A 49333-nucleotide genomic window follows, 5' to 3' on the forward strand; every position below is an offset into this window, starting at 1 on the left:
TTAGCAATCAGAAACAAATTCTGACTAATTTTTTTAAAGAAAAACAGGGTTCTGTTTCTCTTGACATACTGGTTGTTTTGTTCAGTTTTCAAAGAGCAAATATTCCGTCGCTTCAATTTGGCGACTTTATTAATATAACACGCTACAGAACATTCGTCAATATCTTTTTTTTAAATATTTTACTGAACTGTGCGGCCATCATAACTCAGTTGCTATCTGCAAAAGCAACGATATTTAATTTACCATGATTAGCAGCTTAAATCAAGCAAAATATGCAAGAAATAATTGGGATTTCTTTGGTTGTGCTGCAAATACCCTCTTTTTCGCTATTGATTTCTGCCGATTTCCCTACAAACGAGCCAATGATTGATGAAAAAATAAAGACAAGCTTTCCCTTTCATCAGCATTCTATCGATATCATTCCCTATTCTCAAATAAAAAAACACTTCAAACTAACGCTTCAGCTTGAAGTGCTTTTTCTTCCATTCTAGCGGTTCCGCATTTGCGGGAATAATAATACATCACGGATGGATGGAGAATTGGTTAACAACATAACCAAACGATCAATCCCAATTCCTAATCCCCCGGTTGGTGGCATACCGTACTCCAATGCTTCCAAAAAGTCTTCATCCATTAAATGCGCTTCATCATTACCTTGTGCACGTTCTGCAACCTGTGCTTCAAAGCGCTGGCGCTGATCAATTGGGTCATTTAATTCTGTAAATGCATTGGCGTGCTCACGACCCACAATAAATAATTCAAAACGATCGGTAAAACGCTCATCTTCTTTATTCTTCTTCGCTAATGGTGAAATTTCAACTGGATGTCCATAAATGAAAGTTGGTTGGGTTAGCTTTTCTTCCACAACTTGCTCAAAGAATTCATTGACAATATGTCCATATGTCATCGATTCTGTTATTTGAATTTGATGCTCCTTCGCCAACTGGCGCGCATCCTCATCACTCATTTTTTGCCAAAAGTCTACCCCGGTATATTCTTTCACCGCATCGACCATATGCAGTCTAGTCCACTTAGGCTCCAAATTAATTTCTTGATCCCCATAAGCAATGGTCGTCGTGCCAAGCACTTTTTTCGCAATATGAGCAACCATATTTTCAGTCAATGCCATGATATCTTCATAATCAGCATATGCTTCATATAACTCTATCATCGTGAATTCTGGATTATGTCTGGTGGATACACCCTCATTTCGGAAAACACGACCGATTTCATATACTTTTTCCATTCCGCCGACAATTAATCGTTTTAAATGAAGTTCAATTGCAATTCTCATATATAACGGAATATCCAATGCATTGTGATGGGTTTCAAACGGGCGTGCTGCAGCACCACCTGGAATTCCGTGCAACATTGGAGTTTCCACTTCTAAAAATCCTTGTTCATTTAAATAACTACGCATCTCTTGAATGATGCGACTGCGTAAAATAAATGTTTCTTTACTCTCCACATTCGTTATTAAATCTAAATAACGCTGACGATAGCGCTGTTCAATATCCTGTAAGCCATGATACTTTTCAGGTAATGGACGCAAGGATTTCGATAACAATTCGAATGAGGTAGCTTTTACCGAAAGCTCACCAACATTTGTTTTAAACATCGTACCAGTAACACCAACAATATCTCCAAGGTCGATTGTTTTAAAGATATCATAAGCTTCCTCGCCAATTTCATCTTTGCGAACATAAAGCTGGATTTGACCACTCGCATCCTGCACATGTGCAAACCCGGCTTTCCCCTTCCCGCGCTTCGTCATAATACGACCAGCAATCGTTACTTTGTCTTCCTTACCTTCTAGCTCTTCTTTAGAGAATGCATCATATTGCTCCTGTAGTTCTTGAGCCGAATGTGTACGGGGAAACTTGCCCCCAAAAGGATCAAGGCCTAGTTCACGGTACTGTGCCAGTTTTTCACGTCGCACACGCATATGTTCATTTAATTCTTCTGACATATCAATCACTCCAACATTCATTTATTGTTTCTAGAATCAACGATATATAATCATCTAACTGGAGATCTCCCAGCTCCCATACTTACAAGCAAATATCATATAGTAGGCCTAGCCATTCAAGCTGGACTTCCGCTCCAATGCATATCCTTTATTTAGTATAGCGATATTATCCACCATTTTCATCTATTGTACTTATAAAGAATGGGGTCAACAAATATAATCGCTGCTTCCCATCCATGATAAACAAATGACTTCTAAAAAAATACCTGATTTCAAGCAATCACACAAGCCATTCCATCCCGCAAAAGTAACAGGATTACAACCATCTTTGTAAAACCATCGCCAAACTCACTCTTCATTTCTTAATAACAATTCTGCCATATCTATATCAAGTGTAGCTGCAATTTGTTCCAATAAAGCATCTGGTGCATCTTTCGTTCCACGTTCAACCGCACCGAGCAAGGTAACAGAAACATCCAATTCTTTTGCTAGTTCAATCTGCGTATATCCTTTTAATTTCCGAAAAGCCTTTACACGTCTCCCAAGCCTTTTTCCGTCCATTTTACAACATCCTTCTTGCTGTTTTCAGGTAAATCCCCCAATAGCTTGTTTACCTGTTCTCCATTTGGCAATGTCTGCTCCGCTGCAATTTCCGCCAACGGAACCAACACAAACGCTCGTTCATGCATACGCGGATGCGGTGCGATTAAGCGCTCTGTTTTAATTTCTACATCGTCATATAGCAAAATATCAAGATCTATCGTGCGCGGTCCAAACCTGATCTTTCGTTCCCGTCCGAGATCTTGCTCTATCTCCTGACATACGTCTAATAAGGCTAGCGGCGCCAATGTCGTTTTTATTTCAATGACCATGTTTAAAAAATCAGCCTGATCTGTATAGCCAACCGGGGCCGTTTCATAAATAGAGGATTGCTCCTTTATTAATATGTCATCACTTGCTTTCAAGCGTGCAAGAGCCTTCGATAAATAGGTAAGTCTTGGTTCAATATTCGTACCTAAAGCGATAAATACTTGTTTCATTTTCCTCGCTCCCGATAAATTTCTACAGCGACGGATTCATAATGTCCTGGTATCGGTGGATCCGGTTTGATCACCTTCACCCGACACGCTTCAAGCAGTTCAAAGCTTTTAAAAAGTTCGCTGGCTATTGTTTCTGCAACAGCTTCAATTAAATGCTTCGCCTCTCCCTCAACAATTTGCTGCACATGAGAAAAGACTTGACCATAATCAATAGATGCATGCATATCATCTGTCCGCCCTGCCCTGGACAAGTCTAAAAACAACTCCAAATCTATATGAAATCGCTGCCCCAGTTTATTCTCCTCTGGAAATAATCCATGGAATCCATAGAACTGCATATCCTTTAATATAATTTTATCCAAGGTTCAAACCTCCCAGTTCCAACAGGATGCCTATGCACGCAGCATCGCATCCATCATCATTGCCATTTCCTTGTTTAACTGAACATGATGCACGCGCACAATGCTTGCACCCTTTGCAATACCTAAACAGGTTGTTGCACCCGTACCATTGTCCCGCTCATGTGCTGGAACATCCAAAACAGTACCAATAAAAGATTTTCTCGATGTCCCGAGCAATAGCGGATAACCTAGTGTCGTAAACCGTTCCAAATGATTCATAACAACAAAATTATCCTGCATCGATTTAGCAAAGCCAATTCCTGGATCCAGTATAATTTGTTCATCACGAACCCCAGCTTTTTTCGCGATTTCAATACTTTCCTCTAAATCGCGCTGCATATCCTCCAAGAGAGATTTGTAATTCTGATTGTCACGATTATGCATCAAAATAATTGGTGCACCTGTTTCCGCAGCAACATCCGCAATTTCAGGATCTTTTTTAGCACCCCAGATATCATTAATGATATCCGCGCCAGCCTGGATAGCTTGTTTTGCCGTCTCAGCTTTATATGTATCAATAGAAATTGGCACGGTGACCTTCCTGCTAATCGCTTGTATAATCGGAACGACACGATCGATCTCTTCCTGTAAGCTGACAGGCTGATGATTTGGTCTTGTCGATTCTCCGCCAACATCAATCATATCTGCACCATGCTTTTGCATATGCAATGCCTGTGTGACCGCTTGATCCTCTTCCACATATTTTCCACCATCGGAGAAGGAATCCGGTGTGACATTTAATATTCCCATGACATGGGTTCTTTCTGATAAGTCGTAGGTTTTTACCTTCGTTCGCAGTAACATAAACATCTAGCCTTTCCTTATTATCCAATTTTACAGTTGATGTTTTTATCGTACCATAAGTAAAAAGGACTGGCATTAAAAAATCCAATGCCAATCCCCGCAATTTTGTTTATGTCAAAAGCTTATGCTTCATCAAATTGGTATAATGCCGTAGACAAGTAACGCTCCCCATTATCCGGAAGAATCGCGAGTACCTTTTTATCCTTGCCAAGTGTTTTGGCAACCTTTTTTGCCGCTGCAATCGCAGCTCCAGCTGAAATACCACCCAAAATACCATTTGTCACTGCAACATCCCTTGCCGTTTCAAATGCTTCCTCGTTGGTAATCTTCACCACTTCATCATAAAGCTCTGTATCGAGTACCTTAGGAACAAAACCGGCACCAATCCCTTGAATTTTATGTGGGCCTGGTGAACCACCAGATAAAACTGGAGAATCTACAGGTTCAACCGCGTACAGCTTCACATTTTTGAAATGCTGCTTCAAAACACGTCCAGCACCTGTAATGGTCCCACCTGTACCAATTCCAGATACAAATGCATCCAAGCCATCCTTCATTTGCTCCACGATTTCAGCACCAGTTGTTCGTGCATGTACATCTGGATTCGCTTCATTGTTAAACTGCTGCGGCATGAAGTATCCGTGCTCTTCTTTCAGTGTTTCCGCTTTTTCGATAGCGCCCTTCATTCCATCTGCCCCAGGAGTAAGTACTAATTCCGCACCATAAGCACGTAAGAGATTCCGACGTTCTTTACTCATCGTGTCAGGCATAACCAATACCGCACGATAGCCCTTGGCAGCTGCGACCATAGCCAAGCCAATTCCTGTATTGCCGCTCGTTGGCTCAATGATTGTATCTCCAGGCTTCAGTTCACCAGCTTCTTCTGCTGCTTCAACCATGGACAAGGCAATTCGATCCTTTACAGAGCTACCCGGGTTCATAAATTCTAGTTTGGCATAAATTTCTGCACTATTTTCATCTGTTTGTCGTAATTTTACAATAGGTGTCTGTCCGATTAAACCAGTAATATCATTTGCAACTCTCATCATACAAACCTCCCTTTAATTCCTAGTAATTTTATAGGATTAATTATAATGTACGTTTGTAATGAATAAATGTCAACTGATTAAATGGAATTTAGGCGTTATTTTTCATATACCCAATCTACCTCTAATTTATCCCAGAGTGGATCTGCCACCAAATTTTGATTCAGCTTGTCCATTGCCAGCTCGCGCTTAATATAAGGCTTTAATTCCTCATAGGTGAACGTCACTTCCGGAAGCAGCCTGTGAAAATAAATAATCGCAATCCCGCCATCTGTTTGAAAGGGTTCACTATACGTCTGTTCTTCCATCTCTGCTGCATGTTCATAATAACCAGACGGTAAAAATTGGCTGTTTTTTACAAAGTAACCCATATATCCGCCTTCATCCTTTGTTTCTTCATCTAGCGAATATTCACGAGCCAACAACTCAAAGGATGCCCCATCATCCAGCTCTTGCTTCACCTGTTCAGCTGTTTCCATCGTATCAACCACAATATGGGACACTTGAACCGTTGTACTCATATTGTATTGATTTTTATAAATGTCATAATAGGATTTCAGTTCTTCCTCAGGAATATCTGTATCCTCTGTTAGTAAAGCTTCCAGCTGGTAGCGATATTCGATATCCTTTTTCCAGGCCGCCTCTTTATCCTTCAGTGTTTCAGCAGACATAACCCCCTGCATTGAAGTTAACAATGCCATTTCGCGCTCGATGACCTTTTCATCAATTGTAATATCAGATTCCTTTGCTAGCTTGTCGACAATTTTCCGATCAATCATTGCCTTCAGCTCTTGCTTTCCATAGGTTCCCCGTAGACTTTCAATCCATTCATCAAAACTGATTTCTTCCCCGTCTATCGTTGCGACTGCTTTTTTAGGATTAATCTCCGTTTTATTATCTTCAATGGTAACGGGCGCTGCCTTATCGCCAGTCCAAAAGATTAGCGTTGCGATATTCGTAATCAACAGCACGACAGCTATTGCAAATAATAATCTTTTTGACATCCAATTCTTCCTCTCATTACGGGTTTAGCTTAATTATTTAGTAATGCTTCCAATTCTGCTTCCGTAAACGTATAGACTTCATTGCAGAAATGACAGCTTGCCTCTGCACCATGATCTTCAGCAATCATTTTCTTAATTTCTTCCTCGCCTAAACCAATAATGGCATTTTCCAATCTTTCCTTGGAGCATTTGCAACGAAATTGAATTGGCATCGTTTCATGAAACTTGACCTGTTCCCCTTCAAATAAACGAGAAATAATTTGTTCAGGTGTGTATCCCTCCTGAATAAGAGAAGATATTGCTGGAAAGGACTGAATTTGTTCTTCCAGCCTTGTAATAACATCCTCATCTGCACCAGGCATCACCTGGACGATGAATCCGCCAGCAGCAAGAACGGAATGATCTGGATTTACCAGGACACCTGCACCAACAGCAGATGGAATTTGTTCCGATGTGGCAAAATAATACGTAAAGTCCTCGCTAATTTCTCCACTTACCATTGGCACCTGTCCAGTAAAATAATCTTTCAAACCAAGGTCCTTCACAACACTTAAGTTACCTTCAATGCCAACTGCCCGTGCGACATCCAGTTTACCTTTTGCATTCAAATCAAAATCCACATGCGGCTGCACCACGTATCCTCTAACATCACCATGTGCATTGCCATCCGTAACGATGGCACCAATTGGTCCGCCACCCTCTATTTTTACAGTCAGGGAATCGTCTCCCTTTAACATCGCGCCCATCATTGCCGTAATGGTTAACGTTCTACCCATTGCAGCAGTCGCGGTTGCCCATGTATCCTGTCGTTTCCTTGCTTCCTCTACCGTTTCTGTTGAGCATACTGCATATGCGCGAATCATTCCTTCAAATGCAGTTGCTTTTACTAAATAATCTGCCATGCTTGAATATCCTCCTTCCATCCTTTACCCATTTTTTTGATAAATAATTTGTAATCCCTTCAACGTCAAATATGGATCGACATGTTCAATTGTTTCCGAGCCATTGGCAATTAATTTAGCCAGCCCACCAGTTGCAACTACAGTGGGATTTGTTTCCTTCTCTTGTTTAATTCGTTTTACAATGCCATCCACCTGGCCAATATATCCATAATAGACACCTGACTGCATCGCTTCTACAGTAGAGGTGCCGACAATACTTTCTGGTGCTTCTATTTCAATCTTCGGTAGTTTTGATGCCTTTTTATACAATGCATCCATAGAAATATTAATTCCCGGTGCAATAATCCCACCGCAGTAAGCGGCCTCTTCATTCACATAACAAAACGTTGTTGCCGTTCCAAAATCAATAATAATTAACGGCGCACCATATTCCTCAATTGCGCCAACCGCATTAACAATCCGGTCCGCACCAATTTCTTTCGGATTCGGGTAACATTTTTTCAGACAGGATTGTACCGTCTCTTTGCCAACAACAAGTGGCTCCCGATTAAAATATTTACGACACATTTTTTCCAGTGCATACATAATAGGCGGTACAACGGAAGAAATAATAATTCCATTAATATCCGTAAAGCCAATTCCCCGATGGTCAAATAAGGACTGGATCAGCATGCCAAATTCGTCCTCTGTTTTGTAGCGATCCGTTTTAATTCGCCATTCGTGTTTTAATGCATTTTTTTCAAAAACACCTAATACGGTATTCGTATTTCCTACGTCAAGTACGAAAAGCATCGATACCAAACCTTCCTATTGCCATATTTAAATGGGGAAAGCCCCATGTTTCTACTTTATCAATATAACAAAAAACGACAAAATAACAAAGAACGAATTGTAAACGCTTGTCCAGAATAAATGCACAAGCACCCTTACAGGCTAAGTACATAACTTGTATCACAGATTAACTGATGCGCGCACCCCTTAAAAAAAAACCGGACTAGCGTGATGGCCCGTCCAATTAAATGGCCGACATTGCTTCAGGTCCGTCCCATCAAGTAATCTAATGTGCCACAGATGTCCAGCCAAAGCGCATTGACTGTATCATGCTTCGCCACCAGATTTAGCAGAGCAGCTCGGTTCCGGTAGATAACTCCTATCCTTCCTAACCCATCATAAGCAAACAGGCAGCCCACCAAGTGGACTGCCTGTAATCTGTATTTATTAAGAGCGCTTGTCATCCTCGGATGATTCATCATCCTTTTCGGAACGTAGCTCTTCTTGTTCTTTTTCCAGTTTAGCTTTTGCTTTTTCTTTTGCTTCTTCAAACGATTCAAATCCATCGTCTTCCTCTTCGTCTTTAGACTGGATATTAACCTTTACATCATCTGATTCCTCAGACACAACTGGTTCAGGCAATACGCCATCTTCAAACAAAGATTTAATCTGACGTGCATCCAAGGTTTCAACCTCAAGCAATGTCTGTGCGACAAGCTCCAGCTTATCTTGATGCTCCGTAAGAATGGTTTTTGCACGCTCATAGCAATAATTGATGAAGTTCTGCATTTCCTTATCGATTTCATGTGCAATCGCATCACTATAGTTTTGATCGCTTTGAATATCACGACCAAGGAATACTTCTCCGCCACCACTGCTAAACTGTGTTGGTCCAATTTTATCGCTCATACCATATTCGGTAATCATCTTACGCGCAATTCCAGTCGCACGCTGGAAGTCATTATGTGCACCGGTACTTACTTCACCAAACGTAAGCTCCTCCGCTACACGACCACCTAGCAAGCCGGTAATTTTATCGAATAGCTCAGGCTTCGTCATAAAGTAGCGATCTTCTTTCGGCAGCATCACTGCATAACCACCTGCCTGGCCACGTGGAACGATGGTAACCTTATGAACGGTATCCGCATCATCCAATACCATTCCGATGATTGTATGACCACTTTCATGGTAAGCCACAATGTTTCTTTCTTTTTCAGAGATAACCCTGCTCTTCTTCGCCGGTCCAGCAATGACACGATCAATTGCTTCATCGACATCGAGCATATCAATTGTTTTCTTATCATGACGAGCTGCAACTAGTGCCGCTTCGTTCAACAGGTTTTCCAAATCTGCACCCGAAAATCCTGGTGTCCGCATCGCAATCGTCTTCAAGTCAACCGAATCATCCAACGGTTTATTCCGAGCATGCACCTGTAGTACTGCTTGACGACCCTTCACATCTGGACGATCCACCGTAATTTGGCGGTCAAAACGGCCAGGACGTAATAATGCTGGGTCAAGAATGTCTGGTCTGTTCGTTGCGGCAATGATTATAATTCCTTCATTTGCTCCAAAACCATCCATCTCAACAAGCAATTGGTTCAAGGTTTGTTCCCGTTCATCATGTCCACCGCCAAGACCAGCTCCACGCTGACGTCCAACGGCATCAATTTCATCTATAAAAATGATACATGGCGCATTTTTCTTTGCATTTTCAAATAGGTCTCGTACCCGTGAAGCACCGACACCAACAAACATTTCTACAAAGTCTGAACCACTAATGGAGAAAAATGGTGTGCCCGCTTCCCCTGCAACTGCACGAGCGAGCAAGGTTTTACCAGTTCCAGGAGGTCCTACAAGTAGTACCCCTTTTGGAATTCTCGCACCAACTGCCGAGAACTTACGTGGATCCTTCAAGAATTCCACTACTTCCACAAGCTCTTGCTTCTCCTCATCTGCTCCTGCTACATCCTTAAATCGTACTTTCTTTTTATCCTCGCTATACATTTTAGCCTTGCTTTTACCGAAGTTCATCACTCGGCCGCCACCGCCACCTTGGGCTTGGCTGAGAAGGAAAAAGAATAATAGTCCGATAATCAAGAATGGAATCATCGTCGTCAGGAAGGTCACCCACATACTTGGCGTATCCTTCTCTTTTACCTTTAATACACTTTGCTCTTGTCCAAGTTCTGTAATATTAGCGATGATTTCCGTATTATCAGGTACCTGTGCCACGAACTTTTTGTCGCCCTTATCAAGGGTACCAGTATACCGCATTATGTCATTAACTGGCTGCATCGTCATTTCCTTGATTTCGCCATTATTTAATGCCTGCATAAATTCTTTTACATCAAATTCTTCTGCTTGATCGTTTTGATTATTAAATACTCCTATAAGACCAATAATGACTAAAAATAAGAGTAAATAAAAAAACGCGTTCCGAAATACTCGGTTCATTGCCAACCTCCTCCCATGCGGGAAAAACTATAACCAATAGTACCATAGTGAAAACTTTTATTACAACTAATTTAACCTTCTAAAGGCAATTTGTTTTTTCCTATGTATTAGGATGCCGAATCACCTTAAAAATACCCATTTATATCTATTATGAATAGAAGGGATTTATTCTCCGGATCCACCATAAATTTCTGGCTTCAGCACACCGATATATGGAAGGTTGCGGTATTTTTCATCATAATCTAATCCATACCCGACCACGAACTCATTTGGCACTTCAAAACCAACAATATCTGCCTTAATATTTGCAGTTCTTCCTAACGGCTTATCAAGTAAGGTCACAATTTTGATAGAATTTGCTTTCCGGTATTTAAATAAATCTACAAGATAACTAAGTGTTAAGCCACTATCAATGATGTCTTCGATAATGAGTAAGTCTCGCCCTTCCACCTTCGTATCCAAGTCCTTTACTATCTTAACCTCACCGGTAGAACGCGTACTTGTGCCACCATAGCTCGTTACATCCATGAAATCCATTTCTAAATGGGTGTCTACCCGTCGTAAAATATCTGACATGAATGGCATAGCGCCCTTCAGTACACCAATGGCAAGCGGGAACCTCCCATCATATTCCGCCGTTAGCTGTTCGCCTAGCTCCTTGCATTTTGCTGCAATTTCCTCTTCTGTGATTAGTATCTTCTTGATCTCGTTATGCAAGTAGATTCCCTCCTACAAGTTCTCATCGATTGTTAATCTGTACATAAATAAATGAAGTGGCAGCCTTTTCTTGTTGTTCCAAATGTCGCAAGTCTTTTTTCAAGCCCATCAACCATAAAATCCTGCCATCATGATCGACCAATAATGGCCATGTGTCTCGTTCGGTTACAGGAATTTTTTCATCCATAAAAATGTCCTTTATTTTCTTACTGCCATCCAAGCCCTTCCAGGTCATGCGATCACCAGGTAAACGAGTTCTGACAGATAACGGCAGTGACACATTGTCCACCGGAATGAGAAAGGAATTATCATCCTGTGCTGTCACATGATTTCGTTTCGATACAGTCAGCACCCAGCCATTCGGTAAGGATAACGCTCCTGGAATATCCACCACGTGATGGAAATGCGTACATTCGGTATCCTTCACAAAATGAAACAACAACTTACCATAGGATTTCTCCACCTTCAAATGCTGTGGAAAATCAAGCTGTACATTGCTTCGTGTTGTATGCAAAAGCTCAAAAAAATGCGCCTCATGAACATATGATAATTTTTTTGGAATTTCATCATATAGATAGTTTAATATTAGATGAAAGACCCTTCTTTGTAAAGCAGATGGATGCGATTTAAAGGCGCTAATTTCAAATGTTGCTGATTTGTTTTTTTCATTAAATTGAACGAGTTTTTCTGCCATTTTTTCAGCTTCCTGTTGCAAAAAAAGATGGTCAGATTTTAAAGACTCACTTAACAGCTGTACCGTATGATGTATATTACTGTTTTTTTCCTTTAATAACGGAATCACTTTTTTTCTAAAATAATTTCTCGTATAATTCGTTGACTCATTCGAAGGATCCCGCCGTGGTACGATATCATGTGCAGTACAATACGTCTCCATGTCATGCTTGGTTAAACAAAGAAACGGCCGAATGATTTCCCCTGTTGCAAAAGGACGTCGAACCGGAATCCCTTCCAAATGATCCGGATTCGTCCCCCGTACCAAACTCATTAGCATCGTTTCCACCTGATCATCCCCATGATGACCCAATACGAGGAAATCTGCTTGATAGGCTTCCATTTGCTCCTGAAAATGCTGATAACGAAGGATACGCGCTGCCTCTTGTGTTCCAAGCTGATGCGCTTGCTGATATGCTGGAACATCAGCAGTTAATGCCCGATGTTCTATTTGATGCTCCCGACACCAGGCTTCCACAAAACGTTGATCCTCCTGACTTTCCTCACCACGAAGCTGATGATCTACCGAAATCGCAACCAGCTGTAAATTCCACGTGTTACGGATGGTCGAAAAGTAATGAAGCAATGCCATGGAATCTGGTCCGCCTGATACACCAATGAGCACAGTAGCTCCCCGCTTCAACAACTGATGTCTTTCGATAAAGTCTGCTACTTCCTGTCTCATGTCTAATCCTTCCCGCCCACTTAGTCTTCCTGTTATATTACCATATTTTTGAAGCTTTAGGGGATGAAAAGCGATAATAGATAGTACCCTCCAGCAAGTAAAAGCATACCCGCTCCCTCCATTAGAAAAGCATCCGAGGAGGAAGAATCCCGCTTTTTCGCTTTCATTTGCTGCAGCACATGACTTATATCTTGATGCATCTGTTTTGCACTACGATACTTTCCCGTAATTGCCTTCATGATACAAGCCTCAAAAGGGCGTAATGTCTGCACACGATGCAGTCTTCTGCGAATAAGGACTTCTGGTTGCTGCTTCCCTCTTTCAAATGTACTCGCATAGAACAAACCAATACACACCATAGCAAAAGCAAATAAATCATAGCTTGGCTCTGCTTTTCTAGATCCCATTCCCCAGTAGCCACGATCATAAAATTCTGTATATTCCTTGATGGCTCTCCCTATCTTTGTCGTGCCACCCACATCAATCCACCGAATCCTTGGCGGTGTATTCGTGACTAGTAAATTTTCCAGCTTTAAATCACCACAAACCCAACCCGCCTCATGCAGTTTATCCAAATCATCAAGCAGCTGTAACATAAAGACCCCGAGCCAGTCTGTTCCATTTCGTTGTAAGAATGTCCGAAGGGGCTCTCCTTGTATATATTCCATCACATAAAAGGAGAGAACCGGTCCATGTGGCGGCTGCCAATCATCTACATCAAGCAGAGAAGGCCCAAGACAGTGGTCCCGAGCCTTCTCAAGCGATTTCAGCACATTTACCTCCATCGTCATCGATGTATTTTTTTCACTCATTTTTAAGGCAACCAACTGACCATTCATCTCACATAAATAAACCGTGCCAATCGCCCCTTGGCCAAGCTTCCGCTTTAACACGTATTCGTTCTGATGCCATTTTCCAACAATCTTGAGTCCTGGTCTTAGCCATTGCTCAGGCTTGCTCCAGGTCTTGCCCATCATTTCTTCCAAAGCTCCTTAATAGACTTTTACGACCAAATTGATGCATCGCTTCACGTATGGCAGGTCCCGTCGGCGTAACGCCACCACTCATGAGCTTCGGGAAGGAGTTGGAAACGGCATCAAATTTCGGTGACCAATCCAAAATTTTTTCTGCATCTCGACGCTTGCCGGGGAATTGCAGCATGCAAAAGCGGTTACGACCAATCCGTGCATTCAGACTAATAGATAAATCAATCAAGGCTTCCTTTACAGTTGGAAGCTTATCATGCATACTCGCACTTGTATCCACAAGTACCAGTACCTCCAAATCACATGTTTCACCCATATCCTCGACTACTTCCATAATCTCTCCACGCTTATCAGGAGCTAAATCCTCCATCGTTTGATCCGAACCCAATATTTGCTGCAGCTCCAAATTAACAAAGCCTTGAAGCGTCTGCGTCATCGCTTGCTTTGTAACCATTTGTACGGTTTGTGACAATGCCTGCTGGTAGACAAGCTGGCTCACGCCCCCACCTGATAAAGCAATATTTTCAACCTCCATTAATCCATCTGGTTCCTCTGAATGATCATCCTCCAATATGCCAATCACATTGACGGTAATTCCCTGTTCCCTTGCAAGTGCTGCGGTTGCTGCTGGATCCTCTCCTTTATTCGAGCATCCATCTGTAATCAGTAATATTTGTTTTAATGTCCCTTTTTTCAAACGATCCACCTCCATGATTTCAACTACCATTTTCGCCAAAATCATGGACTGCTATACATCAACATCGACGTTTATCCGCTTTTTCTTAGCAACACAAAAAAATGTCTGTCAGAATAGAACCTACAAAAAAGCAAAAAGATGCGAACTGGGCTCCTATCAATATCCAGCTTGCATCTTTTTATTGAAAAGTTATGTGACATGGGTGAAGCACTGTTGGTTTCCAATACAGGTGAACGCTTCGCCCGGCACCATCTCGTTGTTTTGTAAAATCAGTTCCAAAGATTTTCAGTAGTCTGCCAATTATAGCGGATATTTATATAATCAATGAAGCAGAACAAATTATACATTTGATGCTGGATATAACGGAATGGAGGCCCATTCAGGTATATATTTTTCCACCCGTGCTACCAACACAGTCATATCATCATCAATTGCTCCTTTTCGCGTACGAATAACCTCCTCCAGTAATAGATCAGCCATTTCTTGAGGATCCTCCGTCTGCATCGCTGCTAGCTTTCGCTTGATCCACAGATCGGTACGCTCGACATGCTTCGGCCCTTCAAATATGCCGTCACTCATCATAACGAGCAGGTCACCCGATACCAGCTGCTCCTGAACAATATCAACATCAAATTCATGAATAATCCCCATTGGCAAATTACTCGCCTCCACCTTAAGCAGCTGGTCTCCCCGTTTAATAAAACTAGGGGTCGAGCCAATCTTTAAAAAGCGAACCCGGGCATTATGTAGGTTAATCACCGCTAAATCCAGCGTAGCAAACATTTCATCGGTTGAGCGCAAAGCTAGAATAGAGTTAATCGACTTGATAGCGACATGCTCCGGAATACCAGTTTGTAAGATTTGCTGTAGCAACCGCAACGTCTCACCACTTTCTTCATGTGCGCGTGTTCCATTGCCCATACCATCACTAATCGCAACAGCATATTTTCCAGTTCCAAGCTCCATGGTCGTATAACTATCACCAGAAACTATCCCGCCATCCTTAGCAGCATGTGCCACTCCAGTTTCCACAACGAATTCCCTTGCCGAACCAAATGCTAAAAATGAGCTGCCATTGGGAAAAGGAGATATCTCCTCATGCTTGATTACAATTAATTCATGTAAAATATCCGATAAAATTGGTGCAATGAGTTTGGCCCCCTCGCCCCGATAATCATAGAAAGAGACGATAAGCTCAATGTCGACATTACCTTTTTCAAGCGAATAGATATCCAGCTTTTCCAATTCAATATGCAACTGTTTTAATGCATTGGCAATTTGCAGCTCCTGTTGTTCATGCTGTTTTCTTTCCTGTACAATTTCTTTTGCGAAATCTTCCATGACCTCCGAAACACCTTGCAGCTGCTCCGCGACAAGACGTTTACTTTCCAACACCTGCTGTTTCAGTCTCCGATTTGCTTCAAATAGAGACCATTCCTCCTTCATCACATCTACTACCTTCTTCGATTTGACACAATAATTTTCAAATTCACGCACGAGCTTCCGTGGCGGCTCCTGTCCATCTCGGATTCCTTGTTTCAACTCCTCCATTAATCCATAGGTCGTATCAAATTGCTGCTGCCAACAACGATCCTTCATAAAACAAGATTGGCAGGTTTTTTCCGTAACCTGACTCAAAAAATAATCGGTTTCCCGCTTGGATTCCTGTTCTTCTAATGGATGTGCGGCCGTTTCCGCATTGATAAAGCTTTTTGACAATGCCTGAAACACATCAGAGAATTGCTCCACCCGTTTCGCTGTCACGTGACGCACCTTCTGTAAATACTGTTCTTGCTCCTCTGAATGTGCCTCTGTTCCCGGAATGAAACGCGATAATTTTTTAAACCAGCTTGACGGTGTCGCCATAAATAAACAAATGGCCAGCAAAGATTCTGTTAAAGAAGGAATCAAGCTATCTACATGACTATAAATACCTACTAAACATGTACCAACGAGTAACCCAATAGCAACACCGACTTTCTTTCCTTCCCGCAGCAGCCCTCCCATTAGTCCGGAAAAGGCAAGCAAGCTCATTTGATATAAATTGGCCACATTAGCCAAGGATAAAATCAGCCCTGCCACAACTCCAACCGTTGAGCCAATTGCTGCACCACCAACAAAGGCGAGCATCATAACGAGGTATCGCGAAAACACTTGCTCTATAGATGCACCATACAGCTCCCAGCCTGTCGTGCCCGTCAAGATAGAAGCGAACAATATAATCATACAAATTATTTCTTCGTTTTTTAATGTAGGTTTAAAACGTTTCAGTGATAATAGTGGAACACTTTGCATAAAGATAAGAACGAGGATGGTTGCTAATATTCCTTCCACCGCTAACAGCATCCATTCATAGGATGTAAGCTCGCCATAGAAAGAATAAAGACTTAATCGTGGTACAATGGTTGCTAACCACACGAAGCACGGAATGATGAATGGATGTCGGACATGCTTAAAAATACCCGCCAATAAAATAAAGACAGATAATGCCAGAGCCATATAAATTGCATGAGACATAGAAGAGGCTGCTGCCCCGGCTAAAATAGCAAGCAATACTCTTCCTGCTTTGTCCTTACTACTAACCCAAATCGTAGCCAAATAAGCAATTGCAAAAGGTGATATCGTTGATAGGATGACAGCTCGTCCCAATAGAAAACCAATAAACATGAGGATCCAACCCTTTTCTAATAGCTGGACACTCACGCGTTTCCCTAGTTTTCTCCATAGTCCCTGAAAGATTCTTTCGTTTTCCCCTAAAGCTTTTGTACGTAACGCTGATATAAAATCCGCCATGTACAGCCCTCCCTCTCTGCAAGCTATTAAACCACACCATGCTTTCTTTTTTTGTCAAAACAAGAGAGAGAATTCAGAAAATCGTTCGACTGCATTCTTAGCACTTAAGCGGCATTCTACATAAATTCATCCATCCTTTTGCCTATGAACAAATCATTGAACAACCCCTATCTTGCGAGACCTTGTATGTTTATGAAGGGTCTGCCCCATTTATAAACCACTTATAATTCCTGTAAAAAAATGCGAACAAAAGCATAACAGGCAACATATTTTTACACAATTTCCATGAACCCGTACGAGAAAACAGCTTCTTTTGAGCTTCCTGCCAATCTATGAAAACCAAACAGATAGAAAAAATCTATTGACACGAATCAAATCCTCATGTATGATATTTTTTGTTGACTCATTTGGCGGCGTAGCTCAGCTGGCGAGAGCGTACGGTTCATACCCGTGAGGTCGTGGGTTCGATCCCCTCCGCCGCTATCCAATGAAAAGCCCTGTGGATTCGTTTGAATTCACAGGGCTTTTTTAATGAGCTTTTATACGGAAACGGACGTCCAATTCCTTAGATTTGGCATGCGCTAGCGCAGCCTCGGGGGATTTTCCGTCTAGTTTTAGGTGAAACGCAAACGATTTTTTGACGGGGCGGGCGCTTCCGTTTAGTTTTAAGCAAACTGCAATCGATTTTTAAACGATTCAGGCCCTTCCGTCTAGTTTTAAGCAATCCGCATCCCATTTTTAAACGATTCAGGCCCTTCCGTCTAGTTTTAAGCAATCGGCAATCGATTTTTAAACGATTCAGGCCCTTCCGTCTAATTTTGAGCGATCGGCATCCGATTTTTAAACGATTCAGGCCCTTCCGTCTAATTTTAAGCAATCCGCATCCCATTTTTAAACGATTCAGGCGCTTCTGTTTAGTTTTGAGCAATCTGCAATCGATTTTTAAACGATTCAGGTGCTTCTGTCTAATTTTGAGCAATCGGCAATCGATTTTTAAACGATTCAGGCGCTTACGTCTAGTTTTAAGCAATCCGCATCCCATTTTTAAACGATTCAGGTGCTTACGTCTAGTTTTAAGCAATCCGCATCCCATTTTTAAACGATTCAGGCGCTTACGTCTAGTTTTGAGCGATCGGCATCCCATTTTTAAACGATTCGGGCGCTTACGTCTAGTTTTAAGCAATCCGCATCCCATTTTTAAACGATTCGGGCGCTTCTGTTACCACGCCTGCTTATGGCTTTGTTGTTAAACAGATTTCAGTACAAGTGCTTGTCTTAATACAGCCGCTTCTAATACATCAATACCATGCATGATATCATCCAGCTCCGTATATTCATCCGGATGGTGACTTAGTCCATCCTCAGATGGTACAAAGATTAAGCCCACTGGACCTAGATGCACCATATTCATCGCATCATGCCCGGCACCGCTATGCATGATTTCGTAGGATAAACCGCGCTCCGTACAAATTGCTTCTGACTGCTTCACGAGTTCAGAAGATAATATAACAGGATCTTCATTACTAATCAGCTTTGTTTCCATTTCCAGTTGCCGCGTTTCGCCTACACGTTCAATGACCTTTAATACATGATCCAGCACACGTTGTCTGGAATCCGCAGAGGTTGAACGAATATCAATTTTCAAATCCGCTTGACCAGGCACGACGTTCATTGCACCAGCAGGGATATGTAAGACACCTACTGTCGCTACGGTGCCATATGCTTGCTCTTGATTGGCTGCCTTTTCAAGCTCCAATGAAATTTCAGCCGCACCAAGCAATGCATCCTTACGCATATACATTGGTGTGGTCCCCGAATGCGAAGCTTTGCCACGAATCGTAACAAGTAGTCGCGCTGGTGCAGCAATCCCGGTTACGATACCGATTTTCTTTTGCTTATTTATGAGAACAGGTCCTTGCTCCACATGCAATTCAAAATAAGCATGGAAGCCCTCATCTACCCTGCTTGCATCCTCCATACTGTTAAAATCAAGTGCACACATCTCCAAGGCCTTTTCCATCGTGATACCGTCGCGATCCTCCAAATGACGATATGTCTCTACATCTACCTTTCCAGCCATCGCCTTACTACCAAAAGTGGACACACCGAAGCGGGAGGATTCTTCACATGCAAAGGCAATGACTTCAATAGGGTGCTCCGTCTCGATGCCTTTATCATTTAATCGTCTAATAATTTCAAGACCTGCAGTGACACCTACAACCCCATCATATTTACCACCTTGATAAACGGTGTCCAAATGCGATCCGATAACAACAGGAGGCAAATCATTATTTCTTCCTTTTCTGCGGGCAATTAAATTACCACAGGAATCCAAGCGTACGGCCATCTTTTCCGACATACACATTCGCATAAAGGCATAGGTACATGCTTGTTCCTCGTTCGTATAAGCAATACGAGTAATTCCTATATCCCCCGCATTATACTGGTTCATATTCGCTAATAGATCCTCATATCGTTTCTTCGTGTCCATCTAATCATCCTCTGCAGGCTTCTTCCTATTTTTATCGTACTTGAAATATTGCGAAATGTAAATTTACAATGAAATCCATATGGAACCAACAAATTGAACCATTTCAGCGTCATACATCCAGGTTCTTTGAAGACATTCAATTGCCGCCATACTGTTCAACGGTTGATGTGGATTAAGTCAGCCGAATTTTAAAATAGTACAAAAAACGAAAAAGCAGATACAAACTGGGTATCTGCTTTTTGCATATAAATGAATAGAGCATTATCCATAGACAGCAATTGCTATCCTCTTTTAGCACCTCGACCCCCGCGTCTGGATTCCGTGTGCTTCTTTAAAGAGGCTAAACGGTCTTCAGAATCTTTCAGAAAACGGCTAATTTTGGATTCGAAGGACTCTGTACGTTCCCTAGGATTTCTTTGTCGCACTGGGCGATCCTTTGCTTTTTTTATGGAAAGTCCGATCTTACCATCTTTTTCGACATTAATCACCTTAACTGTTACTTCATCGCCAACACTTAGGTGTTCATTAATGTCTTTTACATAGTTGTCGGCAACCTCACTTATGTGGACAAGACCGGTTGTTCCCTTATTTAACTCCACAAAAGCACCAAAATTAGTAATGCCTGTTACCTTACCCTGCAGCTTGCTGCCTACTTCGATTGACATAAAAAAAATGCTCCTCCTTAAGATTTTTAAAAAGCGTCTCTCTCTTATATTATAGCTAAGCTATTGAAAGTGTGTCAATAAGAGGAATCCTTATTCGGTATTTTAAAAATTAATTCCCCTTTTTTTGAGAAGAAGTAATTCGTGCGGGCGATTTCCAGAATATATTCATCATTATTCAGCAAATCGATTTCTTCCTGCAAATAATTTTCTTCTTTTTGAAGTGATGCATAATCTTTTTGCAACTGCTCATATTGATCCTTCTTTTCGGCATGAAGCACACGCTGCTTGATATGGTAGGTAGCTAAACTTCCAAAAGCAAGCATTACGATTACGGTAAATAAAACGAGTCGACGAATCAATCGCTTCTTTTTCCGTTTTCGTCTTTCTATGTATGCGTCATACTGCTTGATGTAATTTCTATTCAGCTGCGTAATGGATTTTTCTTTTTCAGCCAAGCTACTCCCTCCCTTTAAACGTGATTGACTTCAGCCATTCTTTACCTATATTCGTTATTGTACTATAAAATCCTGCCAATTTGTGCAAATACTTTTGAAAATTTACTGGTAATCGTTGATAAATTACCTTAAAAATCCATTTTATTGGTGCGAACAATACTCGAAGAATGAAAAAAACGATAGCGAGCACTGCATATACGATGGCTCGCAAACATATCCAGACTACTTTCACACAAAAAAGTATCGGTAATATGACAATAGCATGGATAATACTGGAAAACAATTGATATATATAAATAATTGCTCGAATAAACCATTCCAATAGCCGTTTATAAACAGTAGCAGCCAATGCTTGGTAAGCTGAAAAGCCAAGTAACACAGCTACAAATATATAGCCCCTTAGCTCTCCGCCATTAACGAGGAATAACAGGAAGAACAATATAAACGTTTGGGTCAACCAAAAACACACCTCTAAAAAGGCAAACAGTAGTTGCCTTTTGGCGAGACTCCGGGTGAGACGCCGGAACGTGTCTAAAACTATACCCAAATAAAAGCCTCCTGAAACCATAGTCAGGATCGTTTGAAATTGAAGTTCCAGTGTCATTTGAATAGCTTGCTAAAGAAGCCTTTAGCCTTCTCCTGCTGTTCATCTACGTAGGCGATTTCATAAATTTTACCCTTGATGGATACAATGCCATCGCCAACATCCAGATTTTTCAACTGCAGATTTTGTCCACGCACAATCAAATAACCCATTACTGTTTCCAATAAAAACTCTTCATTATCAAAGCTATCAACCTCACGCACACCTGAGATTTCCAGTAGCTTTCGATTATTGATTTTTAACATATGATCCTTTTGTGGTGATCTTGTCCCAGTTTCTTTGTCGTAATAATTCATAGACTCGTCCTCCTTATCCATACTAACTTATGTATGGAAGGACAAGTGTAGAACTATTATTGACGGTAATTTCATTTCACCATTAAGAATCGATTGGTTCTTCCTTTAAAACAGTATAAAGTAAATCTGCTTCGTCTTTTTTAACGGTTTCTTTTAGCATATTGACCTGCACGGTGACCAGCTTTTGACCAAATCGAATTGCCAGCTGATCACCAACCTCCACATTGGTTCCTGCCTTAGCTTGATTGCCATTAATCGTGATTCTACCCTGATCCGCTATTTCCTTCGCCATCGTCCGGCGCTTAATCAATCGTGACACCTTCAAAAACTTATCTAATCGCATATGATTACTCCCTTTCCTTTGCTTGATCCCAATAATAATCCATTTCTTCAAGTGTTGTATCCTTTAATGCCTTCCCCTGTGAAGCCAATGCATTTTCTATATACGTAAACCGATGGATAAATTTCCGGTTGGCAGTCTCTAATGCCACCTCTGGATGAATCTGATAGAACCGCGCTAGATTAGCTAAAACAAACAAAACATCGCCGAGCTCTTCTTCTATTTCTGTCTGATTGCCTTGATGAATGGCAGCTTTTACCTCATTCATTTCCTCATCCAGCTTCGCCCAAATATCTGCAGGGTCTTCCCAGTTAAAACCCACCTTTGCCGCTTTTGCTTGTAGCTTATAAGCCTTGGCTAATGCTGGTAATGGCTTAGGAACTCCCGACAAAACAGACCTTCTCGCATCCCCTTTTTCTTCCTGCTTCAACCTATCCCAATGTTGAATCACTTCATCCGCAGAATCAGCTGTACCATTTGAAAAAACATGTGGGTGCCGATGAATCATCTTCTCTACAATCGAGCGAATGACATCATCAATCGTAAAATAACCATTATCTTCCCCGATTTGACTATGGAGCATCACTTGAAGCAATACATCTCCAAGCTCTTCGATTATGCCATCATCATCTTCTTGATCAATCGCTTCAAGAAGCTCATATACTTCTTCTATTGCATACTCTCTTAATGATTCATGGGTTTGCTTCTTATCCCATGGACAACCATTTGGTCCGCGAAGCTCGGCAATAATCTCTTTTAGTCTGGCAAACGTGTGGTTCTGCATATTTTTAGGTGCTGGTGGGACATACACACTCCGTAAATTATCAACGGTTATATCATGATCCAGCTCTTCTAAAGCGACCCAGCGAACAGCTTCTTCAGCCGTACCAACTGCAGTTACAATCGCCACTTGATAATCAGCTGGTAAATCCTCCAATAAAGTGAGCTTCACCTCTGAGGCAATGAATGCATCATAAACCTGGCAAAACACCAGATGCTGACGATACATGAGCTCACTCCGTACGAAGGAATTTCCATCCACAAATTGAAAACCCTCAATAGGATCGATCCGAAGCGCTGTAAATAGCGCATCCAAATAACTATGCCCACCGGCTAGTTCGACTACTGCATCCTCTCGCTCTAACAATAGCTGCACCGTTTTTTCCGCTAGCATCGGATGTCCTGGCACAGCATACACTATCCTTCGCAGCTTGGCACGCTCCACCAAATCATTAACGATGTGCTCATAAACATCTGCAAAATCATCATGGGACTCATAGGTTTCATCATAGGAATGGAAAACAACCCCTTCCTCCTGCAGTGCAGTAATAACAGGATGCTCCAATGTCCGCACACATACCGTTTCTGTTATCGCCTTCAACTTCCGATAGATACCAAGAGGGAGCTGCTCCAGCGTACCCGCCCCAAGACCAATCACTTCTATTGGATAAGTCATTTTCGATCATCCTTTCTAATCAACCCAATAAATTTTGATGCAAATGGAACCATTCCAAGCTCCTTCTCTGTAAATGCATGACAACGAATTAATATCACAAGATAGATCAATGCACCAGTGCCTGCCAAAAATAGGACCTCACCCAAAAGCAACGGACGAGACAGACTTGTAATTTCCGGCAATAGTTTTTTTATCACAAAAATATAAACCGTCATACCAGCACTTGCCAACAGACTTGCTCGCCAATGGATCGAACGAAGGAATCGCAAGCCCGGCAGCTTTCGCTTTAATTCATACAGCACGACAAGCGCTAAGAGCATCAAACTAAGAATGGTCGCAAAGGCACCGCCCATCATGCCCCAAATAGGAATAAACAGTTGGTTAGCAATCCATTTCACAAAGAAAGCCCCAAGAATAAAGCCGGCAGTTCGTTTTACAAATCCCAGCCCTTGTAAGATGGACGCAGCAGTAATCGCCAATGGACTAAGAATCATGGATAACACAAGTACCCGCAAAGCTTGCGTTCCATGCGTGTCCTGAAATAATAACAGATTTGTTTCAGGAAAAATTAAAATTAAACCAAGTCCTGCCCCGAGTGACAAGTAAAAGCTAAAGGATAGCGCTCGCGCGATAGAATCATCCACTGGTTTTTTGCCACCATCTGGACGTTTCGCGGAAATACTTGGTACGAGCGCTAAAGCAAATGCAGATCCAAGTACGGTTCCCATTTGAATGAGCGGCTGTCCCCGATCAAAAATCCCCTTCGTCCGCATGGCATCAAGTGGCGTCATACCATGTTTGATTAAACTAGGCACAAACGTAAAAGTATCCGCGAATTGAATAATTAATAGAACCATATGATTTAACGAAGCCACCATGCCAAAAATAATGATCGTCCGCAAATAATATTGCCAAGGAACTTCCGCATCCGAACGACTTGTTTGATTATTTTTCGCACGAAGCATATACCAGCCAAGCAACAGGGTAGCCATCAACAACCCGGCCATTGAGGCTAATCCAGCCGCTTGTCCAATGCGGTGAATATTTACTCCTGTACGATAGACATAGACCGCCGCCGCAATAATAATCGCTACCCGAACGAGCTGTTCTCCTACCTGAGATACAGCTGTCGGTTTCATTTCCTGACTTCCCTGGAAACTTCCCCGCCACAAAGCAACCAATGGAATAAATAAAAAAACAAATGCTGCTACTCGATATCCGGATACCAGCTTCACATCACCAACAAGTAAAGCAAGTGAATGAGCATTTAATAATAAAAAGATAAAAAAACAACCTGCAATACCAAACATTAAAAACAAGATGGGGATGTGGAAATTCCTTCCCGATAAACCGATTCCCTCCTGCCTCCGCTCTGCTGCAAGCTTGGAAATAGCCGTTGGAAAACCATATAAAGCCAATACAGAAGCAATCCCCAGAATCGGATATACTTGCTGGTAGGCATAAAACCCAACATCACCTGTTAAATTCTGTAAAGGTATTCGATACCCCGCACTTAACAGCTTACTAATCACACCCGCTAAGGTAAGCAGAAGTGCACCTTTTACTAATTTATTTGTTTCATTTCCATCCATAAAAGACGTCCTTTTATATGCGATTTTTCATCCTATTATAGCACAGAATAAAATCGATTCGATATTGACAGCAGCATGCGTCGTTATAAAATAATGCGCTTCATCGAGGTCATTAAACGAAGTAAATTATTTTAGAAAGTGATATAATGAACAAGTATAAAGATTAGATATGTTTGGGGGTAACGCGAATGGACTTCGCCAAGAATTTTTTCATATCACTGTCAGAAAATAAGATGCTCAATACTGCAGCACAAAAGTGGGGCTTAAAGCTCGGTGCACAGTCTGTTGTTGCTGGAACGAACGTCGAAGAGATGATTGCCAGTGTAAAGGATTTAAATAGACAAGGCATCTCAGCAACCATTGATAACTTAGGGGAATTTGTTTTTGACAAAGCCGAGGCAACTGCGGCGAAGGAACAAATCCTGCAAGTGATTGAGGCAATCCACGCTCATGAGGTTGATGCACATATATCCTTGAAGCCTACACAAATTGGCCTGGATATCGACTACGATTTCTGTAAGGAAAACCTGCGTGAAATTGTAGAAAAAGCAAGCGCATACGATATCTTCATCAATATTGATATGGAGGATTACGGACATTTGCAACCATCGTTCGACTTAATTGACGAACTTGCCAAAGACCATGATCATATTGGTACCGTTATCCAATCCTATTTTTATCGGGCAAGTGATGATATAAAAAAATATAAAAATTACCGCCTCCGCATTGTAAAAGGCGCTTATAGGGAATCAGAAGAAGTTGCTTATCAAGACAAGAAGGATATTGATCGTCATTTTATTGAATTGATCGAATATCATCTGCTACATGGCAAATTCACGTCCATTGCAACACATGACCATGAGATTATCAACCACGTAAAACAATTCGTTAAAGATAATCAAATTTCAAAAGACAGCTTTGAATTCCAAATGCTTTATGGTTTCCGCAAAGACTTACAGCTTGAACTGGCAAAGGAAGGCTATCGCTTCTGTACCTATGTACCTTTTGGCACAGATTGGTATGGCTATTTCATGCGCCGACTTGCTGAGCGTCCACAAAATCTAAATCTAGTCGTCAAACAAACTTTTAATAAAAAAACCAATACCATGCTTGCCATCGGCCTCGGTGCCTTTATCCTAGGCAGATGGAGCAAAAGAAAAAAATAACTGAAACAATAAAATCGACGAAGCACCTGAATGCCGCGTCGATTTTTTTATTTGTTCCATAGCGAGAGCCATCCTAGCGTCATGCACGATGGAACGGCTCCGAATACTTTATTATTCCATTTGTTTTCCGAGGAAAATAGCAGCCGTTTCCACCGCTTTCTCCTCTGCACTACCTATCTTTCCTTCGTTAGAAAATACAACGACACAACCAATCGGATCTCCATTGGCAATGATAGCCTGTACACAATATCCATCCACTGCTTCCAGCTTTCCTTGAATAAACTCCAATTCTTTGGACTCGGTCTCCAAATGATGTGCACGATTTTCTATTGTATTTTCTATTTCGGTTGAAATGCTTTTTTTCAAATAATCTTTTTTAGATTTACCTGCAACCGCGATTACCTCGTCTCTATCACAAATAATTACCGGGTGCTGCAAAGAATCAAATAATGCCTCGGCATATTCAGTTGCAAAATTGCCCAATTCACTAATTGGTGAATACTTTTTTAAAATGACTTCTCCCTCTCGATCAATGAAAATTTCGAGTGGATCTCCTTCACGAATTCGCAGCGTTCTTCTAATTTCTTTAGGAATTACAACCCTTCCCAAATCATCAATTCGTCGTACGATTCCTGTTGCCTTCACAATGATGAAGCCTCACTTTCCTACGATGATTTTATCGATGTCCGAAAACCATTTGTCTTACCTGCTATAGCCAAGCTTTTACAACAGCAAATAAAATTCAAACAGCCAACTCATTTAACACATGCGGTAAAACAAACAACCCAAATTTCTGTCGTTACAAATCAACAGCTTTATTATCTCGGGTATGGACACCGGCTGTGTTTGTTTAGTATAAATCATCCTGTAGGAACTATACATGAAATTCCAATTTTACCAACTTAGCCAACTTGGCGATTGACCGTATTTAACTTTTCGATAAATCCTTGTACTGTTTCATACCGGGAAAATGCTGTTTCTTTGGAAAATTGGAATGTAGCCTTCAGCTTAGACTGCTCGGTTCCCAGCAAAACATGGCGTCCATAGGCATTCGCCAATTCGAATAGCTTTGCACCATCCACCTGCTGGCTACGGTCCGCTTCCAATAATATTTCTATCTTATTGCCTCTTTCTGTAACCGTTTCTACCCGTTCTTTTTTCGCAGCTATTTTTAACGTTGTCACTTCAAATAAATGTGCAACCTCTTCCGGATAATCACCAAACCGGTCTACCAATTCCTCCTGTAACTCCATCACATCTTGCACTTCCGTAATTGCCTGGAATTGTTTATACATATCGATTTTCTGCTTTTCATCCGGAATATAATCCTCCGGTATATAGGCATCTACAGCTAATGCTAACTCCGGTTCAAAAGGCATTATTTCTGTTAATTCTTTTCCTTCTTTTCTAGCATCAATTGCATCCTTCAGCATTTGTGAATACATATCAAAACCAACAGAATCAATAAACCCATGTTGCTGTGCACCGAGTAAATTTCCAGCACCACGAATCGATAAATCACGCATCGCAATTTTAAAGCCTGAGCCCAACTCAGTAAACTCCTTGATGGCCTGCAATCTTTTTTCAGCTATTTCAGTTAGCACTTTATCCTTTTGGTAAGTGAAATAGGCATAGGCGACACGATTGGAACGCCCTACCCGTCCGCGTAATTGATAAAGTTGACTCAATCCCATCCGGTCCGCATGAGAAACAATCAACGTATTCACATTAGGAATATCAACACCTGTTTCAATGATAGTCGTACTGACAAGCACATCAAATTCACCTTCCAAAAATCCGAAGATGACATTTTCCAACTCCGTTTCATTCATCTGCCCATGTGCAATGGCAATTTTGGCATTTGGAACGAGCATGCCTATGTCACGTGCAACCCGATCAATATTTTCTACACGGTTATAAAGGAAGAACACTTGCCCTCCCCGTGCCATTTCCCGTTCTATCGCCTCACGTACAAGGATTGGGTTGTATTCCAATACATACGTCTGAATGGGGAACCGGTTTTCCGGTGGTGTCTCAATAACAGATAGATCTCGAACTCCGAGCATCGACATATGCAACGTCCGCGGAATCGGAGTAGCCGTTAAGGTTAGTACATCCACATTGGTTTTCAACTGTTTAATTTTTTCTTTATGCTTTACGCCAAAACGCTGCTCCTCATCGACAATCAATAGCCCCAAATCCTTAAATTGCACGTCTTTGGACAATAATCGATGGGTTCCAATTACAATATCTACTAACCCTTTACGTAGCCCGTCAATGGTTTCCTTCTGTTGCTTCTTCGTTCGGAAACGACTTAACAAGCCGACAGAAACTGGCTGATCCTGGAAGCGTTCCAGAATCGTTTCATAATGCTGTTGGGCAAGAATCGTTGTTGGAACAAGGAGTGCAACCTGTTTCCCGTCCGCAACCGCCTTAAAAGCTGCGCGAATGGCTACTTCTGTTTTTCCATAGCCTACATCTCCACACAACAAGCGATCCATCGGGCGCTCTTTTTGCATATCCTGTTTAATTTCCTCGATACAACGAAGCTGATCATCTGTTTCCTGATATGGAAAAGCAGCATCAAATTCTTTTTGCAGCTCTGTATCCTCACTAAAAGCGAATCCTTTACGTGCTTCACGTTCGGCATAGAGCTTGATCAAGTCATCCGCAATATCCTCTACAGAAGACTGCACCTTACGTTTTACCTTGGCCCATTCCGAACCACCCAGTTTATATAGCCGTGGCTCCTTACCTTCTGAACCGACAAACTTTTGCACGAGATCAATTTGATCAATTGGAACAAATAGCTTATCATCACCGGAATACTTAATCAGCATATAATCCTGGTGTTTCTCGTTGACTACAAGGGTCTCGATTCCAACATACTTTCCGATCCCGTGATTCACATGCACAACGTAATCACCGATTTTAAGCTCTTGATAATTCTTAATCCGCTCCGCATTGGATAGCTTCTGCTGCCTGCGAGGACGTTTTGTTTTCTTCTTAAACAACTCATTTTCCGTAATAATAGCGAGCTTATGCATCGGCAGCTCAATACCTGTTTGAAAGGTACCTACCGCAACTGTAGGGCGCTCCAACGGTAATGACAGCTGATCAGCCACATCAAATTCCATATCATAGTCTGCTAAAATAGACTGTACCTTTGTTGCACGAGCTTCATTTGGAACAAAAACGATGACAGATGTATCGCTTTTTTCCCAACGGGTTAACTCATTTTTAAATAAAGGCATTTGTCCATGAAATTCCTGCATGGCACGAGATGAAAAATTAATAATATTTTGGGGCTGGGTATTTGGAATATGCCGTAAAAACACAGACATATAAATACGCTGATGTTTCATTCCATCCCAAAGTGTTTGCCAATCAAATGAAAAATGACTTCCCTGAACCATTTGATTAGATTCCAATAAACTGCTATACCACTCCGCCTCTTCCACATCCAAATGCTGAGCTGTTTCCTGCAGACGGCTCATTTCATCCAAAACGACAATCCCGTTCTTTGGTAGATAATCTAATAAACTAGCAGGCTGCTCATAGAAAAAGCCAATATACTTATACAATTCCTTAAAGGAAGCCTGTTCATTCCATTTAGCAAGGTCATGTTCAATCACTTCGGCTAGGGCTTGTTTCGCTTCACTTACCTTCATTTTTTTCAACGTCTGCGCCAAAGCCGTTTCTAAACGTTGAGAACCCTTTACACGATCCTCTGGTGTCAATAGTAGTTCTGTAGCTGGTCCAATCATCAATTCCTCAACCTGATCAAGCGATCGCTGTGTTTCCGCATCAAAAAATCGAATCGAATCGACCTCATCATCAAATAATTCTATACGAACGGGAAACTTCTCCGTAATCGGATAAATATCAATAATACCACCACGTCGGCTAAATTCACCTGGTGTTGTTACCATGGACGCATGCTCATAGCCCATTTCAACAAGCGAAGTTAAATAACTATCCAGCTGGATGGATTCTCCTGTTTTCAATGGGAGCTGATATTTACTCCAATAGCTCGGAGGGGGGAGCATCCGTTTCACCGCAGCAACTGGAGCAATTAAAATACCGGATTGCTGGTCCGTCCAATTCATTAATGCTTCCATACGCTGACTCTTTAACTCAGGACTTGCTACAGCGATATCGGAGGCAATTAGCTCATTCACAGGATAAAGATGGACATGCTCCTCACCAATAATAGCTGCCAAATCATCATGCAGCTGCTGAGCTTGAACCAACTGATAGGTCAATAGCAAAATTGGCCGGTTAGCAGATTCATGGATTACAGAAACGAGCAGGCTTCTGGATACGCCAGATAATCCAGCGGCAAGCTGCTCCTTCATCCCCGAATCAATCCCATTTACGATGGATTGAACATCTTCTTTTGATTGTAAATAACCTAATATGCCTTTCATTTTGAATCCTCCATATGTATAAAATGCTCGTAGCTCTGTAAGCTTACCCGCATATCGATTTAAAAAACGTATGTCCAGCCTGCTGCTAATTGGCTTGTCAATGAAGACTTATCAGAACAGACTGGCCTTATACAGTTCAAGCAAGCCCAAAAATGCTTTGGCCACTATAGCCAAAGCCTGTCAATCCTCGTTCTGGGACATGGATAGCAACAGACAGATGGCATATGTTGTCATTTGACTAGACTTGCCCAAGCACTTGCAAGGTCTGTCGCTATGTGTGTGTATGTTATTGTATGAAAAAATCCAGCTCATGATACTGCGGATATGCCCCTAGTGATTCCTGACAATTTTCACAAATCACTTGTAGATGGATTTCCCCATTTTCTTGATACTGAATCATTTCCTGCTTATCTTCTGGCGTTAATCGATCCCAGCCAAGTGCAGATACATCTACTTCCTGCTGTTTTAACTCACCAATGATATGCCCACAATGCCTGCATTTATAAATAATAGACATGCAGAAGAATCCTCCTCGGATATGTTAACCCTCCATCTATTGGCCGTTACCGATGGCGTATTACCATATTCACAACCGATAGAGTTGCGCTGTTACTATTAAAAAGCATACCCGAATCGCCTATATTTATACACGGTATCCCACATCACTGATTATATTCATTCATAACTTCTAGGAACGGTTTGTCTAGCCATGTTTCACAAGCATCTGCAGCCTTTTTAATACTTTCAATGACGGCAGGCTGCTCATCCTTTGGAAAATTCCCAAGCACGTAATCAACGACAGGAATCGGCGTGTCTGGTCGACCAATCCCAATCCGCAATCGTTTGAAATCTTTTCCGACATGGGCAATTGTTGATTTAATACCATTATGCCCACCATGTCCGCCCTTTTGCCGCAAGCGAATTTTTCCAGTTGGTAAATCTAAATCATCGTACACAACGAGTACGTCAGCAATATCTATTTGATAAAAATCCATTAAAGGACGAATCGATTCCCCAGATAAGTTCATATAAGTCTGAGGCTGCAGCAAAATAACCTTTTCGCCATTTAAATGCTCCATCGCAAACTGTCCGTTAAATTTCTTTTTATCCAAATTCCAGCCATGACGAAAAGCCAATTCCTCAATGACCATAAATCCGATATTATGCCGTGTTTGACGATATTTTCTTCCTGGATTTCCTAACCCAACAATACATTTCATTGAACTCTTCCTTTGCATGAATTAGTATGCAGACGGCTTAAACAAATATGCCATTTTTCCATTTTTTCATAAAAAGCGGATAAAACAACAATCCCTCCTTTACGTAAAATCCTACGTTACAAAAGGAGGGTTAATGCTGTCAAGCTGATTCATCAGCCATATTATTCTTCGTCTTCATCCTCAGCGCCAACGAGTTCAGGCTCAGCCTGTGCATCTTCCTCAGAAGCAGGCTCAAGCTCTTCTTCTGTTGGTGCAAGTACGGTTGCAACAGTTGTATCTGCTTCTTCCAAGATTTCGTAAGCTGCAGCTTTAGGTAAATCTGCAACTGTAATGACATCACCAATGTTCAATTCAGCAACATCAACTGCAATTTCATCTGGAATATCATTTGGCTTCGCACGTACGACAACCTCGAATAATGGCTGCTGTAAGATTCCGCCTTCCTTAGCGCCAACAGGCTCTCCATCCAAACGAACTGCAACAGAAACATCCATCTCTTCTTTCATATCAACAATATAAAAGTCTACATGAACAAGATCATTTTTCACGGCATCCATCTGGTAATCATGCAGCATTACCTCGACTGGTTTACCGCCTTCCACATCTAATGTAATGATGGCGTTTCTACCTTCATCACGAACTGTTTTTAATAAATCAACACTATTTACCGCAATCGTTTGTGTATCCTTTTCTTTACCATATACAACTGCTGGTACATTACCTTCAAAACGTAATGCCTTCGTTGCAGAACCTCTTAAATCTTCACGTTTAACTGCCTTTAATTTAATAGCCATATTTATTCATCCTCCAATTATAATTCCAGTCCATGTATTACATGTTAACCGTTTTTTATCTAAATGAAACCTTGTCCATCTGCATTTCGCTTTCAAATGCACTTTCAAAGCAATCAATCAAATAATATACTAACGGATTGCATTTCGTGAACACGAATAATCGCCTCTCCAATTAATGGAGCAACTGATAATGGGGTAATTTTATCTATTTTCTTTTCCTCTGGTAGCGGAATTGTATTTGTAATGACTAATTCCTTAATTTTCGAAGCTTGAATTCGTTCCATTGCTGGTCCAGAAAGAACTGGATGGGTACAGCATGCATAAACTTCCTTTGCCCCATTCTCTATCAATGCATTAGCAGCAAGTGTTATCGTACCCGCTGTATCAATGATATCATCAATTAGGATCGCTGTTTTCCCTTCAATATTACCAACAATATTCATTACTTCAGCAACATTTGGGCGTGGTCTTCTTTTATCAATAATACCAATTGGTGCCTTCAAGCGGTCAGCCATACGACGTGCACGTGTCACACCACCATGGTCTGGGGATACGACAACTAAATCGTCCAGCTGCATCTTTTTGAAGTAATCCGAAAGAATCGGCACACCTTGCAAGTGATCAATTGGCATATCAAAGAAACCTTGAATCTGCGGAGCGTGTAGATCCAATGTAATGGCTCGAGTTGCTCCTGCTGTTTCCAATAAGTTCGCCACAAGCTTTGCAGTAATTGGTTCTCTTGCACGTGCTTTTCGATCCTGACGAGCATATCCGAAGTATGGAATAACAATATTAATGGACTTCGCTGAAGCGCGCTTTAGCGCATCAATCATAATAAGTAATTCCATAATATGTTTGTTGACTGGTGAACAAGTTGATTGTACCACATAAACGTCACAACCTCTAATGCTCTCCTCAATGTTAATCTGGATTTCGCCATCGCTGAATTCGGAAACTGAACATTTACCAAGTGTCGTTCCGATATGACTAGCAATTTCTTCTGCCAGTGCCTGATTTGAATTCAAAGAAAATACTTTCAAAGATGAATCTTTGTAAGTGGATGCCATTAGAAAAACCCTCCGCTAATCTTATAGTCTATTCTTTATTTTCGTTGCATAGCCTTCTTTATTTGACTGTCTACCACGCGCTACTGCCAATGCATCATCTGGCACATCCTTCGTGATAGTTGAGCCCGCCGCAACATAGGAACCTTTTCCGATAGTGACTGGTGCGATTAAATTAGAATTGCATCCTACAAATGCATCATCCTCAATCGTTGTTAAAAATTTATTTTTTCCATCATAGTTCACTGTTATTGTACCACAACCGACATTCACATTGCTCCCCACATCTGCGTCCCCTATGTAGCTTAAGTGGGAAACCTTGCTATTTTCACCGATAGTAGTCTTCTTTATTTCAACAAAGTTACCAATCTTCGCCTCATCATGAATGTCTGATGCCGGACGAATATGTGTATACGGACCAATGTTCACTCGCTTACCAATTTTACTATCTGCAGCAACACTATGGCGAATCGTTGTATACGCATCCACATAGCAATTGGTTATTTCACTATTTGGTCCAATCACTGCATTGGATTCAATGACGGTATCTCCCGAAATCACGCAGCCTGGATGAATGACAACATCCTGACCTATCACAACACCGGGTTGAATATACGTTTGGTCCGGATCAATAATGGTCACTCCATTACGCATATGCTGTTCGTTCACACGTTGTTTCATTATTTTTTCAGCCTGTGCTAATGCGACCCGATCGTTTACACCCAGTGTCTCGTTTGCATCAGGAATCAAAAAGGCGCTAACCTTTCTCGACTGATTCTTTAATATTTCAATCACATCTGTAAGGTAATATTCACCTTGTGCATTTTCATTAGATACATTTTGCAAAGCTTGGAAAAGCATTTCATTATCAAAGCAAAATGTTCCGGTATTGATTTCCTTCACACGCTTTTCTGACTCGGATGCATCCTTATGCTCTACAATTCGCTCTACATCTCCATCCGCATTACGGATGACGCGTCCATAACCGGTTGGGTCCGGCATCTCTGTCGTTAATACGGTAGCCTTGGATCCTTCACGCTCATGATGCTCCACAAGGGCAGCATAGGTTTCTTTCGTAATTAATGGCGTATCACCACAAACAACGACCGTCGTTCCTGATTTATTTTTCAGAATTTCTTCCGCTTGAACAACCGCATGACCTGTACCCAGCTGTTCCTCCTGAAGCGCATATTTACTTTCATCACCAATATTTTCTTTTACCTGCTCTGCACCGTGACCTACGATTGTTACGACTTCACGAATACCAGCAGCTTTCACTTGTTCTATTACGTGTTTTACCATGGGACGTCCCATAACCGGATGAAGCACCTTATACAGCTTTGACTTCATTCTGGTTCCTTGCCCCGCTGCCAAAATGACAGCAAAACGTTCCGACATGAGGAAACCTCCATTCTTTTATCCATTATAAAATATATCTTAAATAAGTTTTCATTTCAATATATAGGCAGCCTACTTATCTATTTTACCAAATTGTTGTCAAACATGGCATACAGATGATAAAGAAATGAAATATAACCACATTTTATGGCAAAAAAAAGAAGACTAATCCATAGAGAGATTAGGCTTCTTTGTATTCGATTCCATTTTAGGATGCGCCCGCTTCTTCAAAGGCTACATTTTCCTCTGCTTCACCGGCACGGCGATATTCTTCCAAAACAGCATCTTGAATTTTAGCACGTGTGTTGGAATTAATCGGATGCGCGATATCTCTGAATTCACCATCTGGCGTACGCTTCGATGGCATGGCAACAAACAGTCCATTATTACCATCGATGACACGAATATCATGAACAACAAATTCATCGTCCAATGTGATGGAGGCAATTGCCTTCATTCTTCCTTCCGTGTTGACTCGGCGTAATCTTACGTCGGTTACTTCCATGCTGATTCACCACCTTTATCCAATTGACTTACAGAACTAATTCAACAAAACTTTTAAAAGTCCTGCTAAAAATTTAAAAAAGTTTTATAATTTACAAATATATTTCATTTGGATGACACGACTGAATGTTGGAAGTCACATTTATGACGCTTGAAACATGCCTGGATATAAAAAAAGAAACCTTTTCACGAAAAAAGATTCCTTCATCCTCTACCCATCATTGCAACATTCTATTATTATTTTTGATAACTGCCTGGAATGACTTCTATTTGCTTCGTTTTCATATCTACATTTGATATTTTCACAAGTGATAGATAATCCTCTACCATTCGTTCGTCCTCTTCATCATCCGCTTCTGCCAGTACACCAATTGCCTTTACATTGGCCTGAAATTCTTCCAAAAGGCTAACCATACCGGAAATTGTGCCGCCTGCCTTCATAAAATCATCAATGACACAAACATTGGCGCCTTCCTTAAGGCTGCGCTTTGCCAATACCATGGACTGAATTTTACGTGACGACCCGGAAACATAATTGATACTTACAGAGGTTCCTTCTGTTACCTTGGGATCCCTACGTACCGTTACAACCGGCACCTCCAAGAAAGAGGCGACTGCATAAGCGAGTGGTATCCCTTTCGTTTCAACCGTAATAACCGCATCTAATTCCAAGTCGGAAAATTTCGAGGCAAATAGCCGACCAATATTTCGAATGGTGTTCGGTTCGCCGAGCAAATCACTCATATATAAATATCCTCCAGGTAAGACCCTGGCAGGATCCTCTAATCGCTTGCATAATGCTGCAATAAACTGCTCGCCATCCTTTTCTGGAACCTTTGGAATAAAGCTGACACCACCACTTGAACCTGCTACCCGATTTAAGTAACCCTGTCCGATTTGTCGAAACACTTCATCAACAATATCCAGATCCTCGCTAATGGAAGCTTTTCCAACTCCAAAACGCTTTGAAAAATAGGTAAGACTCTCTTGAATATTTGGATTTTCCAAAAAATAATTCGTTAAAGCGACCAATCGATGGCTTCTTTTCATTACTTCACCTCTAAAAACCGAATGATTGCTATAAATATAACATCAATATATGGTTTTAAGCAAGAACTAACCTAAAATACGTACCGCGTATACCTCATGACAAAAACCACGCATTCCATTATAAATCCGTTGTGCCTTGGACTCATGTTCCACTAGCCCGTAAATCGTTGGGCCGCTCCCACTCATTAACACACCATTTGCACCAGCATCACGCATCTTGTCCTTTATTCGTCCTACCTCGGGATGTAAAGCTAAGGTCACATGTTCCAGCACATTACCGATGGATTGACATAGCTTGGTAAAATCGTGAGCATGAAGTGACTCCATCAATCTTGCCGTGTTTGGATGAGTGAGTTGGTCTAATTCCAGCTGTTGAAAAATCGTTCTGGAAGATACACCAATATTCGGTTTCGCAAGTACAACCCAGCACGGAGGTGGTGTTGGCAAAGGCTCTATTCTCTCTCCGCGGCCAGTAACCATTGCGGTTTTTCCATAAATACAAAATGGAATATCTGAACCAATTGTCGCACCAAGTGAAGCGAGCTCATCCTCAGGGATTTCCAATGACCACATTCGGTTTAATCCCCTTAACACTGCTGCGGCATCTGTACTGCCACCGCCAAGCCCTGCAGATACCGGGATACTTTTTTCAATCCGAATATGGACTCCCTTCGTAATCCTATACGCTTTTTTCAGTGCATCTGCAGCCTTATATGCCAGATTCCGCTCATCATTCGGCACATAACGACTCCATAATGAAACTTTGATTTGGTCCTCTTCTAAAGCATATAGCTCTATCCGATCGGCCAAATCAATCGTCGTCATTACCATTTCTACATTGTGGTAGCCATCTGGGCGTTTATCCAGCACATCCAGTGATAAATTTATTTTTGCCGGAGCCTTTTCAAAACAAACCATCCCCGTCACCTACTTTTAAATGTACATAAATTGTATCATAATAAAAAAATGCAAGCGACTGCCAGCCAGTATCCGAAAATCACGGGAATCCGGTCTTTTTTTCAACAAAAAAGCCTGCAGAGAAGGGTGTATCTTCTCTGCAGGCTGTGGACGGTCCAATTATTGTCCGCCTTTTTGCTGCATGCTTTGCTCGGCTATTTCTATTGCACGTTTTACCATGTTTCCAGCATCCCTTGCCTTGATGCCTCCCCAGCCTTCCTGCTGCACCGTGTCGTAGAATCCTAACTCTTTTGCAATTTCTTCTTTCAACTGGTCCGACATAATTCCTCGACGTCTAGCCATGAAAGAACCTCCCCCTTCTGTCAAGCATTCTAACGACACGCTTAGTTTGCGCAGGGAGAATGGTTTTAACCTATGTTTACGTATGTAAAACTTGGCAGTATGAAGCATTAGCTGAAATCATATTGCTTTAAAATGCTCTCCAGCTTCAAACCAAGGCCAATACTTCCTTCTATTTTTAATTTCCCCGTCATAAATGCTGTCGTACTATTTAAATCGCCAATTAAAAATTTCCGAAAATACTTCTCTTTCATTTTTAATTTACACCCTGCCGTCTCAACGACCGTATCATGGACGGTGAAGCTCCCGTCTTTAAAAACAAGCTGGTAGGTGACATCTGCATCTGTGACGTGAAATTCATACACGGCTTCTAATGACTTATATGGTTCCGGATTACTTTTTAAGTTCTGTGCTATATCTGCTTTTAATTCCTCTAATGTTAGTTGATCGATTCTCCCCATTCACAATTCCCCTTTTTACACGTAATTTATAGAAAGCAATATCCTTAAATAATAAAAAAACAGAGTAGTAAACATGTTGTTTACTACTCTGCGATTGCTGCCTTGTTTCTGTCATCCATGAAGCTTAATTCAACTGATTCTGTCAGTACGTCCGCATAGCTGTATGAAACACGTTCGAATGCATTTTCGTCTTGATCCAATTCAACAACGAAGACAGAAGGGTACGTTTCTGCAAGTGTACCGGAACGCTCAATCGTTTTTCTTCTGCCACCATTGGCTTTCAACTTTAAACGTCTGCCAATACGACCTTCAAGACCTTGCTTAATTTCGAGTAATGTTTTTGCCACTAGACTCCACCTCACTATATACTACTATAACATATGCTTGTTTAACGGTCAAATAAAATCTATATTATAACAAGATATGTTTTTTGTTGTCAACAACTAAATTTCCGTTTTGTTATTATTATGTTAAATTGTTAATAAATTATGTAGATTATCACGTATTTAGCGTATGCTTGCCTAAATTTAGATGAAAAAAGGGCACATGTCCAAACAAAAGCGCAAGCACCCTTTAGACAAATAACGTGCCATCATGACCTGCATTTATGCAAATTATCCCTCCTAGGGCAATGCTTTTATGACGATTTTTTAAGAAAGGATGGATATTTATTTGGACGGGCATAAACATAATAATTGCTTTTCACACATCAACTCACTCAGACGGATTCCAAGCCTTCCTCGTCGTTTTCCTCCTGCTCATCCTCCTCTTCCAAATAAGGCATCCCTGTGCGGAGCAAACCTCTCGTTTCAATACCGCCTAATCCTTTTTCACCAGTCATCGTATTACGTAGCGCATCCCATACATTCAATTTTTCCATAAAAGGTGTATATGCAATTTTCGCAGCAATAAACACAGGATCCAGCGCATGAATGTTAACCCGTGACGGAGAACTGGCAAAATTTGCCCCAGCACGAATAAGTGATTCAAAATGAGACTGACAGGCACCCGCAAAAATGATTAATTGATCCAAATGTGGTACGACACGCCTCGCTTCACGCACCGTCTCCACAAAATATTTTGAATGGCGATAAGCACGCAAATCCTGCTTCGAACCTTTATGCTTTGAATACGAGTCATGCCCCGTTATAACAATGATCTCTGGCTGTATTCGTTCCAAAAGTTCCGTTATTTGAAATGGCATCTCCTTTTCATGTACATGTACACCATGCACTTGAAGCCCCATTCGCTGGTATAATTCAATGCATTTTTTTAAATAAACCGCATCACCATCCATATGGAGAACACGTGCGGGCAATTGAAAGTAAGCAGCATATTGATAGCCATCTGTTGACTGATGCTCTCGTTTATCCTTCATGAACTGATAATCCTGACGAAACAAGCGATACGAGAAGTCTTCCTTTTCCTTACCCGTCCTTCTCCTTTTTTCTAAATCTCTCTGCTCGACCCGACTTAAATCACTAATAGGTGCATCAGCAACCAATCTATAATCCTCACCATGTAGAATGGCATGATCCTGCTTCACGGATGCAACCCGAAACAACATATCATGCCGATACGAATGCCTTGTCACCAATTCACCGGTTCTAAAACTCATATATTCACCTCACAGCGCTAACAATCCATAAGCATTTACTTCTTCTTATCTATCCTATGTAGCCCTTTACCCAAAGGTGCCTATGCATGAATGGAATGTATCTCACCATAAGTAAAGCCTTATTAGACGTCATTTCGCGTTTTTCGCGAAATCACATACTTTAAAACGCTCTTAACTTACGCCATTTCAGAAAATACATGATTTCGAGTAACTTAACAGCCGTTTAACTTACGCCATTTTAGTTTTTTTGCGAAATGACATACTTTAATACGAAAAAAACAGATTGGAGTTCAAATGATCGAATCCAACCTGTTTTTCTATATCTTTTTATATTAATTCGGGATTATATTAGATGACCGTACTAATTCGCACACGTACATGAATTAACCTGTGCGTGGGTAGCACATACACACTACCCGCAAAAGATTCACATGGCACCTATTTAACGCAGCAATATGCGTTATGAGCTAAACTTCACATGGTCAAAGGCATTGGCTAGTATGGCAAATTCAGCGATGGTTAGTGATTCGCCTCGTCGTGTGCCATCAATACCCGCAGTCACTAATACTTCTGAAATTGTTTCTTTATCCAAATGGTTCTTGAAAAATACAGCAAGATTATTTCTGATTGTTTTTCTCCGTTGGGCAAAGCTCGCACGAACGATTCCAAAAAAGAAATCCTCATCCAAAACCTCAACAGGAGGCTCGCTTCTCTTCGTCAGCTTCAGAATACTGGAAATAACATTTGGTTGCGGCATAAAGACGCTTTTAGGAACGTCCATTACAATTTCTGCATGTGTATAATATTGAATGGCTATCGTTAATGAGCCGTAGCTTTTTGTTCCAGGCTCCGCCGCCATTCTTTCCGCTACTTCCTTTTGAATCATGACAACAATGCTTGTGACAGGCAGATTTTCCCGTAACAGCTTCATTAAAATCGGTGTGGTAATATAATATGGCAAATTCGCTACGACATGTAACGCCTGATCAGGTAAAAAATGCTTAGCAATCACTGCTTTGACATCCGCCTCCAAAATATCCTGATGCACTACAGTAACATTATGATATTCGCTTAACGTATCTTCCAGTATCGGTAATAACCTTTGATCAATCTCAAATGCGGTAACACGATCTGCATGAATAGCCAGCTGTTCTGTTAACGCACCAATACCCGGACCTACTTCAATGACACCAGCAGATGAATCAATTCCTGCATGGCGAATAATGTTTTCTAAAATATTTACATCGATAAGAAAATTTTGACCGAGACTCTTTTTAAACGTAAAACCATATTTGCGGAGAATCTCCATGGTGCGTGTTGGTGTTGCAATAAATTTATTCATCGCCATGCTTATCCTCCTCTTCAATCTGCTCCATCGCTTCTGCCAACTGCTCGTGCGTAATTTGAAAAGTTGTTAACCGCTTTAACAGCTGCTTTCCATTCGTATGACCGATTTGCAATAATTCACCTAAACGAGCCCGACGTGCGCGGGAGTCAGCACCGCCAATTAATCCATAACGAAGCAATTCACTTTTTTCAATCATACTTTCCTCCACATCCATCAGCTCATGTACATCCTTAAGCGCCTGACGAATAGCCTCAACAGAAGCATGTTCAATTCCTAAGCTCTTTCCCTCTGGATGCTTTGCCCTGGCCCGGTCCTGTGTCAAAAATGCGTGCTTGCAGCCTGGCACCGCTTGGTCAATAATATGTCTAATTCGCTCACCTGGATAATCCGGATCCGTAAAAATGATAACACCGCGCTTATCCATCGCATGTTGAATTTGCTCAATCGTGCGTTGATTGATTGCAGAGCCATTCGTTTCAATCGTATCCGCATCAACTGCATGACGGATTTTTGTTGTATCATCACGACCCTCTACAACAATAAATTCTTTAATCTTCACCAAAAATTCCTCTTTTCCAAAGCGGGGGATTCCGCATCTAACATCTACTTTTACTGGAACAATAAATAATGCTCCTACCATCATAGCATGGCAGGAGCAGTAAATTCTATTTGCATGAATTAATTTAAAATACGTATTTTAACCTTACGAACACCCCAGCGATATGCATCCGCCTTCGTAGGTACATGAACATCAATACGATGTCCAACAATGTTACCACCAGTATCCCCAGCAATTGCTTCTCCATAGCCTTCTACCCAAACCTTCGTACCTAGTGGGATAATGCTTGGATCAACCGCAATCACCTTTGCATTCGGATTTGCTTTTAAATTAATACCGATACGTGTAACACCTGAACATCCGCTACAGGTTGCAGTAAATGCACTTGCTGTAACATAAAATTCTTTACCGGAAGGCTTTTCTGCTGCTGGTTTCTTCTTAGCAGGGGCCTTCGTTTCTTGTTTTGGTTTTTCTTGCTTCGGTGTTTTCTTAGCAACTTGAACAAGATCCTGCTGTGGTTCTTTTGTTCCTAAAGCAATCACACGATTTTGGCCTTCTTCAACCGTTTTTGTTTCAATTAGCTTGCGATCAACTTCTTTGCCATTTTCTTTGATGATTTCAAAGACTTTAATCACAGAGCCCTCTTTACCTTCTTGCACCACACGTGTTTTACCTTTTTCCAGTGAGCTGTCCTCTTGGCGCTCCTCTTGGAATGCAACAGCTTCCGTCACTTCTTTTTTGCTTTTGGTGACGCGAATGATGGAAATCTTATCGTCTGCCTGTACGGTATCATCCAATTTAACATTTAATTTATCATTGCTTTTTTTATTATATTTGATATTGGCTGATGCCAGTAAATCGGCAACGGTTCCACCTGTTGTCCAAACCTTCTTCTTCTTTCCGCCATCGTTCACAGTTACCTGGAAAGCTTGCGCAACCTCAAGCTTCAATCCGTCTTCAATTGCGTCATCTGCAGTATGTGAAACATCGTCATGCTTTGTGAAAGAAAGATTATTCTCTGCAAAAAATTCTCCTACCGTGTCCACAGTCGTATAATACGCCGTTTCTGTTCCATCGACATCAACCATCACTTGTTTTGCGGTTATGTATGTTACTTCCATTCCCGTTTCAACTTGTGCGTCCGTTGCATGTGATAGTGCATCATGTTCTCCAACAGTAATTCCCACTTCGTCAAGCAGATCTCCTACTGTATTTGCATGTGTTCTTACGCTGAGTTCTTCTCCATTGTCTACTACTGCCACCTCGGCTTTCGTTGCTTCAAAGATGACAAAACTTGAAAAAGCAATCAGTGCCATCACACCAATACTAGAAATAACCAGCTTCATTTTTGAGGCCGGCAATAGCTTTGAAATAATTCGCATGCATATGCCTCCTTAATCGAACTCGATTATATAAACACTAATATGGAAAGTAAAGCCAATTACGATTACGGTTGTTTTACAATTTTATTACAAAATATTGTAATATTCTGTCTATTAAAAAGATAAAAACACCGGAACCCGCTCTATGATACTCTTTACAGCACATGAAAAATATTAAAAAAGATGATTTTTGTTGTAATATTGAGGTTGAAAAAAGTTACAAAAACGAATGAATTTTTACGAGAAATATTGAAAATGACATAAATATGACAGCTTGTCTCTTGAACTATAAGCTCAAAAAACGTCTGAAAATCGACTAAAAAAGGATGTTCAGGAAGGAAATGTAATAGTGAATCACCACAACATTTGTCACCTGTCATATCCTTACATAAAAAAACGCAGGTCATCATCCACATCTTGGATCATAACCTGCATGCAAAAATGTATTTAATTAATGCCGAAAAAGGTCAGTGCATTTTTGGTAGTGGCACCACTTAATTCATCAACAGATAAACCACGCAGCTCGGCAATCTTTTCCGCTACCAGCTTCACATAAGCAGGTTCATTCCGTTTGCCACGGTTCGGATGCGGTGCCAAGTATGGGGCATCTGTTTCAATAAGTAATCTGTCCAATGGCACTTGAACTGCAACTTCTTTAGGTAAGGGTGCATTTTTAAATGTGACAGGACCCCCTAGTGAAATATAAAAGTTCATATCCAAGCATGCTTGTACATAATCAACGGAATCATTGTAGCAATGCATGATACCGCCGATTTCTTTTGCATTTTCCTCCTGTAAAATCTCTATAATATCTTCTGTCGCCTCCCGATTATGGATAATAATCGGCAATTTTATTTTTTTGGCCAAAGCGATTTGCTTACGGAAAACGTCCTTTTGAATATCCTTTGGTGATTTGTCCCAATGATAATCCAAACCCATTTCCCCAAGTGCCACAACTTTCGGATGTGCTGCTTGCTTTTCCAGCCAGTCAAGATCTTCGTCTGTCATATCTATTGCATCAACTGGATGCCAGCCAACCGCCGCATAAATGGTATCATACGCTTCAGCAATTTCCAGAGCACGTGGTATCGTTTCGCGGTCAAATCCAACAACGACCATATAACGGACTCCTGCTTCAAATGCACGTTCTATCGTTGCTTCCATATCATCTTCAAATTGGTATGCGTTCAAATGGACATGTGTATCAAATAACATGCTGCACTTCCTTTCATCTTACATTCTGAACATTCCCGGTTCCTGATAAACAATAGTAAAAACCGGCCTCCATACATAGCCTGGAAGCCGGATAATAATCTTTGCTTACTTCACGACAGAACCATTTGGTAAATCTTTTTCCACCGTTGCCAGGGAGAGCTTACCATGCTCATCCTCACCGGATAAAATCATTCCTTCAGACATTTCTCCACGTAATTTTACCGGCTTCAGATTGACAACACAAATTACTTTTCTGCCAACAAGTGCTTCCGGATCGTAAAATTCTGCAATACCTGAAATCACTTGACGTTTTTCCTTACCAAGATCGAGCTGCAGCTTCAGCAGCTTATCCGCCTTCTTCATTTTTTCCGCCTTAACAATCTCAGCAACACGTAGATCCAGCTTCATGAAGTCATCATAAGCAATTTGAGCTTTCGCATCTGTTGCTTCTTCTGCTTCATCCGCATCCTGAGCTGGATTTTGCATCATGGCCTTAATGGTTTCTACCTCTGCCTTCACATCCAGACGTGGAAAGAGCGGATTGCCACGTTTCACCTGTGTGCCTGCTGGAATAGATCCTCTTTCATAGATGCTTTCCCATTGCTTCAATGCATCACCTTCAAGCCCTAGCTGTTGAAAAACCTCTTTTGGAGATTCTGTCAGAAATGGCTGCAGCATGACAGCTACGACACGGAGTGACTCTGCGAGATGTGCCATGACATTGCCAAGACGTTCTTTTTTATCATCCTGCTTCGCCAACACCCATGGCTCATTTTCGTCAATATATTTATTCGTTCTACTTATTAATTGCCATATGGAGGCCAATGCGACAGAAAACTGCATATTTTCCATGGCGTGCTCTACTTTTTCTATCATCTCTGCTGTTAATGCTTCTAATGCTTGATCGACAGCCGTCTCACCCATTTGATAGGCAGGAATACGACCATCAAAATATTGATCAATCATCGCAACCGTACGATTTAATAAATTACCGAAGTCATTAGCTAAATCGTAATTCGTTCTTTCCACAAAACCTTCTGGCGTAAACACACCATCTGATCCAAATGGAACTTCACGCAGTAAATAATAACGTAGTGCATCCAAGCCATAACGGTCTGTCAACGATACCGGATCAACTACATTTCCTTTTGATTTGGACATTTTTCCATCTTTCATTAATATCCAACCATGTGCAAATACCTTAGTCGGAAGCGGCAAATCTAAAGCCATCAGCATAATGGGCCAGTATATGGTATGGAAACGAACGATTTCCTTACTCATTAAATGCACATCAGCCGGCCAGTACTTTTGGAACTTTTCATCATGCTCCGTACCATAACCCAATGCGGTAATATAATTCGTCAATGCATCAATCCATACATAAATGACATGCTTCGGATCTCCTGGCACTTTAATACCCCAATCAAAGGTAGTACGTGATACCGCCAAATCCTCTAAACCAGGCTTAATAAAGTTGTTAAGCATTTCATTTTTTCGGCTTTCCGGCTGAATAAATTCCGGATGCTCCTCATAATATGCGACAAGTCGATCAGCATATTTGCTCATTTTAAAGAAGTAGGATTCTTCCCGTACACGATCAACTGGACCACCACAGTCAGGGCAATTGCCATTTTCCAATTGTCTTTCCGTAAAAAACGATTCACAGGAAGTACAATACCAGCCCTCATATTCATCTAAATAAATATCACCTTGCTCCTGCAGCTGGGCAAATATTTTTTCGACGATTTTTTTATGACGTTCCTCCGTTGTCCGGATAAAGTCATCATTTGTTATTTTTAGCTTTTTCCATAGGGACTGAATTCCACCAACAATCTCATCCACATATTCCTGTGGTGTCTGCCCATTTTCAGCAGCTTTCTTCTGGATTTTCTGTCCGTGTTCATCTGTACCTGTTAAATACATCACATCAAAGCCCCGCAAACGCTTGTATCTTGCAATGGCATCACCTGCCACAGTTGAATAAGCATGCCCAATATGGAGCTTGCCACTTGGGTAATATATTGGTGTTGTTATATAAAAAGTGTTATTGCGTTTTGGCATTGCCCTTCCTCCTTCATCTCAAGTGCTTCATTATTCCATTGTAGCGATTTTGCAAATGAATTTCCAACATGACATCATATGACTTACATTTCCACGATATGGCCAATCAACTACAGTGTTTTCCTGATTGATTTATGATAAAAAGCAAGTCTGACAAATTTTCAAAATCATTTCTATTTTGATAATAAAATGTTGACATTATCAACAATTATTGGTAATATACCGTATAGAGTATGTCGAAATTTGACGAATAACATTTTTTTATCTTGAGGGGGAAATTTTAATATGAAATCGACAGGCATTGTACGTAAGGTCGATGAACTAGGACGTGTCGTTATTCCAATCGAACTTAGAAGAACACTTGACATTAACATCAAAGATCCGCTGGAAATATATGTGGATAATGATAAAATTGTTCTAAAGAAATATAAAGCAAACATGTCCTGCTTTATCACAGGTGAATCCTCGGATGATAACATCGCATTTGCAGACGGAAAATTGGTTTTAAGTCCTGAGGGCGCCAAAGCATTAATTGACGAGATTCAGTCACGCTTTGATAAATAAAGAAATAACCAAGCACACCCCTGGACACTAAAAAGCATATACGAGAAAGCAAAAGGCAGATCTTCCTCCATGAATTTTAGGAAGTCTGCCTTTTTCTATTCTTTATCTATGTGATAAGCCTGATATACATCGCGCTTTGGTAATGCACGATCCTTTGCTGCTAGGCGAATTGCTTCCTTACTACTTATATTTTCAGTCTGCATATAATGCTCTACATGGCCTTTCAGGGAAAATGTCTCCCACCACTTTTCATCGGACGCCAGCTCTGTTTCCTGGCTACCTTCTACTACAATGCATAGTTCACCACGCCATTCTTGATCGGCTGCCCAAGTACAAATTTCTTCCATCTCACCACGAATATATTCCTCAAAGCGCTTCGTTAACTCCCGCGCGATAGCAATTTTCCGATTTCCCAGCACCTCATTTATGGTCTGTAAGGTTTCGCGTATGCGATGTGGTGATTCATAAAACAATAAAGTAGCCTTCGCCTGTCGAAGCCGCTCCAACGCTTCGACACGGCTTTTTTTCTTTCTTGGTAAAAATCCGTAAAATAAAAATTCATCTGTCGCAAGCCCAGAACCGACCAATGCACATAATGCTGCATTGGCACCCGGTAATACCACAACTGGATAATCAACTTCAATTGCCGCCTGAACAAGCTCGTAGCCGGGATCAGAAATAGCGGGCATACCTGCATCACTGACAATAGCCACCGATTCCCCATTTGCTAAGCGGGCTAGAAGCTGTTCCTCACGGCTTAATTTATTATGCTCATGATAGCTAATCAGTGGAACAGAAATTTCAAAATGCAGCAATAGCTTTTTCGTATTCCGAGTATCCTCCGCAGCAATGACCGCTACAGATTCCAAGATTTTTAAGGCACGGTAAGTAATGTCCTCCAAATTTCCAATAGGAGTTGGAACGACATACAATGTCCCTGTTTCTGAAGAAGAAAAGCTTTTTTGGATCTTCATTCTGCTGCACCATCCTTCTGTAATTCCCCTTGAATGAGTAATAGCTTCTGCTGCTTTGACAGCTGCTTAATTTCATATTCCCGTTGCATCGCTTCTTCCTTGGTTTCATAATACTCCGTATGAACAATTTGCAGCGGACCTCGTCCACGTGTATACTTAGCACCTTTTCCTGATTCATGCATTTTCATACGATGGGACAAATCATTTGTATAGCCCGTATATAATGTACCGTCCTTGCAACGCAGCATATAAACAGTATGAATTGCTTTAACCATAAATAATCGCCTCTGCTTCTGCTGTATAGCTGCCATTTTCCTCATAGATGTACAACGGCGGTAAAATCTTTAAATCTGATTTCCCATCCCTTACACCTTCCAACAGTAACATATTTGCCTCTCGCCCTTTTTTAGGATAAACAAGCTGCATCCTTTTCGGCTCCATGCGATACATACGAAATAAATTCATCATATCTACCAGTCTTCCCGGACGATGAACCATGGCAACCTTTCCACCTGGCCGAACATGCAGCTTACAAGCCTTGACTACATCTTCAAGCGTACAATATACCTCATGACGAGCGATGGTTAAGTATTCATTTTGGTTGTGTTCCGTTGGTGCAGGCGTTGCAAAATAGGGTGGATTACAAGTCACTACATCATACGTACTATGCCCCAGTTCCGCCTGCAGCTCCCGTAAATCCCCATGAATCATCGATAATCTATCATCCAATCCGTTCAATTGAACATTCCGTACCGCCATATCATAAATTCGCGACTGGATTTCAACACCAGTCATTGCCGCCTTTGTTTTTCTAGATAATAATAGTGGTACAACACCATTTCCTGTACATAAATCTAGAATACGCCCACGTTGAATAGGCACCTGAACGAAATGTGCCAGCAAAACTGCATCCAAAGAGAACGAAAACGCGGTGGGACTTTGTATAATTTTCATGCTTTCATCCGCAAGCAAATAATCCAGTCGTTCATCATCCTTTAATTGCACCATACGCCAAACCCTTCCTTTTAACCATGCGATATATCGCTTCTTTTTCCACATACCTTAACAAAAGCGCAAGCGCCCGTCTAGTAACGTACAAACTGCGCCCCGCCAAGCGGGGTGGTTCAGTGTTGTCGCGCAAAGCGACGGTTTTAGCTGAACTTCCAATTTATCTGACGAGATAAAGGAAACTTGAAGCGTGTTAACGATTTGGAATGTCAACACTAAACTGAACAAATTTTCTAAGGTAGGGTAACTTGTTTATGATTAAATTTTGCTCAATTCTGTCTGATGTTTGTGTTTATATTCCATCGGCGTTAAATAATCCAACGATCCATGAATTCGAATATTATTAAACCAATTCAC

The 49333-nt window shown here is 41.3% G+C and carries 49 protein-coding genes and 1 tRNA gene; 4 read left to right on the forward strand and 46 right to left on the reverse strand.

Going from position 1 to position 49333, the window contains the following annotated elements; all coding sequences use genetic code 11:
• Positions 1–248, forward strand: a 248-nt coding sequence (locus DX933_RS18585; protein WP_223805902.1) for a hypothetical protein, incomplete at its 5' end; no start/stop codon positions are given.
• A 239-nt stretch (positions 249–487) separates the two neighbouring features.
• On the opposite strand, the gene lysS is transcribed toward DX933_RS18585, so the two are convergent.
• The 15 genes from lysS to spoIIE form a co-directional block, all read right to left on the reverse strand.
• Entirely contained in the window at positions 488–1969 is a 1482-nt protein-coding gene (gene lysS, locus DX933_RS06830) for a lysine--tRNA ligase (RefSeq protein WP_123315730.1), read from the reverse strand.
• Between the two features lie 348 nt (positions 1970–2317).
• Complete coding sequence (locus tag DX933_RS06835; RefSeq protein WP_123315731.1) at positions 2318–2530, reverse strand: helix-turn-helix domain-containing protein; 213 nt, start codon at positions 2528–2530, stop codon at positions 2318–2320.
• Entirely contained in the window at positions 2500–3009 is a 510-nt protein-coding gene (gene folK, locus DX933_RS06840; protein ID WP_123315732.1) for a 2-amino-4-hydroxy-6-hydroxymethyldihydropteridine diphosphokinase, read from the reverse strand. The genes DX933_RS06835 and folK overlap by 31 nt, the downstream gene beginning before the upstream one ends.
• Complete coding sequence (gene folB, locus DX933_RS06845; protein WP_123315733.1) at positions 3006–3371, reverse strand: dihydroneopterin aldolase; 366 nt, start codon at positions 3369–3371, stop codon at positions 3006–3008. Before folB ends, folK begins: the two co-directional genes overlap by 4 nt.
• A 30-nt stretch (positions 3372–3401) precedes the next feature.
• Positions 3402–4214 (reverse strand): dihydropteroate synthase, encoded by an 813-nt coding sequence (gene folP, locus DX933_RS06850; RefSeq protein WP_123315773.1) that lies wholly within the window; start codon positions 4212–4214, stop codon positions 3402–3404.
• 122 nt (positions 4215–4336) lie between these two features.
• Positions 4337–5260, reverse strand: coding sequence for a cysteine synthase A (cysK, locus tag DX933_RS06855; protein WP_190279438.1), 924 nt, complete (start codon positions 5258–5260; stop codon positions 4337–4339).
• Between the two features lie 98 nt (positions 5261–5358).
• Positions 5359–6264, reverse strand: coding sequence for a peptidylprolyl isomerase (locus tag DX933_RS06860; RefSeq protein ID WP_123315735.1), 906 nt, complete (start codon positions 6262–6264; stop codon positions 5359–5361).
• A gap of 29 nt (positions 6265–6293) precedes the next feature.
• Positions 6294–7166, reverse strand: coding sequence for an Hsp33 family molecular chaperone HslO (gene hslO / locus DX933_RS06865; RefSeq protein ID WP_123315736.1), 873 nt, complete (start codon positions 7164–7166; stop codon positions 6294–6296).
• 24 nt (positions 7167–7190) lie between these two features.
• A complete protein-coding gene (locus DX933_RS06870) occupies positions 7191–7958 on the reverse strand; it encodes a type III pantothenate kinase (protein WP_123315737.1) in 768 nt (255 codons plus the stop codon).
• A 426-nt stretch (positions 7959–8384) separates the two neighbouring features.
• Entirely contained in the window at positions 8385–10394 is a 2010-nt protein-coding gene (gene ftsH / locus DX933_RS06875) for an ATP-dependent zinc metalloprotease FtsH (RefSeq protein ID WP_123315738.1), read from the reverse strand.
• Between the two features lie 165 nt (positions 10395–10559).
• A complete protein-coding gene (hpt, locus tag DX933_RS06880) occupies positions 10560–11111 on the reverse strand; it encodes a hypoxanthine phosphoribosyltransferase (RefSeq protein ID WP_123315739.1) in 552 nt (183 codons plus the stop codon).
• Between the two features lie 22 nt (positions 11112–11133).
• Positions 11134–12528: a tRNA lysidine(34) synthetase TilS gene (gene tilS, locus DX933_RS06885; protein ID WP_123315740.1), complete on the reverse strand. Its 1395-nt coding sequence runs from the start codon at positions 12526–12528 to the stop codon at positions 11134–11136.
• Positions 12529–12584: 56 nt separating this feature from the next.
• The gene (locus tag DX933_RS06890; RefSeq protein ID WP_223805903.1) at positions 12585–13505 is read right to left on the reverse strand and encodes a protein kinase domain-containing protein; all 921 of its coding nucleotides are present in this window, start codon (positions 13503–13505) and stop codon (positions 12585–12587) included.
• Positions 13477–14211 (reverse strand): VWA domain-containing protein, encoded by a 735-nt coding sequence (locus DX933_RS06895; RefSeq protein WP_123315775.1) that lies wholly within the window; start codon positions 14209–14211, stop codon positions 13477–13479. Before DX933_RS06895 ends, DX933_RS06890 begins: the two co-directional genes overlap by 29 nt.
• Positions 14212–14550: 339 nt before the next feature.
• Positions 14551–17004, reverse strand: a complete 2454-nt coding sequence (gene spoIIE, locus DX933_RS06900) for a stage II sporulation protein E (RefSeq protein WP_123315741.1) — start codon at positions 17002–17004, stop codon at positions 14551–14553.
• A 409-nt stretch (positions 17005–17413) separates the two neighbouring features.
• Between spoIIE and DX933_RS06905 the strand changes: the two genes are divergently transcribed.
• Positions 17414–17487: transfer RNA gene (locus tag DX933_RS06905), tRNA-Met, on the forward strand.
• A 763-nt stretch (positions 17488–18250) separates the two neighbouring features.
• Here DX933_RS06905 and DX933_RS06910 read toward each other — a convergent pair.
• The 8 genes from DX933_RS06910 to DX933_RS06945 all read right to left on the reverse strand — a co-directional run bounded on the left by DX933_RS06910 (position 18251) and on the right by DX933_RS06945 (position 24903).
• Positions 18251–19495, reverse strand: coding sequence for a M20 family metallo-hydrolase (locus DX933_RS06910; RefSeq protein ID WP_123315742.1), 1245 nt, complete (start codon positions 19493–19495; stop codon positions 18251–18253).
• Positions 19496–19776: 281 nt separating this feature from the next.
• The gene (locus tag DX933_RS06915) at positions 19777–20160 is read right to left on the reverse strand and encodes a S1 domain-containing RNA-binding protein (RefSeq protein ID WP_123315743.1); all 384 of its coding nucleotides are present in this window, start codon (positions 20158–20160) and stop codon (positions 19777–19779) included.
• A 74-nt stretch (positions 20161–20234) separates the two neighbouring features.
• Complete coding sequence (locus DX933_RS06920) at positions 20235–20615, reverse strand: FtsB family cell division protein (protein WP_123315744.1); 381 nt, start codon at positions 20613–20615, stop codon at positions 20235–20237.
• Between the two features lies 1 nt (position 20616).
• The gene (gene yabQ, locus DX933_RS06925) at positions 20617–21219 is read right to left on the reverse strand and encodes a spore cortex biosynthesis protein YabQ (protein WP_123315745.1); all 603 of its coding nucleotides are present in this window, start codon (positions 21217–21219) and stop codon (positions 20617–20619) included.
• The gene (gene yabP, locus DX933_RS06930) at positions 21216–21515 is read right to left on the reverse strand and encodes a sporulation protein YabP (RefSeq protein WP_123315746.1); all 300 of its coding nucleotides are present in this window, start codon (positions 21513–21515) and stop codon (positions 21216–21218) included. Before yabP ends, yabQ begins: the two co-directional genes overlap by 4 nt.
• 82 nt (positions 21516–21597) lie before the next feature.
• On the reverse strand, positions 21598–21858 hold the full coding sequence (locus DX933_RS06935; protein ID WP_123315747.1) for an RNA-binding S4 domain-containing protein: 261 nt from the start codon (positions 21856–21858) through the stop codon (positions 21598–21600).
• Between the two features lie 4 nt (positions 21859–21862).
• Positions 21863–23311, reverse strand: coding sequence for a bifunctional methyltransferase/pyrophosphohydrolase YabN (locus DX933_RS06940; protein ID WP_123315748.1), 1449 nt, complete (start codon positions 23309–23311; stop codon positions 21863–21865).
• On the reverse strand, positions 23308–24903 hold the full coding sequence (locus tag DX933_RS06945; protein ID WP_123315749.1) for a putative polysaccharide biosynthesis protein: 1596 nt from the start codon (positions 24901–24903) through the stop codon (positions 23308–23310). The genes DX933_RS06940 and DX933_RS06945 overlap by 4 nt, the downstream gene beginning before the upstream one ends.
• Before the next feature lie 188 nt (positions 24904–25091).
• Between DX933_RS06945 and DX933_RS06950 the strand changes: the two genes are divergently transcribed.
• Positions 25092–26069: a proline dehydrogenase family protein gene (locus DX933_RS06950; RefSeq protein ID WP_123315750.1), complete on the forward strand. Its 978-nt coding sequence runs from the start codon at positions 25092–25094 to the stop codon at positions 26067–26069.
• 111 nt (positions 26070–26180) lie between these two features.
• Here the strand turns inward: DX933_RS06950 and spoVT are convergent, their stop codons facing one another.
• From spoVT to metG, 19 genes are all read right to left on the reverse strand, one after another.
• Complete coding sequence (gene spoVT, locus DX933_RS06955; protein ID WP_123315751.1) at positions 26181–26714, reverse strand: stage V sporulation protein T; 534 nt, start codon at positions 26712–26714, stop codon at positions 26181–26183.
• Positions 26715–26971: 257 nt separating this feature from the next.
• Positions 26972–30499 (reverse strand): transcription-repair coupling factor, encoded by a 3528-nt coding sequence (gene mfd / locus DX933_RS06960; protein WP_123315752.1) that lies wholly within the window; start codon positions 30497–30499, stop codon positions 26972–26974.
• A 286-nt stretch (positions 30500–30785) separates the two neighbouring features.
• Positions 30786–31016, reverse strand: a complete 231-nt coding sequence (locus tag DX933_RS06965) for an anti-sigma-F factor Fin family protein (protein ID WP_123315753.1) — start codon at positions 31014–31016, stop codon at positions 30786–30788.
• A gap of 145 nt (positions 31017–31161) precedes the next feature.
• Positions 31162–31719, reverse strand: coding sequence for an aminoacyl-tRNA hydrolase (pth, locus tag DX933_RS06970; protein WP_123315754.1), 558 nt, complete (start codon positions 31717–31719; stop codon positions 31162–31164).
• A gap of 161 nt (positions 31720–31880) precedes the next feature.
• Positions 31881–32513, reverse strand: a complete 633-nt coding sequence (locus DX933_RS06975) for a 50S ribosomal protein L25/general stress protein Ctc (protein WP_123315755.1) — start codon at positions 32511–32513, stop codon at positions 31881–31883.
• A gap of 113 nt (positions 32514–32626) precedes the next feature.
• Positions 32627–33580 (reverse strand): ribose-phosphate diphosphokinase, encoded by a 954-nt coding sequence (locus DX933_RS06980; RefSeq protein WP_123315756.1) that lies wholly within the window; start codon positions 33578–33580, stop codon positions 32627–32629.
• A 21-nt stretch (positions 33581–33601) separates the two neighbouring features.
• Positions 33602–34975, reverse strand: coding sequence for a bifunctional UDP-N-acetylglucosamine diphosphorylase/glucosamine-1-phosphate N-acetyltransferase GlmU (gene glmU / locus DX933_RS06985; RefSeq protein WP_123315757.1), 1374 nt, complete (start codon positions 34973–34975; stop codon positions 33602–33604).
• A 208-nt stretch (positions 34976–35183) separates the two neighbouring features.
• Entirely contained in the window at positions 35184–35480 is a 297-nt protein-coding gene (spoVG, locus tag DX933_RS06990) for a septation regulator SpoVG (RefSeq protein ID WP_123315758.1), read from the reverse strand.
• Between the two features lie 236 nt (positions 35481–35716).
• Complete coding sequence (purR, locus tag DX933_RS06995) at positions 35717–36529, reverse strand: pur operon repressor (protein ID WP_123315759.1); 813 nt, start codon at positions 36527–36529, stop codon at positions 35717–35719.
• A gap of 66 nt (positions 36530–36595) precedes the next feature.
• Positions 36596–37447, reverse strand: coding sequence for a 4-(cytidine 5'-diphospho)-2-C-methyl-D-erythritol kinase (ispE, locus tag DX933_RS07000; RefSeq protein WP_123315760.1), 852 nt, complete (start codon positions 37445–37447; stop codon positions 36596–36598).
• A 159-nt stretch (positions 37448–37606) separates the two neighbouring features.
• A complete protein-coding gene (locus tag DX933_RS07005; protein WP_123315761.1) occupies positions 37607–37789 on the reverse strand; it encodes a small, acid-soluble spore protein, alpha/beta type in 183 nt (60 codons plus the stop codon).
• 107 nt (positions 37790–37896) lie between these two features.
• Entirely contained in the window at positions 37897–38247 is a 351-nt protein-coding gene (locus DX933_RS07010) for an SCP2 sterol-binding domain-containing protein (protein WP_123315762.1), read from the reverse strand.
• Between the two features lie 83 nt (positions 38248–38330).
• Entirely contained in the window at positions 38331–38594 is a 264-nt protein-coding gene (gene veg, locus DX933_RS07015) for a biofilm formation stimulator Veg (protein ID WP_123315763.1), read from the reverse strand.
• Between the two features lie 371 nt (positions 38595–38965).
• A complete protein-coding gene (gene yabG, locus DX933_RS07020) occupies positions 38966–39865 on the reverse strand; it encodes a sporulation peptidase YabG (protein ID WP_123315764.1) in 900 nt (299 codons plus the stop codon).
• 460 nt (positions 39866–40325) lie between these two features.
• Complete coding sequence (rsmA, locus tag DX933_RS07025) at positions 40326–41213, reverse strand: 16S rRNA (adenine(1518)-N(6)/adenine(1519)-N(6))-dimethyltransferase RsmA (protein WP_123315765.1); 888 nt, start codon at positions 41211–41213, stop codon at positions 40326–40328.
• A complete protein-coding gene (rnmV, locus tag DX933_RS07030) occupies positions 41200–41772 on the reverse strand; it encodes a ribonuclease M5 (RefSeq protein ID WP_190279439.1) in 573 nt (190 codons plus the stop codon). The genes rsmA and rnmV overlap by 14 nt, the downstream gene beginning before the upstream one ends.
• 119 nt (positions 41773–41891) lie before the next feature.
• On the reverse strand, positions 41892–43154 hold the full coding sequence (locus tag DX933_RS07035; RefSeq protein ID WP_123315766.1) for a G5 and 3D domain-containing protein: 1263 nt from the start codon (positions 43152–43154) through the stop codon (positions 41892–41894).
• Between the two features lie 447 nt (positions 43155–43601).
• A complete protein-coding gene (locus DX933_RS07040) occupies positions 43602–44369 on the reverse strand; it encodes a TatD family hydrolase (RefSeq protein WP_123315767.1) in 768 nt (255 codons plus the stop codon).
• 105 nt (positions 44370–44474) lie between these two features.
• On the reverse strand, positions 44475–46430 hold the full coding sequence (gene metG / locus DX933_RS07045) for a methionine--tRNA ligase (RefSeq protein ID WP_123315768.1): 1956 nt from the start codon (positions 46428–46430) through the stop codon (positions 44475–44477).
• A 285-nt stretch (positions 46431–46715) separates the two neighbouring features.
• Between metG and DX933_RS07050 the strand changes: the two genes are divergently transcribed.
• Positions 46716–46994: an AbrB/MazE/SpoVT family DNA-binding domain-containing protein gene (locus DX933_RS07050; RefSeq protein ID WP_123315769.1), complete on the forward strand. Its 279-nt coding sequence runs from the start codon at positions 46716–46718 to the stop codon at positions 46992–46994.
• A gap of 95 nt (positions 46995–47089) precedes the next feature.
• Here the strand turns inward: DX933_RS07050 and rsmI are convergent, their stop codons facing one another.
• From rsmI to DX933_RS18865, 4 genes are all read right to left on the reverse strand, one after another.
• The gene (rsmI, locus tag DX933_RS07055) at positions 47090–47968 is read right to left on the reverse strand and encodes a 16S rRNA (cytidine(1402)-2'-O)-methyltransferase (RefSeq protein ID WP_123315770.1); all 879 of its coding nucleotides are present in this window, start codon (positions 47966–47968) and stop codon (positions 47090–47092) included.
• Complete coding sequence (locus DX933_RS07060) at positions 47965–48243, reverse strand: GIY-YIG nuclease family protein (RefSeq protein ID WP_123315771.1); 279 nt, start codon at positions 48241–48243, stop codon at positions 47965–47967. Before DX933_RS07060 ends, rsmI begins: the two co-directional genes overlap by 4 nt.
• Positions 48236–48976 carry a tRNA1(Val) (adenine(37)-N6)-methyltransferase gene (locus DX933_RS07065; RefSeq protein WP_123315772.1) on the reverse strand — a complete coding sequence of 247 codons (741 nt, stop codon included), beginning with the start codon at positions 48974–48976 and terminating at the stop codon, positions 48236–48238. Before DX933_RS07065 ends, DX933_RS07060 begins: the two co-directional genes overlap by 8 nt.
• Positions 48977–49234: 258 nt before the next feature.
• Positions 49235–49333: an IS3 family transposase gene (locus DX933_RS18865; protein WP_223805904.1), complete on the reverse strand. Its 99-nt coding sequence runs from the start codon at positions 49331–49333 to the stop codon at positions 49235–49237.

This window comes from Ornithinibacillus gellani, assembly GCF_003730295.1.
GTDB lineage: Bacteria > Bacillota > Bacilli > Bacillales > Amphibacillaceae > Ornithinibacillus_A > Ornithinibacillus_A gellani.

What these genes read in the sequence shown, in the direction of transcription:
- hslO (WP_123315736.1), bottom strand. Translation starts at nt 7,166, where the DNA reads ATGGCAGATTATTTAGTAAAAGCAACTGCATTTGAAGGAATGATTCGC.
- DX933_RS06910 (WP_123315742.1), bottom strand. Translation starts at nt 19,495, where the DNA reads ATGGACACGAAGAAACGATATGAGGATCTATTAGCGAATATGAACCAG.
- DX933_RS07060 (WP_123315771.1), bottom strand. Translation starts at nt 48,243, where the DNA reads ATGGTTAAAGCAATTCATACTGTTTATATGCTGCGTTGCAAGGACGGT.
- folP (WP_123315773.1), bottom strand. Translation starts at nt 4,214, where the DNA reads ATGTTACTGCGAACGAAGGTAAAAACCTACGACTTATCAGAAAGAACC.
- DX933_RS07005 (WP_123315761.1), bottom strand. Translation starts at nt 37,789, where the DNA reads ATGGCTAGACGTCGAGGAATTATGTCGGACCAGTTGAAAGAAGAAATT.
- DX933_RS06835 (WP_123315731.1), bottom strand. Translation starts at nt 2,530, where the DNA reads ATGGACGGAAAAAGGCTTGGGAGACGTGTAAAGGCTTTTCGGAAATTA.
- pth (WP_123315754.1), bottom strand. Translation starts at nt 31,719, where the DNA reads ATGAAATGTATTGTTGGGTTAGGAAATCCAGGAAGAAAATATCGTCAA.
- ispE (WP_123315760.1), bottom strand. Translation starts at nt 37,447, where the DNA reads ATGGTTTGTTTTGAAAAGGCTCCGGCAAAAATAAATTTATCACTGGAT.
- spoVG (WP_123315758.1), bottom strand. Translation starts at nt 35,480, where the DNA reads ATGGAAGTAACCGACGTAAGATTACGCCGAGTCAACACGGAAGGAAGA.
- ftsH (WP_123315738.1), bottom strand. Translation starts at nt 10,394, where the DNA reads ATGAACCGAGTATTTCGGAACGCGTTTTTTTATTTACTCTTATTTTTA.
- DX933_RS07050 (WP_123315769.1), top strand. Translation starts at nt 46,716, where the DNA reads ATGAAATCGACAGGCATTGTACGTAAGGTCGATGAACTAGGACGTGTC.
- lysS (WP_123315730.1), bottom strand. Translation starts at nt 1,969, where the DNA reads ATGTCAGAAGAATTAAATGAACATATGCGTGTGCGACGTGAAAAACTG.
- DX933_RS07065 (WP_123315772.1), bottom strand. Translation starts at nt 48,976, where the DNA reads ATGGTGCAATTAAAGGATGATGAACGACTGGATTATTTGCTTGCGGAT.
- DX933_RS07040 (WP_123315767.1), bottom strand. Translation starts at nt 44,369, where the DNA reads ATGTTATTTGATACACATGTCCATTTGAACGCATACCAATTTGAAGAT.
- DX933_RS06870 (WP_123315737.1), bottom strand. Translation starts at nt 7,958, where the DNA reads ATGCTTTTCGTACTTGACGTAGGAAATACGAATACCGTATTAGGTGTT.
- DX933_RS07010 (WP_123315762.1), bottom strand. Translation starts at nt 38,247, where the DNA reads ATGGGGAGAATCGATCAACTAACATTAGAGGAATTAAAAGCAGATATA.
- DX933_RS06975 (WP_123315755.1), bottom strand. Translation starts at nt 32,513, where the DNA reads ATGGCTATTAAATTAAAGGCAGTTAAACGTGAAGATTTAAGAGGTTCT.
- rsmI (WP_123315770.1), bottom strand. Translation starts at nt 47,968, where the DNA reads ATGAAGATCCAAAAAAGCTTTTCTTCTTCAGAAACAGGGACATTGTAT.
- DX933_RS06935 (WP_123315747.1), bottom strand. Translation starts at nt 21,858, where the DNA reads ATGCGATTAGATAAGTTTTTGAAGGTGTCACGATTGATTAAGCGCCGG.
- DX933_RS06940 (WP_123315748.1), bottom strand. Translation starts at nt 23,311, where the DNA reads ATGACTTATCCAATAGAAGTGATTGGTCTTGGGGCGGGTACGCTGGAG.
- DX933_RS06965 (WP_123315753.1), bottom strand. Translation starts at nt 31,016, where the DNA reads ATGTCTATTATTTATAAATGCAGGCATTGTGGGCATATCATTGGTGAG.
- metG (WP_123315768.1), bottom strand. Translation starts at nt 46,430, where the DNA reads ATGCCAAAACGCAATAACACTTTTTATATAACAACACCAATATATTAC.
- folK (WP_123315732.1), bottom strand. Translation starts at nt 3,009, where the DNA reads ATGAAACAAGTATTTATCGCTTTAGGTACGAATATTGAACCAAGACTT.
- yabP (WP_123315746.1), bottom strand. Translation starts at nt 21,515, where the DNA reads ATGAATTATTACGACAAAGAAACTGGGACAAGATCACCACAAAAGGAT.
- DX933_RS06945 (WP_123315749.1), bottom strand. Translation starts at nt 24,903, where the DNA reads ATGGATGGAAATGAAACAAATAAATTAGTAAAAGGTGCACTTCTGCTT.
- yabQ (WP_123315745.1), bottom strand. Translation starts at nt 21,219, where the DNA reads ATGACACTGGAACTTCAATTTCAAACGATCCTGACTATGGTTTCAGGA.
- DX933_RS07035 (WP_123315766.1), bottom strand. Translation starts at nt 43,154, where the DNA reads ATGCGAATTATTTCAAAGCTATTGCCGGCCTCAAAAATGAAGCTGGTT.
- DX933_RS06890 (WP_223805903.1), bottom strand. Translation starts at nt 13,505, where the DNA reads ATGATGGGCAAGACCTGGAGCAAGCCTGAGCAATGGCTAAGACCAGGA.
- spoIIE (WP_123315741.1), bottom strand. Translation starts at nt 17,004, where the DNA reads ATGGCGGATTTTATATCAGCGTTACGTACAAAAGCTTTAGGGGAAAAC.
- DX933_RS06860 (WP_123315735.1), bottom strand. Translation starts at nt 6,264, where the DNA reads ATGTCAAAAAGATTATTATTTGCAATAGCTGTCGTGCTGTTGATTACG.
- mfd (WP_123315752.1), bottom strand. Translation starts at nt 30,499, where the DNA reads ATGAAAGGCATATTAGGTTATTTACAATCAAAAGAAGATGTTCAATCC.
- DX933_RS06950 (WP_123315750.1), top strand. Translation starts at nt 25,092, where the DNA reads ATGGACTTCGCCAAGAATTTTTTCATATCACTGTCAGAAAATAAGATG.
- purR (WP_123315759.1), bottom strand. Translation starts at nt 36,529, where the DNA reads ATGAAAAGAAGCCATCGATTGGTCGCTTTAACGAATTATTTTTTGGAA.
- rsmA (WP_123315765.1), bottom strand. Translation starts at nt 41,213, where the DNA reads ATGGCGATGAATAAATTTATTGCAACACCAACACGCACCATGGAGATT.
- DX933_RS06915 (WP_123315743.1), bottom strand. Translation starts at nt 20,160, where the DNA reads ATGTCAATCGAAGTAGGCAGCAAGCTGCAGGGTAAGGTAACAGGCATT.
- yabG (WP_123315764.1), bottom strand. Translation starts at nt 39,865, where the DNA reads ATGAGTTTTAGAACCGGTGAATTGGTGACAAGGCATTCGTATCGGCAT.
- tilS (WP_123315740.1), bottom strand. Translation starts at nt 12,528, where the DNA reads ATGAGACAGGAAGTAGCAGACTTTATCGAAAGACATCAGTTGTTGAAG.
- DX933_RS06980 (WP_123315756.1), bottom strand. Translation starts at nt 33,580, where the DNA reads ATGGCATCCACTTACAAAGATTCATCTTTGAAAGTATTTTCTTTGAAT.
- glmU (WP_123315757.1), bottom strand. Translation starts at nt 34,975, where the DNA reads ATGTCGGAACGTTTTGCTGTCATTTTGGCAGCGGGGCAAGGAACCAGA.
- cysK (WP_190279438.1), bottom strand. Translation starts at nt 5,260, where the DNA reads ATGAGAGTTGCAAATGATATTACTGGTTTAATCGGACAGACACCTATT.